The organism is Streptomyces sp. NPDC059003 (genome assembly GCF_042740445.1).
In the GTDB taxonomy this organism is placed as follows: Bacteria; Actinomycetota; Actinomycetes; order Streptomycetales; family Streptomycetaceae; genus Streptomyces.
Genome location: NZ_JBHYJH010000047.1, coordinates 2,826 through 48,347 on the forward strand (window position 1 = coordinate 2,826; position 45,522 = coordinate 48,347).

Consider the following 45,522-nt stretch of genomic DNA (forward strand, 5'->3'; position numbering starts at 1 on the left):
CGGGTGGGGTCCGCGACGCGCTCTTGGAGGAACGGAGAGGGCTGGAGCGCAGAGAGAGGCCTGGGCGCGCCGGTACGGGGTCGGCAGGGCGGCCGGAAGTGGTCACCGGCCCCGGGCGGCTGCGGCGGGCGGGGTCCGCGACGCGCTCCCGTGAGGAAGGGAGGCACCGGCCCGGGCGGCTGCGGCCGACGGGGCCCCACCCGGGCTCGGGGGACCGCCCCCACAGAACGCGCCCGCCCCCGCCGGGCGCCGGAAGCCGCCGATTACGGGCTCTGGGCACCGGCAGTTGCCCAGAGCCCGCGGCTTCGTAGGAGTGGCATGCGTCGCATTCACTTCACCGCCGACGGATGACACGACAGGCCTCAGCCGGGCCGCGGCACCGCCGACCGCGGGCGTCCGCCAAGCCCCACGACCGGCGGCCAGCGGCCGACGGCCGGCTGGACCAGACCGCCACCCGCCACCCGTCCCCCGCCACCACACGGACAACGCCCCTCACAACAGCCGCACGCGAGCCGCCACCCCCGCTCCCGCGGGCCCCCGCGGGCCCTGGCCTGTATCAGTCGGTTCACCGCGACGAGCGGGCCGCAAGAGAGCCGCGCCGGACGCGGACGACGGACCGCGCAACAGGCCCAGGGGCCAGCTACCGCGTGGCTACCACTTCGGCGGGCTCGTCAGCGCCCGGGCCAGGACGTCGTCCAGGAGGCGGGCCGTCGCGGGGACGTCCAGCTGGGAGTTGTCGATGATGGGCAGGCCCGAGCCGTACCAGCCGGCCATGCGGCCGTGGATGCGGGCGACCTCTTCGTCCGTGAGGCGGCGGTTGCCGCTGCGCTGGGCGTTGCGCTCCAGGACGATCTCCAGGCCCGGCAGGAGGACGACGGGCAGCAGGCCGGGACCCACGTGCCGCTTCCAGCCGCCGAGCCCGACGACCGGGCGGTCCGGGAAGACGGCGTCGTCGAGGACGCAGGAGATGCCGTTGGCCAGGAAGTTCCGGGCGGCGAAGCCGCAGGTGCGGCGGGCCAGGCGGTACTGCGCCTCGGAGTTGTCGTTCCACCCCGACTGCGGGTCGGCGAAGCCGGAGCGCACCCATTCGCGGACGTCGTCCAGGCTGATGTGGGCCGTCGGCACGCGCCGGTGCTCGGCCCAGTACTTCGCGACGCTGGTCTTGCCCGCGCCCGCGGGCCCGATGAGCAGCACGGCGAGCGTCGTGGAGCCCGTGTCCGCGGGGGCGGGCCCCGGCGGGGGGCTCGGCACGGCGACGGGGCCGCCGGGCGGGAGCTGGATGTGGCTGGTGACGTCCCGGGTGGGCGGGGCCGGGGCGGGCGCCGCGGGGGCACCGGGTGCGTGCACCGCTCCCGGGGCGTGCGGCATCCCCGGGCCCTGGGGGGCCAGCGGTGTGTGCGGGACTCCATGGCCCTGGTGGGCGCCCGGTGCGTGCGGAACAGGAACCGGTCCGGCGGGAGGGGGCGCGGCACCCGGCGGCGGGGCGCTCGGGTGGTGCGCGGCCGGGGACCATCCGGTGGCCGGTCCGTGCCCCGGCTGAGGGGGCGGCGGCAGCGGAGAACCCCACGCGTGCTGCATCCGGTGCCACTCCGTCTCGTACGACTGACCTGGTACGGGCGGCAGGGCCACCCGTACCGAACGGTACCGTCCCCGGCCGACGTTGTGTGAACGGCCGGGGCGGCCGCGAAGTGCCCGTGGCTTGTTCGAACCGCCCGGCACCGGACGGAACGGACGGTCAGTCGGCGACTTCCCCGTACGCGGCGAGCAGCACCGCCGGATCGGGGCCCTCGAGGACCGTCGGCTTGGCGAGGCCGTCGAGGACGATGAAGCGCAGCAGGTCGCCCCGGGACTTCTTGTCGACCTTCATGGTCTCCAGGAGCTTGGGCCACTGGTCGTAGCGGTAGCTGAGCGGCAGACCGACGGACTCGAGGACCGTGCGGTGCCGGTCGGCCGTGGCGTCGTCCAACCGCCCGGCGAGGCGGCCGAGTTCGGCCGCGAAGTGCATGCCGACGGCGACGGCCGCGCCGTGCCGCCACTTGTAGCGCTCGTTCTTCTCGATGGCGTGGGCGAGCGTGTGGCCGTAGTTGAGGATCTCGCGCAGGCCCGACTCCTTGAGGTCGCCGGAGACCACCTCGGCCTTGACCCTGATGGAGCGCTCGATGAGCTCGGCGGTGTGCGGTCCCGTGGGCGTCCGTGCCGCCTGCGGGTCGGCCTCGATCAGGTCGAGGATGGCCGGATCGGCGATGAAGCCCGCCTTGATGATCTCGGCGAGCCCGGAGACGTAGTCGTGCACCGGCAGGGAGTCGAGCGCCGCCAGGTCGCAGAGCACGCCCGCGGGCGGGTGGAAGGAGCCGACCAGGTTCTTGCCCTCGGCGGTGTTGATGCCGGTCTTCCCGCCGACCGCCGCGTCGACCATGGCGAGCACGGTCGTCGGCACGGCGATCCAGCGCACCCCGCGCAGCCAGGTCGCGGCCACGAACCCGGCGAGGTCGGTGGTGGCGCCCCCGCCCACGCCGACGATCACGTCGGTGCGGGTGAAGCCGGACTGGCCGAGCGCCTTCCAGCAGTACGCGGCGACCTCGGCGGTCTTGGCCTCCTCGGCGTTGGGCACCTGGATGGCCACGGCCTCGTACCCCTGGTCCGCCAGGTCCTGGCGGAGCGCGTCGCCGGTGCCGGCGAGCGCCTCGGGGTGGATGACGGCGACGCGCTTGGCGGCGGCGCCGATCAGGCCGCCGAGCTCACCGAGCAGCTGGCGTCCGACGAGGACCTCGTACGGTTCGGTGCCCGCGCTGCCGCCGACGTGGATGCGGGTCACTGTCTCGCTCATGCTGCCTTCAACTCCAGTGCGTCCAGGACCGCCTGCGCGACGTCTTCGGGGGTGCGGCCGTCGGTGGCGACGACAGCGCGGGCGACTTCTTCGTACAGATGGCGGCGCGCGTCCATCAGTTCGCGCCACTGCTTGCGCGGGTTGACGGCGAGCAGCGGCCGGGCGGTGTTCAGGCCGACGCGCCGCACGGCCTCTTCGACGTCCATCGACAGATAGACGACGGGCAGGCCGCGCAGCACCTCGCGCGTGGACGCGTCGAGGATCGCGCCGCCGCCGAGGGAGAGGACCCCCTCGTGCTCGGCGACGGCGCTGCGCACCGCCTCGCGCTCCAGGTCACGGAAGTACGGCTCGCCCTCGTCGACGAAGATGTCGGCGATCTCCCGCCCCTGTGCCGCGACGATGTCGGCGTCGGTGTCCCGGTAGGGCGCGCCGAGCCGCTCGGCGAGCAGCGCGCCCACCGTGGACTTGCCGGAGCCCATGGGTCCGACGAGGACGACGCACGGGCCCGTGCCGGCTTCGTCGCTCACCGGATCTGGAGGTTGTCGAGGTACGACTGCACGTTGCGCCGGGTCTCCGGCACGCTGTCGCCGCCGAACTTCTCCGCGACCGCGTCGGCGAGCACCAGCGCCACCATGGCCTCGGCGACGATGCCCGCGGCCGGGACGGCGCAGACGTCGGAGCGCTGGTGGTGGGCCTGGGTGGCCTCGCCGGTGACGACGTCGATGGTGGCGAGGGCGCGCGGCACGGTCGCGATGGGCTTCATCGCGGCGCGTACGCGCAGCAGCTCACCGGTGGTGAGGCCGCCCTCGGTGCCGCCGGAGCGGCCGGTGGCGCGCCTGACGCCCTCGTCCGTGGCGACGATCTCGTCGTGCGCCTGCGAGCCGGGCACGCGCGCGAGCTCGAAGCCGTCGCCGACCTCGACGCCCTTGATGGCCTGGATGCCCATGAGCGCGGCGGCGAGCCGCGCGTCGAGCCGCCGGTCCCAGTGCACGTGCGAGCCGAGGCCGACCGGAACGCCGTACGCCAGGACCTCGACCACGCCGCCCAGGGTGTCGCCGTCCTTCTTGGCCTGGTCGATCTCCGCGACCATCGCCTTCGACGCGTCGGCGTCCAGGCAGCGCACCGGGTCGGCGTCGAGCTTCTCGACGTCGGCGGGGGTCGGGTAGACGCCGTAGGGGGCCTTGGCCGCGGCCAGCTCCACGACGTGGGAGACGATCTCGATCCCGGCCGTCTCCTTCAGGTACGAGCGGGCGACCGCGCCGAGGGCGACACGGGCCGCGGTCTCGCGGGCGGAGGCGCGCTCCAGGACCGGCCGGGCCTCGTCGAAGCCGTACTTCTGCATGCCGGCCAGGTCCGCGTGGCCGGGCCGGGGGCGGGTCAGCGGCGCGTTCCTGGCGAGTTCGGCGAGCTCGGCCGGGTCCACCGGGTCGGCCGCCATGACCTGTTCCCACTTGGGCCACTCGGTGTTGCCGACCATGACGGCGACGGGCGAGCCCATGGTGAGGCCGTGCCGGACGCCACCGAGGAAGGTGACCTCGTCACGCTCGAACTTCATCCGGGCACCGCGTCCATAGCCGAGGCGCCGCCGGGCCAGATGGTCCGCCACCATGTCCGTGGTGATCGGAACGCCGGCGGGAAGCCCCTCCAGCGTCGCCACGAGTGCGGGTCCGTGGGACTCCCCAGCGGTCAGCCAGCGCAACCTGCTCAACGGTGCTCCTCATGCTCGCGCCTCGAACTGCGACGGCGCGACCGGGTGCGCGGCCCTGGCCCGCCTCCCTCTGATCCTCCCACGTCCACGGATCAGGCCCGCGCCCGGTCCACGGAACGGACGGCGGAATGGACGGTGGAAGGACGGCGGAACAGGCGGGCGCGGCGGCGGCTCAGCGCGCGGCGAGCGCCCGCTCCCCCGCCTTCCGCATCACGTCGAGCGGCGCGGGTGCCCGGCCCGTCATCTGCTCGACCTGGAGCACCGCCTGGTGCACGAGCAGGTCGAGGCCGCTGACGACGGCCCCGCCGTACGCCGACCAGCGGGCGGCGAGTGCGGTGGGCCACGGGTCGTACAGGACGTCGAAGAGCGTGTTCGGCCGCTCCGGCACGGCGTGGGACAGCGCGTCGGTGGTGCCCGCCGGGGTCGTGGCGATCACCAGGGGCGCGTGCAGCGCCCGCCCGGCGTCCGCCCAGTCCGCGGTGCGCACCTCGACGTCGAGCCGCGCGCCCCACTGCCGCATCTCGGCGGCGCGCGCCTCGCTGCGTACGTACGCGACGACCTCGCCGGTGCAGATCCGGGCGAGCGCGGCGAGCGCGGACGACGCGGTGGCGCCGGCGCCGAGGATCGCCGCCGACTCGACCTCCTCGATGCCGCGCTCGCGCAGCGCGGCGACGATGCCGGGGATGTCGGTGTTGTCACCGGTGAGGCGCCCGTCGTCCGTGCGGACGACGGTGTTGACGGCCTCCACGGACGCGGCGGTGTCGCTGACCGAGTCGAGCAGCGGAATCACCGCGCGCTTCAGCGGCATGGTGAGCGAGAGCCCCGCCCACTCGGGCCCCAGCCGCTCCACGAAGGCGGGCAGCGCCGCCTCGTCGACCTCGAAGCGGTCGTACGTCCAGTCGGTGAGGCCCAGTTCCTGATACGCGGCGCGGTGCAGCACCGGGGAGAGGGAGTGAGCGATGGGCGACCCGAGTACGGCCGCCCGGCGCCGGGGCTCAGCCGTCCCCTGTGCTCGCATTGAACTTTTCCTTCAGCTTCAGGAATTCGGTGTGGGTCTTGGCGAATTCGGTCTTGTTCATTCCGTCGGTGGCGACGAAGTAGAGCCAGCCGTCCCTCGTCGGTTCGAGCGCCGCCTTCAGGGCCACCTCGCCCGGGTTTCCGATGGGACCAGGCGGCAACCCCGTGTGCCGGTACGTGTTGTACGGATCGGGGTTGGTCTTGATCTCGCTCTCGCTGATCTTGATCTTGCTCTGACCCATCAGGTAATTGAAGGTCGAGTCGAATTGGAGAAGGCCCACGGTCTCCATGTTGCCGGGCTTCAGGCGGTTGTAGATGACCTCGGCCATCTTGCGGAAGTCCTCGTGGGTCTTGCCCTCGGCCTGCACCAGGCTCGCGACCGTGACCAGCTCGTACGGGTTCTTGAGCTTCAGCTCCTTGGCCTTGGCCTCGACGCCCAACTTGCCGTATTCCTCGCTGGCTTGGGCAACCATCTTCCTCAGCACGTCCTCGGGCTTCTGACCCTTGGCGACCGGGTAGCTGGAGGGGTAGAGGAAGCCTTCCAGCGGGTCCTTGACCTTGCTGCCCATGTTCGCGACGGCCCACTGCGGAAGACCGAGGTCCTTCCATTCCTTCTGGGCGATGTCCTTCGTCGTGCCCTTGGGCAGCTTGAGCCGGTCGTCGATCTTCTTGTACACCGTCACATTCCGGGTGCCTTCCGGAATGATGAGGTTGTTGCGGCTCTTGGGGCTGAGCATCAATTCGACGGCGGACGCGGCCGACATCTGCTTGTTGAGCGTGTAGACGCCCGCCTGGATCTTCTGGCCGTCGGGGTTCTTGCCCTGGGCGGAGACGAACGCGTCAATGCTCTTGACGACGCCGGCTTCCTTGAGCTTCTGCCCGATGGAGCTTCCGGTCGAGCCCTTGTCAATGGTGACGGTGGCCTTCGCGGCAATGCCGTCGCCGGAGTAGTCGGGCGCCGAGCCGAAACGATCCTGGTAGAACTGGTAGCCGAAATAGCCGACGCCGCCGAGCCCGCCCGCGAAGACCAGGGTCACGACCAGGCAGGCGCAGCCGTTGCGTTTCTTCTTCGACTTCTTGCCGCCGCGTCCGCGCCGCTCCCCGCGGCCCCCGCCGCGCCCCGGCTCGTCGGCGTCGTCGTCCTCGTCGTCGCCGCCCGCGAAGAAGGCGTGCTCACCCTGGTCGGGCCCGGGGTCCCAGCCGGTCTCGGGTTCCGGTTCGGGCGCGGGGCGCCGGTGTCCCGGCGGTTCCGGCGGCGGGTACGCGTCCGGCGTGCCGTAGAAGTCGGGGCGCTCCTCGGCGTAGCCCCCGGGCTGCCCGCCGTAGGGGTCCGCCGGGTCACCGCCGTAGGGGACCTGGCCCTGCGGGCCGCTGTCCCAGCCGCCGTCCTGCGGCCGGCCGCCGCCGTACTGCGCCTGAGCAGCGGCGTACCCCTGCTGATCGCCGTACGACTGCTGCCCGCCGGTGCTCCAGTCGCCGTACGGGTCCTGCTGGGGGTGCTGCTGGGGGTGGCCCTGATGCGGCTCCTGAGGGTGGTACTGCCCCTGGCCGCCGTAGGGGGACGGGCCGTTCGCGGCCTGCTGTCCTCCCCATCCGCCGTCCCCGTACAACGGGTCCTCCGGATGCCACGGTTCGGAGCCTGGGCCCCGGCCATACTCAGTCATCGATCCCCTACGAGCCGCGAGGCGGGGGCCGCGGCCTGGATCCCAGGGCAACCGTTCCGCCTCTTGATGCTGTGCGGCGGCTGTTCGAACGCCGCCACACCGCGCGGAACGTTACCGTATCGCGATCAGATGACCACTTCGACGCCCTCGCCGGGGGCCTCTCCTGACGCCCGTTCGGACTCCAGGGCCTGCTGGAGGATGATCACGGCCGCGGCCTGATCGATGACAGACCTGCCCTTTTTGGACTTCACGCCGGAGGCCCGCAGGCCCTGGCTCGCCGTCACTGTGGTCATCCTCTCGTCCACGAGCCTCACCGGAACGGGGGTGATCCCCGCGGCGAGCGTCTGGGCGAAGGCGCGGACCTTGACGGCGGCCGGGCCCTCGCCCCCCTTGAGGGAGCGAGGGAGCCCGACGACGACCTCGATCGGCTCGTACTCCTCGACGAGCTGGCGCAGCCGGCGGTGGGCGGCCGGGACGTCCCGGCCCGGCACCGTCTCCACCGGCGTCGCGAGGATCCCGTCGGGGTCGCACGAGGCGACCCCGATGCGGGCGTCCCCGACGTCGATCGCGAGGCGTCTGCCGCGGCGCATCAGGCGGTTTCGCCGACGAGGCGCTCGACGGCGGCGATGGCGTCGCCGACCGCGGCCACGTTCTGGCCGCCGCCCTGGGCGACGTCCGGCTTGCCGCCGCCTCCGCCGCCGAGGGTCTTGGCGGCGGTGCGGACCAGGTCACCGGCCTTGAGGCCACGCTCGCGCGCGGCTTCGTTGGTGGCGATGACCGTGAGCGGCTTGCCGTTGACGGCCGTGAACAGGGCCACGACCGCCGGGCGGTCGCCGGGGATGCGGCCGCGCACGTCGAGGACCAGCTTGCGCAGGTCGTCGGCGCCCGTGCCGTCCGGGACCTGGCCGGTGACGAGAGCGATGCCGTGGACGTCCTTGGCGCCCTGGGCGAGCCCGGCGGCGGCCGCCAGGACCTTCTCCGCGCGGAACTTCTCGATCTCCTTCTCGGCGTCCTTCAGCTTGGCGAGCATGCCGGAGATCTTCTCGGGCAGCTCCTCGGGGCGGCCCTTGACGAGCTCCTGGAGCTGGGCGACGACCGTGTGCTCCTTGGCGAGGAAGTTGTACGCGTCCACGCCGACCAGGGCCTCGATGCGCCGTACGCCGGAGCCGATCGAGGACTCGCCGAGCAGCTTCACCAGGCCGAGCTGGGCGGTGTTGTGCACGTGCGTGCCGCCGCACAGCTCCTTGGAGAAGTCGCCGATCGTGACGACGCGCACGCGCTCGCCGTACTTCTCGCCGAACTCGGCGATGGCGCCCTGCTTCTTGGCCTCGTCGATCGACATGACCTCGGCCTGGACGTCGAGCTCGCGCGAGAGGACCTCGTTGATCTTCTGCTCGACGTCCGTCATCACGGCCGTGGGCACGGCCGACGGGGAGCCGAAGTCGAAGCGGAAGCGGCCGGGCTGGTTCTCCGATCCGGCCTGGGCGGCCGTCGGGCCGAGCGCGTCGCGCAGCGCCTGGTGCGTGAGGTGCGTGGCGGAGTGGGCGCGGGCGATGGCGCGGCGGCGGTGGGCGTCGATGGAGGCCCACACCGGGGCGCCGACGGTGATCTCGCCGACCTGGACGACGCCCTTGTGGACGTGCACGCCGGGCACGGGCTTCTGGACGTCGCGGATCTCGACGACGGCGCCGCTGTCCAGGCGGATGCGGCCGGTGTCGCCGATCTGGCCGCCGCCCTCGGCGTAGAACGGGGTGCGGTCCAGGACGACCTCGACCTCGTCGCCCTCGGTGGCGGCGGGCGAGGAGACGCCGTTGACGAGGAGGCCGACGATCACGGCCTCGTTCTCGGTGAGGGCGTAGCCGGTGAAGTCCGTGGCGCCGGAGTTGTCGGCGATCTCGCGGTAGGCGCCGAGGTCGGCGTGGCCGGTCTTCTTGGCCTGGGCGTCGGCCTTGGCGCGCTCCCGCTGCTCCTTCATCAGGCGCCGGAAGCCGTCCTCGTCGACGGAGAGGCCCTGCTCGGCGGCCATCTCCAGGGTGAGGTCGATCGGGAAGCCCCACGTGTCGTGGAGCAGGAACGCCTTGTCGCCGGGCAGCACGGTGGAACCGGCGGCCTTGGTCTCGGTGACGGCGGTGTCGAGGATGTTCGTGCCGCCCTTGAGGGCCTTCAGGAAGGCGGCTTCTTCGGCGAGGGCGACGGTCTCGATGCGCTTGCGCTCGGTGAGGAGCTCCGGGTACTGCTCGCCCATGGTCTTGATGACCGTGTCGACGAGCTCGGCCACGACCGGGCCCGAGGCGCCGAGCAGGCGCATGTTGCGGATGGCGCGGCGCATGATGCGGCGCAGCACGTACCCACGGCCCTCGTTGCCGGGCGTGACGCCGTCGCCGATGAGCATCACGGAGGTACGCATGTGGTCGGCGACCACGCGCAGCGAGACGTCCGTGCCGTGGTCGGCGCCGTAGCGCACGCCGGTCAGCTCGGTGGCCTTGTCCATGACGACGCGCAGGGTGTCGGTCTCGTACATGTTCTGCACGCCCTGCAGGATCATGGCGAGGCGCTCCAGGCCGAGACCCGTGTCGATGTTCTTCGACGGCAGGTCGCCGAGGATCGGGAAGTCCTCCTTGCCCTGGCCCGGGCCGCGCTCGTACTGCATGAAGACCAGGTTCCAGATCTCCACGTAGCGCTCGTCGTTGACCGCGGGGCCGCCCTCCTCGCCGAACTCGGGGCCGCGGTCGTAGTTGATCTCGGAGCACGGGCCGCAGGGTCCCGGCACGCCCATCGACCAGAAGTTGGGGCCCATGCCCAGGCGCTGGATGCGCTCGGCGGGGACGCCGACGACGTCGCGCCAGATGCGCTCGGCCTCGTCGTCCTCCTTGTAGACCGTGATCCAGAGCTTCTCCGGGTCGAGGCCGTAGCCGCCGTCCGCCACGGAGCTGGTGAGCAGCTCCCAGGCGAGCTTGATGGCGCCTTCCTTGAAGTAGTCACCGAAGGAGAAGTTGCCGCACATCTGGAAGAACGTGCCGTGCCGCGTGGTCTTGCCGACCTCTTCGATGTCCGGGGTGCGGACGCACTTCTGGACGCTGGTGACGCGCGGGGCGGGCGGCTTGGTCTCACCCAGGAAGTAGGGCTTGAAGGGCACCATGCCCGCGGGGACGAGGAGCAGCGTCGGGTCGTCTGCGATCAGCGACGCCGACGGCACGACCTTGTGCCCGCGCTCCTCGAAGAAGCGCAGCCAGCGGCGGCGGATTTCAGCCGACTCCATCAGTGGTCCTCATTCCGGTTGTACGGGTACGTCGTGTTCGTCGTGTTCGTGGCGCCGCCCAGGGACTTCGGGCTCCTGCGGGCGTGGTGCTCCACGACCGCGAGGCGGCGCTGGGCGGGCAGTTCGGGTTCGACCGGGGCGTTCAGGCCGAGGGCGTCGTCCAGTTCGGCCTCGCGCTCGGCCATGCCGTCGCGGACGTCGAGCGCGAAGTCCTTGAGCCGGTGCCCGGCTTCGAGCGCCTTGTCGGCGGCCCGTGCGGCGAGGCTCTCCGGGGTGAGCTGCTTCAGCTTGCGGTTGACCTTCGTGGTGGCCCATACGCCGGCGGCTGCGCCCGCTGTGAACCAGAACGTACGGCGGAACATCGCTGCGTCAGTCCTTCTTCCGCTTGCCCCGCCGTGCGGACGGGAGGGTGCGGCCCACGATCACCGTACGACGGGACGGCTTGGCGGGCACTTCTTTACGACCGAGGGCCCGGCGCACTCCGTAGCCGAAGGCCGCGACCTTGACGAGGGGTCCGCCGAAGGTCGTGGCGACGGTGCTGGACAGCGCCGACGCGTTCGACGTGACCTCCTGGACGTCCGAGGCGATCGCGTCGACGCGGTCGATCTGGGTCTGTGCGGAGCGCACCGCCTCCGAGGCGTCCGCGAGGAGCGGCACCGCCTGCTCGGTCACGTCCGCGACGAGCTTGGTGGTCGCCCTGAGCGTCTGCGCCAGCCTCGCCAGCGCCACCGCCAGGAAGGAGACCAGAATCGCCCAGAAGACGGCCACCAGGATCCCGGCCACCTCTCCACCGGACACTGCGCACCGCTCCCTGAGACACCGCCCTGGATTCCCCCGTGGGATGCCCCTGTGGGTTCCAAGGTCGTCGAACGTCGAAAAGTAGTGCTCCGACCCTATCGCGCCGGGGCCCGCCCTCCGTACCGCATTACCGCACGCGGCACTTGGCGCGGGCGGCGCCCGCGCGAAGTGGGCGAACAGATTGTACGGACTGCGTACGCATGAGTACGCTCCGTTCCCCATGCGACGCTCTCAGCGCCCCGACGGCCGTCGGAACGATTCCTCACCCCAGCCCCGCACGCCCGGGAACCTGCCCGCGGAGCTCACCGCCTTCGTCGGGCGCACCGCCGAACTCGCCGCGCTGACCGACGCGTTGGCGTCGGCGCGCCTGGTCACGGTGACCGGGGTCGGCGGCGTGGGCAAGTCGCGGCTCGCCGTGCGGGCGGCCGCCGCGGTCCGGCCGCGCGACGGCGCCTGGCTGGTGGAGCTCGCGCCGGTGCGGGACCCGCACCTCGTGGAACACGCGCTCGCCGGCGCCCTCGACCTGACCGACCACACCAGCAGGTCGCCGCGCCAGGTGCTTCTCGACCGGCTCTCGGGGCGCGAGCTGCTGCTCGTGGTGGACGGCTTCGAGCACCTGGTGGACGCCACCGCATCGCTCGTGCGGGAGCTGCTCCTGCGCTGCCCGGGGCTGCGGGTGCTCGCGGCGGGCCGCAGACCGCTCGGCGCCGAGAGCGAGCGGGTCTTCCCGCTCGCCCCGATGCCGGAGGCGGACGCGGCCGCCCTGTTCGCCGACCGGGCGGCGGCCTGCCTGCCCGGCTTCGCGCTCGACGGCGGCGACCGGGCCGACGTCCTCGAACTCTGCCGCCGCCTCGACGGCATCCCGCTCGCCGTCGAGCTGGCCGCGGGCCGCCTGCGGGCGCTGTCCCCCGGGCAGCTCCTGTCCCGCCTCGACGACCGGTTCCGGCTCCTGAGCGGGACCCGGCGCGACGCGCTGCCGCGGCATCAGACGCTGCGGACGGCGATCGGCTGGAGCCATGAGCTGTGCACGGCGCAGGAGCGGCTGCTGTGGGCGCGCCTCTCGGTGTTCTCCGGCCCGTTCGACCTGGAGGCGGTCGAGTACGTGTGCAGCGGCGAGGGGCTGCACGCCGACGACGTCCTCGACGTCGTGGACGAGCTGCTCGCGCAGTCGGTCCTGGCCCGCGAGGAGAGCCCGACGGGCGTGCGCTACCGCATGCTCGACACCGTCAGGGCGTACGGCGCGGACTGGCTGGCGGCCACGGGCGACGCGGAGCGCATGCGGCGCAGGCACCGCGACTGGTACATGGGCCTCGCCACCTGGTGCGAGCTCGACTGGTTCTCGCCGCGGCAGGAGGCGGTGGCCACGCTCGTCGAGTGCGAGCTGCCCAATCTGCGGGCCGCCCTGGAGTTCTGCCTCACCGACCCGGACGAGACGCACCTCGGGCAGTACCTGGCGGGCACGCTGTGGTTCTGCTGGGTCGGCTGCGGGCGGCTCGCGGAGGGCAGGCACTGGCTGGACCGGGCCGTCGAGCTGGAGGGCACGCACGAGGACTCGCGTCTGAAGGCGCTGTGGGTGCTCGGCTACGTCGCGATCCTGCAGGGCGACACGGTGCCCGCGCTGAGCGCCCTGCAGGAGTGCAAGGACACGGCGGAGCTCACGGGCAGCCCCGTCGCGGCCGCGTACGCCGTGCACCGCCTGGGCTGTCTGGCGCTGGTCACGGACGACATGCCGCGCGCGGAGCGCCTGCTGCGCGCGGCGCTCGACGCGTACCGGCGAATCGGCGAGCTGAACAGCAATGTGCTGATGGGGCAGGTCGAGCTGGCGATGGCCCTCGCCTTCCAGGGCGCGCTCGGCGACGCGGTGGAGCTGTGCGAGGAGGTCCGGCAGGTCTGCGAGGACCACGGCGAGCGCTGGGCCCTCGCGTACGCGCTGTACGTCCTCGGGTACGCGGCGTGGACGCGCGGCGAGCCGGACCTCGCGCGGGACCTGGTCACGCGGTGCCTCGACCTCGACCACACCTTCCACGACCTGCTCGGCACGGTGCTCGCGGTGGAGCTGCTCGCGCTGTTCACGGTGGCGGAGGGCGACGCGGCGGAGGCGGCGGTGCTGCAGGGCGTGGCGTCGCGGATCTGGCCGTCGGTGGGGCTCGCGCTGTTCGGCTCGGAGTACTTCGGCGGGCCGCACGCGCTGTGCGAGGCGAAGGCCAGGGAGCGGCTCGGCGACGAGCGGTACGAGGCGTGCGTGCGGTCCGGCGCGGAGCTCGGGCGGGACGCGGCGGTCGCCCGGGCCCTCGGCGGGCACCGGGCGCCGGTGGCCGAGGGTCGGCAGCCGCGGCGCGGTGACGTACCGGCCCCGCACACGCGAAAGCCCGCCGCCTCCCCCACCACGAAGGGCGGGGAGACGGCGGGCTGAGCCAGGTGAGGCTACGTCCGGGTCAGCGGGCGTAGTACTCGACGACGAGCTGCTCGTCGCAGATCACGGGGATCTCCTTGCGGTTCGGCTCGCGGTCCAGGCGGAAGGCCAGGGCCTTCAGGTTGACCTGGAGGTAGCGCGGGGTCTCGCCGTCGGCGGCGAAGCCACCCTCGCGCGCGACCTCGAACAGCGGCTTCTGGCGGCTGCGCTCGCGGACCATGACGACGTCGTCCGGCTTCACGCGGAAGGACGGCTTGTCGACCTTGTGGCCGTTGACCTCGATGTGGCCGTGGACGACCATCTGGCGGGCCTGGTAGATCGTGCGGGCGATGCCCGAACGCAGGACCAGGGCGTCGAGACGGCGCTCGAGCTCGATGATCAGGGCCTCACCGGTCTTGCCCTGGACCTTGGAGGCACGCTCGTAGGCGCGGACGAGCTGGCGCTCGGACACGTCGTACTGCGCGCGCAGACGCTGCTTCTCGAGCAGACGGACCTTGTAGTCCGAGTTCTGCTTGCGGCCGCGGCCGTGCTCGCCCGGCGGGTAGGGGCGGGCCTCGAAGTACTTGACGGCCTTCGGGGTCAGCGCGATGCCGAGGGCACGCGACTTCTTGACCTTGGGGCGGGACTGGTTCGCCATGAACCAAACACCTCTGTTTTCTGGTACGTGATCGGCTTCACCAGGGTTAGGGGAGGTCGCATCCGCAGCCAGGGAAACCCGGCGGGCCCTGAGGCTCGCCCGGCAGCCGCTCTCTGGTCTGGGCACATACGTGCAGCACGCGAGTGGCCCACCGACCGCTTCCCCGGGGGGATGGTGGTGGGCTGCCCGCGACACCTTCGACGGTGCGCGACGCTCCTGGATCCCCGGTGCCGCGCGAGCGTGCGCGGCGGTGGGGTTCCGGCTGGGTGTCCCGCTCTGGTGACGCCGGTCGGGGACCGGACACGGGACTCAGCACTTCGAGGCAGTTTACAGGGTGCTCAGGGCCGCTTGCGACCGAGGTGCTTCCTGGTCCAGTCGACCGCATCCGCGTACCGGGCCTCGGCGCCGTGCCGGGTCGGGGTGTAGTACTCGCGGTCCTTGAGGGCGTCCGGGGCGTACTGCTGCGCGGCGATGCCCTCGGGCAGGTCGTGCGGGTACACATACCCCTGGGCGTGGCCGAGCTTGGCCGCGCCCTTGTAGTGGCCGTCGCGCAGGTGGGGCGGGACGGGGCCCGCGTGGCCCTTGCGGACGTCCTCCAGGGCGGCGCCGATCGCCGTCGTCGCCGCGTTGGACTTCGGGGCGAGGGCGAGGGCGATCGTGGCGTGGCTGAGCGTGAGCGCGGCCTCCGGGAAGCCGATCATGGCGACGGCCTGGGCGGCCGCGACCGCCGTGGGCAGCGCCGTCGGGTCGGCGAGGCCGATGTCCTCGCTCGCGGAGATCATCAGGCGGCGGGCGATGAACCGGGGGTCCTCGCCGGCCTCGATCATCCGGGCCAGATAGTGCAGGGCGGCGTCGACGTCGGAGCCGCGGATGGACTTGATGAGGGCGCTCGCGACGTCGTAGTGCTGGTCGCCCGCGCGGTCGTACTTGACCGCCGCACGGTCGACCGACTCCTCCAGGGTCTGGAGCGTGATCTCCTGCTCGCCCTTGGCCAAGGCCGCGCCCGCGCCCGCCTCCAGGGCGGTCAGGGCGCGGCGCGCGTCGCCGCCCGCGACGCGCAGGAGGTGCGCCTCGGCGTCCTCGGGCAGGGTGACCGCTCCCCCGAGGCCGCGCTCCTCGGTGAGGGCGCGCTTCAGGAGGGCCCGCAGGTCGTCGTCCGTGAGCGGCTCCAGGGTCAGGAGCAGCGAGCGGGACAGGAGCGGGGAGATCACCGAGAAGTACGGGTTCTCCGTGGTCGCCGCGATCAGGGTCACCCAGCGGTTCTCCACGGCCGGGAGGAGGGAGTCCTGCTGGGCCTTGCTGAAGCGGTGGATCTCGTCGAGGAAGAGGACGGTCTCCTTGCCGTGGCCGCCCATCGCCCGGCGCGCGCCGTCGATGACCGCGCGGACCTCCTTGACGCCCGCGGTGATCGCGGAGAGCTCCACGAAGCGCTTGTTCGTCGCCTTGGAGACCACGTACGCCAGCGTCGTCTTGCCGATGCCGGGCGGGCCCCACAGGAACACCGACGACGGTCCCGCGGGCCCTCCCCCGCTCTCGCCGACGAGCCGGCGCAGCGGCGATCCGGGCCGCAGCAGATGCTGCTGGCCCACGACCTCGTCGAGCGTGCGCGGGCGCATCCGGACGGCCAGGGGACTGCTCGCCGGGTCCTTCTCCTGGCGGTCCTCGGCGGCGGCGGTGAACAGGTCGGGCTCCACGTCGAGAACCCTATGTCACCCCACTGACAATCAGGCCGGGGCCGCCGGACGGGGCCACCGGACCGGGCGGTCAGACCCAGAGGTCGGAGCCCCACCGCGTGAGGATCAGCATGGCGATGATCCCGATGTGCACGACCGGCAGGGCCCAGGTGAAGTCCTCGAAGAAGGTCTTCAGCCAGCCGGGCGCGGGCAGGAAGCCGTTGCGGACGTTGAACGAAGTGACGTACCAGAACATCAGGATCGTGGCGACCCAGGCCAGGCAGCACCACAGGCACAGCGCGTTGATCCGGTACAGCGACTGGAACTGCAACCAGGTGCAGAACCCGACCCCGAACAGCGTGCCCGCGTTGAACGTCAGCCAGTACCAGCGCGGAAAGCGGGCCCGCCCCAGCAGACTCATGCCCACACCGATCACCACGGCGTACGCGGCAAGCCCCAGCATCGGATTCGGGAACCCGAACGCCTCCGCCTGCTCGCTCTTCATGATGCTGCCGCACGCCACCACCGGGTTGATGCTGCACCCCGGCTGGAAGTTCGGATCCTTCAACAGCTCGAACTTGTCGAGCGTGATCACCCACGACGCCAGCAGCCCCGCCGCACCCGTGATCACCAAAAGCAGCGCGAACGCACGGCTGCCGCCGACGGAAGCAGGGGCGTCGTCGCGGTCCTCGCCGGAGGCGGCGCCGTCCTTCACTGACGCCTTTACTGACAATGGTTTGCTCATCACGCCGTTTCCGTCGCTCGTCGTGGCTGCGGGCAGGGTCATTGTGCCGTACGTGCCTGTGTGTCCATCGTTCGACGGACATCAGTGGGTACGCATGGAGGTCCCCCGGCGTTCGGCGCGGCGGAAGTCTCGACGCCATGACGACAGACGAGCAGCAACTGGCCGTCGCCGTGCGGGGACTGCGCAAGGCCTACGGGGACGTGACCGCCGTCGACGGCGTGGACCTGGCGGTCGAGCACGGCGAGATCTTCGGCATCCTCGGCCCCAACGGCGCGGGCAAGACCACCACCGTCGAGATCCTCCAGGGCCACCGCACGCGTGACGCGGGCGAGGTGTCCGTGCTCGGCGCCGACCCCGGCACGGCGGGGCGTGCCCTGCGCGCACGCATCGGCATCGTGTGGCAGGACGAGTCCGCGCCCGCCGAGCTCACCGTCCGCGAGACCGTGCGCCACTTCGCCCGCTACTACCCGAAACCGCGCTCTCCGGAGGACGTCATCGAGCTCGTCGGCCTCCAGGAGAAGGCGGACAGCCGCGTCAAGGCACTCTCCGGAGGACAGCGGCGCCGCCTCGACGTGGCACTCGGCGTCATCGGCAACCCGCGCCTGCTGCTCCTCGACGAGCCGACCACGGGCTTCGACCCGGCCGCGCGCAGACAGTTCTGGACCGTCATCCGTGAGCTCGCCGACCAGGGCACGACCATCGTCCTGACCACCCACTACCTGGAGGAGGCGGAGGCGCTCGCCCACCGCCTCGCCGTGATCGCACGGGGCCGGGTCGTCGCCGAGGGCGGGCCCGACGCGCTGCGCCGCCACTACGGAGGCGAGGCCGTCGTCCAGTGGACCGAGCCCGACGGCACCCCCCGTGACGTACGCACCCCCGAGCCCACCCGGACCCTCGCCGAGCTCATGGCCCGCTTCGACGACGAGATCCCGGGCCTGCGCGTCGACCGCCCCACCCTGGAGGACGTCTACCTCCACCTGACCGGACAGGAGGACGGCGAGTGACGGCCCCGACGGCCACGCCCCGGGAGACCCGCCCCGCGGCCGAGCGGCTCCCCGGCGCCTGGGGGCTCGGCCTCCAGCGGGGCGCCCTGGAGCTGAAGCAGTTCTTCCGCCAACGCGAACAGGCCCTCTTCACCTTCGCGTTCCCGATCGTCTTCCTCTTCCTGTTCGCGTCGATCTTCAGCGACGACGTGGCGGGCGCCGGGGTCACCGCGTCCCAGCTGTACGTCGCCGCGATGATCGCCGCGGGCCTGATGTCGACGAGCTTCCAGTCCCTCGGCATCTCGATCGCCATCGAGCGCGACGAGAAGGTGCTGCGCCGACTGCGCGGCACACCGATGCCCCCGGCCGCGTACTTCCTGGGAAAGATCTGGCTCGTCCTCGTCACCGGACTGCTCGAGACGGCGGCGCTCCTGGTCGTCGGCGCGGTCTTCTTCGACGTCGACCTGCCCACGTCCGCCGCGAAGTGGGCGACCTTCGGCTGGATCCTGATCCTCGGCCTGACCGGCTGCGCGCTGCTCGGCGTCGCGATCAGCAGCGTCCCCAAGTCCGGGCGCAGCGCCTCGTCCGTGGTCGTCCTGCCGTTCCTGGTGCTGCAGTTCATCTCCGGCGTCTACATCGCCATCGACACCATCCCCGACTGGATGCTGACCATCGGCGCCCTGTTCCCGCTGAAATGGATGTGCCAGGGCTTCCGCGGCGTCTTCCTGCCCGAGTCCGCGCAGGTCCTCGAACAGGCCGGGAGCTGGGAGTACGGGCGTATCGCGCTGGTGCTCGCCGCCTGGTGCGTCGGAGGATTGGCCCTGTGTCTGCTGACCTTTCGCTGGAAGACCCGGCGCGACGGATGACGGGCCGGGAGGGGGCGCGCGACCGGGACCGGTGGGACCGCGGCTTCGCGCTCTGGGACTGCTACTTCGCGGTCGTGTGGCTGGCCACCCTGGTGTTCGTGCTCGGCACCGCCCACCCGGGGCTGCCGGTCCGCGTAGCCGCGGCCGGGCTGCTCGTCCTGCTCGTGCCCTGGTACGTGGCCTTCGGGCGCCCCGTCCTCACGGCCGAGCGGAGCGACGAGCGGCGGGCCCTGTACTGCATCGCGGGCACCGTCGCCCTGTTCCTGCCCCCGGGCGTCCTGGTCGGCGAGACCCGCCTGATGACGTTCGCGCTGGTGCCGCAGTGCTTCATGACCCTGCGGGTGCCGCGGGCGCTCGTCGCCGTCGCCGTGATCAACCTCGCACCGGTGACGGGCTGGGCGCTGCTGTGGCGGGTCGACGCGCAGGACGTGTTCTTCAACGTCGTGTTCGCCGTGGTCACGCTCGTCTTCTCCGCGGTCCTCGGCACCTGGATCATCCGGGTCATCGACCAGAGCAAGGAGCGGGCCGCGCTGATCGCCGAACTGGACGCGAGCCGCGAGCAGATCGCCCGCCTCTCCGCGGAACGCGGCGCCCTCGCCGAGCGCGAGCGCATGTCCCGCGAGATCCACGACACGCTCGCCCAGGGCTTCACCAGCGTCCTGATGCTGGCCCAGGCCGTCGACGCCGAGCTGGAGCGGGACGTTCCGGGAGCCCGCCGCCATCTGGACCTGATGGCGGACACCGCGCGCCAGAACCTCGCCGAGGCCCGCGCCCTGGTCGCCGGGCGCGCCCCCGCCGACCTCGACGGCGGCTCCCTGCCGGACGCGCTGCGCCGCCTGGCCGCCCGGCACCCCGCCGACGTCGCGGTCACCGGCACGGCCCGGCCACTGCCCCCGGGGCTCGAAGTCGTGGCCCTGCGCGCCTGCCAGGAGGCCCTGGCCAACGTACGCAAGCACGCGGGCCCCGACGCCACGGCGACCGTCACGCTCGCCTACGGAGAGGGGGCCCTGACGCTCGCGGTGCGCGACACCGGGTGCGGCTTCGACGCCGGCGCGCCGCACGACGGCTTCGGCCTGCGCGGCCTGCGCGCCCGCGCCGCCGAAGTCAGCGGCACCGCCGACGTGACCAGCGCCCCGGGCGACGGCACCACCGTCACCGTCTCGCTCCCCGTACCCGAGAGGACCCCGACGTGATCCGCGTCCTGCTGGCCGACGACCACCCCGTCGTGCGCGAGGGGCTGCGCGCCATGCTCAGCGCCGAGCCCGACCTGGACGTCGTCGCCGAGGCGTCGAGCGGCCCCCGCGCGGAGGCGCTCGCCGCCGAACTGCGGCCCGACATCGTCCTGATGGACCTGCGGATGCCCGGCGGTGGCGGCGTCGAATCGATCCAGCGGATGGCCGCCGCGGGCCTGCCCTGCCGGGTCGTCGTCCTCACCACGTACGAGACGGACCGCGACATCCTGCGCGCCGTGGAGGCGGGCGCCGCGGGCTATCTCCTCAAGGACCTGGCCCGTGGCGAGCTGGCGGACGCGGTGCGGGCCGCCGCGCGCGGCGAGACCGTCCTCGCGCCGTCCGTCGCGGCGCGCCTGGTCGACCAGTTGCGGGCCAGGCCCGAGCGCCCCCGGCTCTCGGCGCGCGAGGTCGCGGTGCTGCGGCTCGTCGCGGAGGGGTGTACGAACGCGGAGGTCGGGCGGCGGCTGCACGTCGCCGAGTCGACGGTGAAGACGCATCTGCTGCGGGTCTTCGGGAAGTTGGGGGTGGACGACCGCACAGCGGCGGTGACGCATGCGCTGCGCCTCGGCCTGCTGGACTGAGTCCCCTCGCAGGGAGCGAGGTCGCGGGGCTCCGCCCCGGACCCCGCTCCTCAAACGCCGGAGGGGCTTGATTACGCCAGCTTGCCCTGGAGAACCGCCACGATCTCGTCCACCGCGACGGCCTCCTGCTCGCCGGACTCCATGTCCTTCAGCTGGACGACGCCCTCGGCGAGGTCCCGCTCGCCTGCGACAATCGCGTACCGCGCGCCGGAGCGGTTCGCCGCCTTCATGGCCGCCTTCAGGCCCTTCCCGCCGTACGAGAAGTCCGCCGCGACGCCCGCCCTGCGCAGCTCGGTCACCTTGGAGAACAGCACGCGCCGGGCCTCCTCGCCCAGCGGCACCGCGAACACGCTGGTGGCCTCGGGCAGGTCCAGGGCGACGCCCTCCGCCTCCAGGGCGAGCACCGTGCGGTCCACGCCGAGCGCCCAGCCGACCGACGGCAGCGCGGGGCCGCCGATCATCTCGGACAGGCCGTCGTAGCGCCCGCCGCCGCCGACCGCGGACTGCGAGCCGAGGCCGTCGTGGACGAACTCGAAGGTGGTGCGCGTGTAGTAGTCGAGCCCGCGGACCAGCTTCGGGTCGTCCTCGTAGGCGACGCCCTCCGCCGTCAGGAGCTCGCGCACCTGCTCGTGGTACGTCTTGCACGCGTCGCACAGGTAGTCGCGCAGCATCGGCGCGCCCACGAGCTGCTTCTGCACGTCGGCGCGCTTGTCGTCGAGGACGCGCAGCGGGTTGATGTCGATGCGGCGGCGGGTCTCCTCGTCCAGGTCGAGCCCGCGCAGGAAGTCCTGCAGGGCCGCGCGGTAGACCGGGCGGCACTCCTTGTCGCCGAGCGAGTTCAGCAGGATGCGGAACTCCTTCAGGCCGAGGGAGCGGTACGCCTGGTCGGCCAGGACGATCAGCTCGGCGTCGAGCGCCGGGTCCTCGGCGCCGATCGCCTCGGCGCCGACCTGCGAGAAGTGACGGTAGCGGCCCTTCTGGGGGCGCTCGTAGCGGTACTGCGAGCCGGAGTACCAGACCTTGACCGGGAGGTTGCCCGCCTTGTGCAGGTTGGCCTCGAGGACGGCGCGCAGCACGGAGGCGGTGGTCTCGGGGCGCAGCGCGAGCTTGTCGCCGCCCTTGGTCTCGAAGACGTACATCTCTTTGGTGACGATGTCGGTGGACTCACCGACACCGCGCGCGAAGAGCTCGACGTTCTCGAAGCCGGGCGTCTCGATGTAGCCGTATCCGGAGTTGCGCAGCGGCGCGGCGATCGCCTCGCGCACCGCGAGATAGGTCGCGGAGCCGGGCGGAAGCAGGTCGTACGTGCCCTTGGGGGCCTTGAAGGTGCTCACTTCAGAAGTCTCTCGTCAGATTCCTCGTCGAGGGGCGGACGTGGGGTCCGCGCCCGGGCCGGCGGCCACCTGCCGCAGATACGGGTTGGTGGCGCGCTCCTGGCCGATGGTCGTCTGGGGGCCGTGGCCCGAAAGCACCACGGTCGAGTCGTCGAGCGGCAGGCACACGCGGGCCAGCGAGTCGAGGATCTCGGTGTGGGAGCCACCGGGCAGGTCGGTGCGTCCGATGGAGCCGGCGAACAGCAGGTCGCCCGAGAAGAACACCGACGGGATGTCGGGGGTCTCGGGCATCCGGAAGGTCACCGACCCCTTCGTATGGCCCGGGGCGTGCGCGACGGAGAATTCGAGCCCGGCGAGCTGGAGTCCCGCGCCGTCCGACAGCTCACGGAGGTCGTCGGGCTCCCCGATGGTCAGCTCGCCCATGAGCGGCATGCCGATGGAGCGGCCGAGGGCCTTCTCCGGGTCGCTCATCATGTACCGGTCCTCGGGGTGGATCCAGGCGGGCACGTCGTGCGCGCCGCAGACCGGGACGACCGAGGCGACATGGTCGAGGTGGCCGTGCGTGAGGATGACGGCGACGGGCTTGAGCCGATGCTTCCTGAGCGCTTCCTCGACGCCCGGGGCGGCCTCGTGCCCCGGGTCGATGATCACGCACTCCTCGCCCGCGGCGGGGGCGACCAGGTAGCAGTTGGTCCCCCAGGCCCCGGCGGGAAACCCGGCAATGAGCACGATCGTCCTTCGCTTCGTCTGGGCTGTCGTCTGGGCTGTTGTCTGGGCAGTCGTCCGGGCACTCGGCGTCGGCGCGGTGGCGCCGGCGGAGATTGCGGCAGTTCAGAGCCTACCGGCGCTGCCGATTCCACAGCCAACCCGTATACGGTACGGGGCACGCGCGGCCGGTCGTGCCGCGCGCCGACGGCTTAGGCGAGGAGTGGACCCGGTGGTCAGCCAGGAACAGCGGCGCAAGCAGCTCGCGCGGGAGAAGTTCTTGCGGCAGCAGCAGCGGCGGGAGGCCGCGCGGCGCAGGCGGCGGGCGCGCAACGCCGTGATCGCGGGCGCGCTCGCGGTGATCGTGGCCGGCGGCGCCGTGTCGTACGCCGCGGGCGCCTTCGACGACGGGGGCTCCAAGAGCGACGACGCGGCCGCGGACCCGACGCCGAGCAAGCCCAAGGACCCCTGCCGCAAGGCCGCGCCCGGCAAGGTCAAGCCGCTCAGCTTCAAGAAGGAGCCGAAGCTGGCCATCGACAAGTCGGCCGCGTACGCGATGAAGCTCAGCACGACCTGCGGCGACATCGACATCGACCTGGACGCGGCGAAGGCCCCGCGGACCGTCAACTCCTTCGACTTCCTGGTGAACAAGGGGTACCTGGACCACACCAGGTGCCACCGGCTCACCGCGGGCACCGTCAACGTCCTGCAGTGCGGCGACCCGAAGGGCACCGGCGAGGGCACCCCCGGCTACTCGATCCCGGACGAGAACCTGAAGGACAAGCGCCTGCGGGGCAATGTGTATCCGGCGGGCACGGTGGCCATGGCGAACCGCTACAAGGCCGATACGAAGAAGGGCCGCGACACCGGCGGCAGCCAGTTCTTCCTCGTCTACCAGGACAGTCAGCTGCCGCCCGACTACACACCGTTCGGGACGGTGTCGGCGTCCGGCATGAAGGTCCTGAAGAAGATCGCCACCGCGGGCGAGAGCACCGGCGGGGGTGACGGGGCGCCGAACGCGACGGTGGTCATCGACAAGGCGACCGTCCGCAAGTCCTGACCGGAGCGACCCGTCGTAGGCGAATTTCGCCCGCGCTGGATGCGGACAGCCGCCCCGCCGGTCGCCTATGTTGGCGGTGACGAAACTGTGGACGATGCCGGGGGCCCGTGGCCTTGTGCAGGCATCATGTGGAGGAGGCGCTGTGAGCAGCGACCCGTGGGGCCGCGTCGACGAGACGGGGACCGTGTACGTGCGTACGGCCGACGGCGGCGAGCGAGTGGTCGGTTCGTGGCAGGCAGGATCTCCCGACGAGGCCCTGGCCTATTTCGAGCGCAAGTACGACGGTCTGGTCGTCGAGATCGGACTTCTCGAGCGCCGGGTGCAGACGACCGATCTGTCGGCCAAGGACGCGACGACCGCCATCGACCACCTGCGCCAGCAGGTCGACGAGGCGCACGCCGTGGGCGATCTGGAGGCCCTGGGCAAGCGCCTCGACAAGCTCGTCGCGGCCGTCGAGGAGCGCCGCGAGGAGCGCAAGGCGCAGAAGGCGAAGCAGTCGGACGAGGCACGGCACGCCAAGGAGGCCCTGGTCGCCGAGGCCGAGGAGCTCGCGCAGAGCGAGCAGTGGCGGGCCGCGGGCGAGCGCCTGCGGGCGCTCGTGGACACGTGGAAGGGGCTGCCGCGCCTCGACCGCAAGTCCGACGACGAGCTGTGGCACCGCTTCTCGCACGCCCGCTCGGCGTTCTCCAAGCGCCGCAAGGCGCACTTCGCGCAGTTGGACGCGCAGCGCGAGGAGGCCCGCAAGGCCAAGGAGAAGCTGGTCGCGGAGGCCGAGGCGCTGTCGGGTTCGACGGACTGGGGGCCGACGGCCGCGCGCTACCGCGAGCTGATGACCGACTGGAAGGCGGCGGGCCGCGCCCAGCGGGAGCACGAGGACGACCTGTGGAACCGCTTCCGCGGCGCCCAGGACGTCTTCTTCGCGGCGCGCAGCGCGGTGTTCGCCGAGCGCGACGCGGAGCAGTCGGAGAACCTGAAGCTGAAGGAGGAGCTGGCCGAGGAGGCCGAGAAGCTCCTTCCGGTCACGGATCTGAAGACGGCCCGCGCGGCGTTCCGCTCCATCAACGAGCGCTGGGAGGCCATCGGCCACGTCCCGCGCGACGCCCGGCCGAAGGTCGAGGGCCGCATGCACGCCGTGGAGCGGGCCCTGCAGGACTCCGAGGAGGCCGAGTGGCGCCGTACGAACCCTGAGGCCCGGGCCCGGGCCGAGGGCCTGACAGGTCAGCTCCAGGCCGCCGTGGACAAGCTGAAGGGCCAGATCGAGGCCGCGCGCGCGGCGGGCAACAACGCGAAGGCGGACAAGCTCCAGAAGGAGCTGGACGGCCGTCAGGCGCTGCTCGACCAGGCGCTCAAGGGCCTTGAGGAGTTCGGCGGCTGAGCCGTCTCCCGGCTTTTCCGGTCTCTACGGAGAGGGGCTCCCGTACATCGCGTACGGGAGCCCCTCTCCGTAGGAGACGGTTTACGGCACGTGGGAGACGGTTTACGGCCTGCGGGCCGAGGTCACGCGGTACACGTCGTACACGCCCTCGACTCCCCTGACCGCCTTCAGGACGTGCCCGAGGTGCTTCGGGTCGCCCATCTCGAAGGTGAACCGTGAGGTGGCGACGCGGTCGCGGGAGGTCTGGACGGCCGCCGACAGGATGTTCACGTGCTGGTCCGAGAGGATGCGCGTGACGTCGGAGAGCAGGCGCGAGCGGTCGAGGGCCTCGACCTGGATGGCGACGAGGAACACCGAGGACTGGGTGGGCGCCCACTCGACCTCGAGGATGCGCTCGGGCTCGCGGGACAGCGACTCCACGTTGACGCAGTCGCTGCGGTGAACCGATACGCCACTGCCGCGCGTGACGAAGCCGATGATGGGGTCGCCGGGCACGGGCGTGCAGCAGCGGGCCAGCTTGACCCATACGTCGTCGACGCCCTTGACGACGACGCCCGGGTCGGCGCTGGAGCGGCGCTTGGTGCGGCCGCGCGAGGGCGGCGCGCTCTCGGCGATGTCCTCGTTGGCGGCCTCCTCGCCGCCGAGGGCCTGGACGAGCTTCTGCACGACGCTCTGCGCCGTGACGTGGCCCTCGCCGATCGCCGCGTACAGCGACGAGATGTCGGGGTAGCGCATCTCGTGCGCGAGCGTGACGAGGGAGTCGCCGGTGAGGATGCGCTGGATCGGCAGGTTCTGCTTGCGCATGGCGCGCGCGATGGCGTCCTTGCCCTGCTCGATGGCCTCCTCGCGGCGCTCCTTGGAGAACCAGGCGCGGATCTTGTTGCGTGCGCGGGGCGACTTGACGAAGCTCAGCCAGTCGCGGCTCGGCCCGGCGCCCGCGGCCTTGGAGGTGAAGACCTCCACCAAGTCGCCGTTGTCCAGGGTCGATTCGAGCGGCACGAGCCGGCCGTTGACCCGGGCGCCTATGGTGCGGTGGCCGACCTCGGTGTGGACCGCGTACGAGAAGTCCACCGGAGTGGCGCCCGCGGGCAGCGCGATGACGTCGCCCTTCGGGGTGAACACGAAGACCTCGTTGCGCGACAGGTCGAAGCGCAGCGACTCCAGGAACTCGCCCGGGTCCTCGGTCTCCTTCTGCCAGTCGAGCAGCTGGCGCAGCCACGCCATGTCGTTCAGGTGGTCGTCCTTCTTGCCGGACGACTTGGGCGCGTCGGTGCGCACCTTGGAGGCGCCCGCGACGGCCTCCTGCTTGTACTTCCAGTGCGCGGCGATGCCGTACTCGGCGCGGCGGTGCATGTCGAACGTGCGGATCTGCAGCTCGACCGGCTTGCCGTTGGGGCCGATCACCGTCGTGTGCAGCGACTGGTACATGTTGAACTTGGGCATCGCGATGTAGTCCTTGAACCGGCCGGGGACCGGGTTCCATCGCGCGTGCACGGTGCCGAGCGCCGCGTAGCAGTCCCTGACCGTGTCGACGAGGACGCGGATGCCCACCAGGTCGTAGATCTCCGCGAAGTCACGGCCGCGGACGATCATCTTCTGGTAGACGCTGTAGTAGTGCTTCGGCCGGCCGGTGACGGTGGCCTTGATGCGGGCGGCGCGCAGGTCGGCCTGGACCTCGTCGGTCACTATGGCCAGGTACTCGTCGCGCTTCGGCGCGCGCTCGGCGACCAGGCGCACGATCTCGTCGTACATCTTGGGGTAGAGGATCGCGAAGGCGAGGTCCTCCAGCTCCCACTTGATGGTGTTCATGCCCAGGCGGTGCGCCAGCGGAGCGTAGATCTCCAGCGTCTCGCGGGCCTTCTTCTCCTGCTTCTCGCGCTTGAGATAGCGCATGGTGCGCATGTTGTGCAGGCGGTCGGCGAGCTTGATGACCAGGACGCGGGGGTCCTTGGCCATGGCGACGACCATCTTGCGCACGGTCTCGGCCTGCGCGGCCTCGCCGAACTTGACCTTGTCCAGCTTGGTGACGCCGTCGACGAGCAGGGCGACCTGGTCGCCGAAGTCGCGCTTGAGGGTGTCGAGGCCGTACTCGGTGTCCTCGACGGTGTCGTGCAGCAGGCCCGCCATCAGCGTCGCCGGGTCCATGCCGAGCTCGGCGAGGATCGTGGTGACGGCCAGCGGGTGCGTGATGTACGGGTCGCCGCTCTTGCGCTTCTGGCCGCGGTGCCAGCGCTCGGCGACCTGGTAGGCGCGCTCGATCTGGCGGAGGGTCGACGTCTCGATCTTGGGGTCGTTGCTCCGCACGATCCGCAGGAGCGGTTCGAGCACCGGGTTGTACGGGTTCGAGCGCTGGACGCCGAGACGGGCGAGGCGGGCGCGGACGCGGTTGGAGGAGCCCGAGCGCTCGGGCTTGCCGGAGGCGGAGCGCGTGCCGGGCGGCGGGGCCGGGCGGTGCTCGGGCGGGGGCTTGGGGCGGGCCTTGTCGGCCGGCGCCTCGCTCCGCTCGCCGTGCGTGGGCGCCCCGCCGTGCGTCGACGTGCCGCCGGGCGCGGGGGTCGCTCCGGGCGCGCTCTGCGCCTGCTGCGCGGGCGTGGCGGCGGGCGTCGCGGCCCGCTCTGCCTGCTTGGCGGACTTGGCGGCGGCAAGTGGCTGGGACTCGTCTGGCAAGAGCGCTCCCTGTGCGCGATCGGGTCCCCCGGTCAGGTCCCGAAGTGCCCATGGTATCGATCCTGGGCCCGTGGCTCGCCTTCGGCCGGTGAGACGGCTCTGTACTGGAGAAACACCGGAGGCGGGCGCCGGATTCCAACCGGGCCCGCCTCCGTGCGCGCGGATGCCTCCGCGCCGCCGCCTCAGAACGCTCCGAGCACTCAGACCGTGAGGAGCGCCTCCAGGGGGGCGCCGTCCAGAGCGGGAACCAGCCGCTCACGGCCGCCCAGGAAGCCCAGCTCCATCAGCACCGCCACACCGGCCACCTCGGCACCGGCGCGGCGGATCAGCCGCAGCGACGCCTCGGCGGTGCCGCCGGTGGCGAGGACGTCGTCGATGACCATGACGCGGTCGCCCGCGGCGAGGTCCTCGGCGTGCACCTCGATCTCGGCGCTGCCGTACTCCAGGTCGTACGCCTGGCTGAGGGTCGCTCCGGGGAGCTTGCCCGCCTTGCGTACGGGGATGAAGCCGAGCCCGGCGCGCAGCGCCGCCGGGGCGCCCAGGATGAAGCCGCGCGCCTCCAGGCCGATGATCTTCGTGGCGCCGTGCCGGGCGCTCAGGTCCGCGAGTGCGTCGGTGAGGGCCGCGAACGCCGCCGGGTCGGCGAGCAGCGGCGTGATGTCCTTGAACATCACGCCGGGCGTCGGGTAGTCCGGCACGTCACGGATGCGGCTGAGCAGCAGCTCCTCGATGCCCCGCTCTCTGGTCTCGGTCATCGGCGCTTCCCCGACGGGCGGCCGCGGCCGCGGTTGCGGGAGGGCTGGGAGCGCGGGCCCGAGCGCGGGCCGACCACCGCGGCCGCGGCGTCCTGCGCGGGCGCCTCGTCCGGCGCCTCGTCGGCGTCCGGTGCGGGGGTCTCGGCGGACTCGCCCTTGGCGGCCGCCGCCCTGCGCTTGGCGAGCACCCGCTTCTTCAGGGCCTTCATCTGCGGCTCGGTCTCCTTGAGATCGGCGACCAGCGGGGTGGCGATGAAGATCGAGGAGTACGCGCCCGCGGCGAGACCGACGAAGAGCGACAGCGAGATGTCGTTCAGCATGCCGGCGCCGAGGAAGCCGCCGCCGATGAACAGCAGGCCGGCCACCGGGAGCAGCGCCACGACCGTGGTGTTGATCGAGCGCACCAGCGTGCCGTTGATCGAACGGTTGGCGATCTCGCTGTAGGTGAAGCGGGTCTGCTTGGTGATGTCCTTCGACTGTTCCTTGAGGCTGTCGAAGACCACGACCGTGTCGTACAGCGAGTAACCGAGGATCGTCAGAAGGCCGATCACCGTGCCCGGCGTGACCTCGAAGCCGACCAGCGCGTAGATGCCGACGGTGATCGTGATGTCGTGGATCAGCGCGATCAGCGCGGCGATGGCCATGCGCCACTCGAAGGCGATGGCCAGGTAGATCACGACGAGGACCATGAAGATCGCCAGGCCCTGCCAGGCCTTGTTGGCGATCTGGTCACCCCAGCTCGGACCCACCAGGTCCGCGTTGATGTCGTCCGCCTTCATGTCGAGCTCCTTGGCGAGCTCGGCCTTGATCTGGTCGGACTTGTCGGTGTCGACACCGCTGATCTGGATGCGCAGGGTGTCGTTGCCGAGCCGCTGGGCGATGGCCTGGTGGCCGGAGGCGTCCTGCGCGACCTCCTCGGCCTTGGCGGCCGAGACGCTGGTCTTCGGTGTGTTGAAGACGGCGCCGCCCTCGAACTCGATGCCCATGTGCAGGCCCCGCACCATCAGGGCGACGAAGGCCGTGATGGTGATCAGGATCGAGATCGCGTACCAGATCTTGCGCTTGCCGACGAAGTCGTAGCCGACCTCGCCGCGGTAGAGCCGGGCGCCGAGATTGCCGAGCTTCGACATCTCACGCCTCCTTCGGGTTCGAGTCGACGGGGGCGGCGGGGGCGCTCGTACGGCGCGAGCGGCGCAGCGGGGGCTTGGCGCCGAGCCGCTTCGGGTCGAGACCGGACCACTTGTGGCCGTTCGCGAAGAACTTCTTGCGGGCCATGATCGTCATCAGCGGCTTGGTGAAGAGGAACACCACCACGACGTCGAGGAGCGTGGTCAGGCCGAGCGTGAACGCGAAGCCCTGGACCTTGCCGACGGTGACGATGAAGAGCACCGCGGCGGCGAGGAACGACACGAAGTCCGACACCAGGATGGTGCGCCGCGCCCTCGGCCAGGCGCGCTCGACGGCGGGCCGCAGCGTGCGGCCCTCGCGGACCTCGTCCCTTATACGCTCGAAGTAGACGATGAAGGAGTCCGCGGTGATGCCGATGGCGACGATCGCGCCACAGACGGCCGGGAGGTTCAGCGCGAACTTAATCGTCGGGCCGAGCAGCGTCATGATCGTGTACGTGAGCGCCGCGGAGACGCCGAGGCTGGCGATGGCGATCATGGCCAGGCCGCGGTAGTACGACACCAGGTAGATGATGACGAGCGCGAGGCCGATGGCGCCCGCGATCAGGCCGGCGCGCAGCTGCTCGCCGCCGAGGGCCGCGCTGACCGTGGTGACGCTCTGCTCCTTGAAGGTCAGCGGGAGCGCGCCGTACGACAGGATGTTCGCCAGGTCCTTGGCCTCGTCCTGGTCGAAGCTGCCGGAGATCTCGGCCTCGCCGGTGGTCAGCGCCCTGGTGACGTAGGGCGCGGAGACGACCTCGCCGTCCATGACGATGCCGAACTCGTTCTGCGGCTGCTGCTTGCCCGCGAGCTTGCCGGTGATGTCGGCGAACTGCTTCGTGCCCTTGCCGGAGAAGCTCATCGTGACCTTCCAGCCGGCGGCACCCTGCTGGTCGAACAGCGCCTTGGCGTCGTCGACCTCCTTGCCGCTGACCTCGGAGGGTCCGAGGATGTACTTGTCCCAGCTGCCGTCCTTGTTCTGGCCGCAGGCGACGACGGGGTCGGACGGCTTGACGCCCTCCTTGGCCTTGACGCGGGCCATCTTGTCCGTGCAGTCCAGCGTCGCGAACTGCTGCTGGAGCTGGGCGGAGGGGGTGTCGTCGGCCGGGGGCGCCGGCGGCTCGTCCTTCTTGCCGTCGTCCTTCTTGCCGTCCTTTGCCTTGCCGGACGGCGTCGTGGACGGGGTGGGGTCGGCCTTCAGGGCGTCGGTGACGGCGCGGCCCTGGGTCGTGGGGGACGAGGTGGGCGAGGACGACTGGTCCGTGGACTTGTCGTCCTTGGACTTGTCGCCGTCCTTGTCGCTGCCGCTCGGGGACGGGGACGAGCTGGGCTTGTCCTTCTGGTCCTTGTCGCCCTTGTCGCCCTTCCCCTTGTCGCCCTTGCCCTTGCCGCCGTCGACGGGGCCGGTGCTCGGCTGCTGGGCGAGGACGGGCCGGAAGTACAGCTGCGCGGTGGTGCCCACCTGCTTGCGCGCCTGCGTGGCGTTCATGCCCTTGGGGATGTTGACGATGATGTTCTCGGAGCCCTGGGTCTGGACCTCGGCCTCGGAGACACCCAGACCATTGACACGCTTGTTGATGATGTCAACAGCCGTGTTCATGTTGGTCTCGTTGATCGCGTTCTTCTGGCCCGGCTCGTTCTTCGCCTGGAGCGTGATGCTCGTACCACCGGCGAGGTCGATGCCGAGGCGGGGCGTGGTGTGCCCGGAGAGGAACATCCCCCCGGTGAGCGCCACCAGGGCGATCAGGATGAAGACCAGGGTGCGACCCGGTTTCCCCTGGGTGCCCTGCCTTCGGCCCTTCTTGGGTGCTGCCACCTTCTCGTTCTCCCTGTCCAACCGTCGGCCCGCGGCTCCCCCCGACCTTCGCCGAGCGGGGATCCCGGGCAGGCGGCCATGAAGTTGTGTCGAGACGCGGCGCGAAATCACCTGTGGCGGGGGCCGCGGTGCGCGAGCGGGCGCACGAGCCCCCTGCCGTGACTACTTCGCGCCGGACTCGCCGTCGGTCTTCTTCGGCTCTGCGTCGTCGGCCTCGGGGGCCTCATCGGCCGCGTCCTTCTTGCCGAGGTCGATGCGCGAGTCGTCAGACACGGGCTCGTCGGTCTCGTCGGTCTCGGTGAGGGAGGAAGCGTCGTCCGGCACCACCGGGGTGTCGTCCTCGGGCTCCGCGCCGTGCACGATGCGGTTGTACTCGTCGTCGTCCAGGACAGCGCCGATGGAGTTCTTCGCGTAAACCGCGTGGACTCCCGGGGCCACCTCAAGGAGGACCGAGTCGTCGTGGACCTCCTTGACGGTGGCGTACATGCCGCCGATGGTGCGGATGCCGGTGCCAGGCGTCATGTCGTTGCGCATCTGGGCGGCCGCCTGCTGCTTCTTCTTGGCGGACCGGGTCATCAGGAACATGGCCCCGATGAGCACGATGAACGGGAGGAGGGTCACGATATTCACGGGACGGAGTTTCCTTCGCACGACCGCGTGGTGAGGCGGCCTGATGGATGGGGGTGGGCGGCGCTGCCTGTAAAGGCGGCATCGGCGGAGTCTAAGCGAGTCCGCGCCTAACGAACAACGCTCAGCATGGCACCGCAGTTCCTGCCGGTGCGACTCTCCGCGCCGATCCGAGCCACCTCACGTACCGAACAGGTCCTGCTGGCCGTTTCCGCCCCCCTGGCGGGGTGGAGTCAGGCCGAGGTGGGCCCAGGCCGCGGGCGTCGCGACCCGGCCGCGCGGGGTGCGGGCGAGCAGTCCCTCGCGCACCAGGAAGGGCTCGGCCACCTCCTCGACCGTCTCGCGCTCCTCCCCCACGGCGACGGCGAGCGTCGACAGGCCGACCGGGCCCCCGCCGAAGAGCTTCAGGAGCGCTTCGAGGACGGCGCGGTCGAGCCGGTCGAGGCCGCGGGTGTCGACCTCGTACACGCTCAGGGCCGCGCCCGCGATCTCCTGGGTGATCACGCCGTCGGCCTTGACCTGGGCGTAGTCGCGCACGCGGCGCAGCAGGCGGTTGGCGATGCGCGGGGTGCCGCGGGACCGCCCGGCGATCTCGGCGGCGCCCGCCGTGTCGATCTCCACGTCGAGCAGGTGCGCGGAGCGGTGGATCACGCGCTCGAGCTCGGCCGGTTCGTAGAACTCCATGTGGGCCGTGAAGCCGAAGCGGTCGCGCAGCGGGGGCGGAAGCAGGCCCGCGCGGGTCGTGGCGCCGACCAGCGTGAACGGCGGCAGCTCCAGCGGGATGGCGGTGGCGCCCGGGCCCTTGCCGACGATGACGTCGACCCGGAAGTCCTCCATCGCCATGTACAGCATCTCCTCGGCGGGCCGGGACATGCGGTGGATCTCGTCGAGGAACAGGACCTCGCCCTCCTGGAGCGAGGACAGGATGGCGGCGAGGTCGCCCGCGTGCTGGATGGCCGGGCCGCTGGTGATGCGGATCGGGGCGGCCATCTCGGCGGCGATGATCATCGAGAGTGTGGTCTTGCCGAGGCCGGGGGCGCCGGAGAGCAGGACGTGGTCGGCGGTGGCGCCGCGGGCGCGGGCGGCGCGCAGCACGAGGTCGAGCTGCTCCCTGACCTTCTCCTGGCCGATGAACTCGCCCAGGTCCTTGGGGCGCAGGGCGGCCTCGACCGCCTGGTCCTCGCCGTCGGCGACCGCGCCCACGAGGCGCTCCGCGGCGGGGTCGACGAATCGCTCGGCCGCGCTGGCTGCGGCCGTCGGCTCGTCGGTCGTGTCGTCCCAGTTCATGCGGTGTGCCTCGCGGTGGTGTGCAGGGGGCTTGCGGTCAGCGGGTGCGGTTCAGGGTCTGGAGTGCGGCCTTGAGGAGCTGGCCGACCTGGGGGGTGCCGCCGGCCGCCTCGGCCTGCGGGGCGACGGCGGTGACCGCCTCGTCGGCCTCCCGCGTCGCGTACCCCAGGCCGATGAGCGCGGCGTGCAGCTGCTCGCGCCAGCCCTGGGTCACGGGGGTGCCGATCGCCGGGCCGCCGGTGCCGAGGGGCTCGCCGAGGCGGTCCTTCAGCTCCAGGAGCAGCTTCTGGGCGCCCTTCTTGCCGATGCCGGGCACGGCGGTGAGCGCCTTCTCGTCGCCGGTGGCCACGGCGCGGCGCAGCGCGTCTGGGCTGTGCACGGCGAGCATGGCCTGGGCCAGGCGCGGGCCGACGCCGCTCGCGGTCTGAAGCAGCTCGAAGGTCTGGCGCTCGTCGTCGTCGGCGAAGCCGTACAGCGTGAGGGAGTCCTCGCGGACCACCAGGGACGTGGCGAGCTTGGCGTGCTGGCCGACGCGGAGGCCGGAGAGTGTGCCCGGAGAGCACTGGACGGCCATGCCCACGCCGCCCACTTCGACCACGGCGGTGTCCGGGGCGAGGGCGGCGACCGGGCCGCTGACGAAGGCGATCATGCGGTACGGCCTTTCGGTGCGTGCGGGGTGTTCGCTGCGGTCCTCGATGCCGCGGTGCGCGGTGCGCTCGCCGCGCGGGGGGAGTCCGCCGCGTACGGGGATGGCGGCCGCTGGGCGGCCTGCTGGTCCTTGATGGCCTGCTGGAGGCGGTTCTGCGCGGGGGCGCGCCAGATGTGGCAGATGGCGAGCGCGAGGGCGTCGGCCGCGTCGGCGGGCTTCGGCGGCGCGTCGAGCCGCAGGAGGCGGGTGACCATCGCCCCGACCTGGGCCTTGTCGGCGCGGCCGCTGCCGGTGACGGCGGCCTTGACCTCGCTGGGCGTGTGCAGCGCCACGGGGATGCCGCGCCGGGACGCGCAGAGCATCGCTACGGCGCTGGCCTGGGCCGTGCCCATGACCGTACGCACGTTGTGCTGGCTGAAGACGCGCTCCACGGCGACGCATTCGGGGCGGTGCTCGTCGAGCCACTGCTCGATGCCCTGCTCGATGGCGACCAGGCGGTGGCCGAGCTCGGCGTCCGCCGGCGTGCGTACGACGCCGACGCCGCGCATCGTGAGCGGTCGTCCCGCGACGCCCTCGACGACGCCGACACCGCACCGGGTCAGCCCCGGGTCCACGCCGAGTACCCGCACCGATCCCCCCTTCTTCGATCGCCTGTTTGTGCAGGCTATCGGGTGCCACTGACAAAGCGACGGGCCGACGGGGTGTGTCCCGCCGGCCCGTCGCTCACTCACTGACTCGCTGTCAGGCGTCGACCTTCGCCATCACGTCGTCGGAGACGTCGAAGTTGGCGAAGACGTTCTGCACGTCGTCGCTGTCCTCGAGGGCGTCGATCAGCTTGAAGATCTTCCGGGCGCCGTCCTCGTCCAGCTCGATCTGCATGGTCGGGACGAAGTTGGCGTCCGCCGAGTCGTAGTCGATCCCGGCCTCCTGGAGCGCGGTGCGGACCGCGACCAGGTCGGTGGCCTCGCTGAGCACCTCGAAGGACTCGCCCAGGTCGTTGACCTCTTCGGCACCGGCGTCCAGGACCGCGCCCAGGACGTCGTCCTCGGTCAGCTCGCCCTTGGGGACGATCACGACGCCCTTGCGGTTGAACAGGTACGACACGGAGCCCGGGTCGGCCATGGAGCCGCCGTTGCGGGTCATGGCGACGCGGACCTCGGACGCCGCGCGGTTGCGGTTGTCCGTCAGACACTCGATGAGCACCGCGACGCCGTTGGGGCCGTAGCCCTCGTACATGATCGTCTCGTAGTCGGCGCCGCCGGCCTCCAGGCCCGCGCCGCGCTTGAGCGCGGACTCGATGTTCTTGTTGGGCACCGACTGCTTCTTGGCCTTCTGCACGGCGTCGAAGAGCGTCGGGTTGCCGTCCAGGTCGGCGCCGCCGGTGCGGGCCGCGACCTCGATGTTCTTGATCAGCTTCGCGAAGAGCTTGCCGCGCTTGGCGTCGATCACGGCCTTCTTGTGCTTCGTCGTAGCCCATTTAGAGTGGCCGGACATCTGCCTGTCTCCTTCGCGTAACCAACCTCAGTAACGAACGTCAGAGATCCTACAAGGACCGCTGCCCCTGCTCGGCCCGGACCATGTCCACGAAGAGGCCGTGGACCCTGTGGTCGCCCGTCAGTTCCGGGTGGAAGGACGTGGCGAGCGCGTTGCCCTGGCGTACGGCGACGATGTGGCCGTCGTGCTCGGCGAGCACCTCGACCGCCGCGCCGACCGACTCGACCCAGGGGGCGCGGATGAAGACGCCCTCTACAGGGTCGCCCTCGACGCCCTTGACGTCCACCGCCGACTCGAAGGACTCGTTCTGCCGCCCGAAGGCGTTGCGGCGCACGATCATGTCGATGCCGCCGAACGTCTCCTGGCCCGAGCGGGGGTCGAGGATCTTGTCGGCGAGCATGATCATGCCCGCGCAGGTGCCGTAGACCGGCATTCCCGCGCGCACGCGCGTGCGGAGGGGCTCCATCAGGCCGAAGAGGACGGCCAGCTTGGAGATGGTGGTGGACTCGCCACCGGGGATGACCAGACCGTCGACCTCGGCGAGCTCTTCGGGGCGCCGGACCGGCCTGGCCACGGCGTCGGCCGCGGCCAGGGCGATCAGGTGCTCCCGTACGTCGCCCTGGAGGGCCAGGACACCGATCACGGGTGTGTCGTTCATCGGGTGCTTACCAGCCGCGGTTCGCGTAGCGCTCGGCCTCGGGCAGGGTGTCGCAGTTGATGCCGACCATGGCCTCGCCGAGGCTGCGGGACGCGTCCGCGATGACCTTGGGGTCGTCGTAGAAGGTGGTGGCCTTCACGATGGCGGCGGCGCGCTTGGCCGGGTCGCCGGACTTGAAGATGCCGGAGCCGACGAAGACGCCCTCGGCGCCGAGCTGGCGCATCAGGGCGGCGTCGGCCGGGGTGGCGACGCCACCGGCGGAGAACAGGACGACCGGCAGCTTGCCGAGCTCGGCGACCTCGCGCACCAGCTCGTACGGGGCGCGCAGCTCCTTGGCGGCGGCGTACAGCTCGTTGTTGTCGAAGCCGCGCAGCTTGGCGATCTCGTTCTTGATCTGGCGCAGGTGGCGGACCGCCTCGACGACGTTGCCGGTGCCGGCCTCGCCCTTGGAGCGGATCATCGCGGCGCCCTCGGCGATGCGGCGCAGGGCCTCGCCCAGGTTGGTGGCGCCACAGACGAACGGGGTCGTGAAGGCGAACTTGTCGGAGTGGTTGACCTCGTCGGCCGGGGTGAGCACCTCGGACTCGTCGATGTAGTCCACGCCGAGGGACTGCAGGACCTGGGCCTCCACGAAGTGGCCGATCCGGGACTTGGCCATCACCGGGATCGAGACCGCGCTGATGATGCCCTCGATCATGTCCGGGTCGGACATGCGGGCCACGCCGCCGTCCTTGCGGATGTCGGCCGGGACGCGCTCCAGGGCCATGACGGCGACGGCGCCCGCGTCCTCGGCGATCTTGGCCTGCTCCGGCGTCACGACGTCCATGATCACGCCGCCCTTGAGCTGCTCGGCCATGCCGCGCTTCACGCGGGCGGTGCCGGTCGCGGGGGCGTCGGCGGACTGGGGGGTGCTGGAGAGCGTGCTGGACACGGGTGACCTCACTCGGTGGAGACGAAGCTGTGGCGGGGCGTCGGCCATCGGGGGCCGCGGCGTTTCCGCTGCCCCGAGCAAACGCCCGGGGACCAGGCCACAGCAAGGGCCAATGGTGAGGCGGTGGCTCGTTTTACCGCGCCGAGTGCGGTCCAGTGACGACTGGGGCACTCTGGGTGACCACTTCCCGGAGGCCACCGGGTGGCCCACCCTTGCGGAATGCCGAAAGGGGCGCGGAGGGTGCGGGACGGGGCGCGGGCAGCGGTGGCGCCGATCAGGCGCGGCGCACGACGGCTGGACACGTGGTGGGACACGCACGGGGCAGTGACGAACCTCGTCCTGCCGGTGTCCGCCGTCTGGGACTTCCTGACGCAGGGACTGCGTTGGTGGATGGCGCCTTTCTGGCTGCTCGCGGCCGTGTCCTTGGGCATGTGGGGCGAGGAAGTGGCCAAGCTGGTCCGCAAGAAACGCGGCGGCACCAGACCCGACTAGGGCGTGTCTTTCGGATCAGGCCGGATCAGCCCGCGGCGTCTGGTGCGGTGCATCGCAAGGCGGAGCATCGTCCTCGTACTGGGCGTACTCGGGCGGTGCGACAACGCGGCGAGGTGCCGTACCAGGCGTCGCGGGCCCGGCCTGATCCGAAAGACACGCCCTAAGCCGCGGAGCGGTCCGCCAGCGCCGCCGGGGGCTCGTCGTCCATCTCCACCGCCATGGGGAACGGCGCGTGCCCGGCGAGCCGGAACCAGCGGACCTTGCGGTGGCGGCGCAGCGCGCGGGCCGCGCGTACGGCGTCGTTGTGGAACCGCCGTGCCATCGGTACGCGGCGCACGGCCGCGGCCAGCTCGCTCGCGGCCTCTTCACCGCCGGGCGCCTCGCGCACCGCTTCGACCTGCTGGGCCTCTCCGAAGATCGCGCGCAGCGCCTGGCTCAGCTCGCTCTCGGCGACCTCGCGGTGCTCCTCCTCCGCCTGCCGCGCCGCGTGCGCCGCCTCGTACAGGACGATCGACGCGGCCGGGTCGAGCACTCCGGAGGTGGCCAGCTCCTGGGCGACCGAGGCGCGGCGCAGCAGCTGCGCGTCGAGTGCGGCGCGGGCCGCGTCGATGCGCGCGTGCAGCCGGTCGAGGCGTCCCGCGGTCCAGCTCAGGTAGAGGCCGATCGCGAAGAGGGCAGCCGCGATCCAGATCAAAGTGGAGGTCACAGGCGCCTAGGCTACCGCCCGGATGTGGTGCCGGATTTTCGGCGCTTCGCGCCTCGTCCTCAAGCGCCGGACGGGCTCCTCAGGCGGTCTCGCTAGTCCCTGGCCAGCCCGAATCGGGCGCGCAGGCCCGTGCGTTCGTCCGCCGCGACGGCCGCCGCGCCGTCCGTCACCGTCTCGTACACCGACAGGATGTCCGCGCCCACCGTCGACCAGTCGAAGCGGCGCACGTGCTTGCTGCCCCGCTCGCGGAGCTCCTCGCGGCGCGCCGGGTCGCCCAGGAGGCGCAGGGCCGCGGCGGCGAGGGAGTCCGCGTCCTCGTTGGCGAACAGGTCGCCCGCCGTGCCCTGGTCGAGGACCTGGGCGAAGGCGTCCAGGTCGCTGGCGAGGACGGGGGCGCCCGCCGACATCGCCTCGACCAGGATGATGCCGAAGCTCTCACCGCCGGTGTTCGGGGCGACGTACACGTCGACGCTGCGCAGCAGCCGCGCCTTGTCCTCGTCGCTGACCATGCCGAGGAACTCCACGCGGCTGCGCATCTCGCGGGGCAGCGAGGCGACGGCCTCCTCCTCGTCGCCGCGCCCGGCCACGAGCAGCCGGGTCCCCGGGCGCTCGGCGAGGATCTTCGGCAGGGCCTTCATCAGGACGGGCAGGCCCTTGCGGGGCTCGTCGATGCGCCCGATGAACCCCAGGGTCTCGCCCGCCCGTCTCCCACCACCCTCAACCGAGCTGCGCGCCCCTCCTGATTGCCACTCGGGCTTGGGCTCGGCCCGGGCGAAGAAGTCGACGTCGACGCCGTTGGGGATGACGACCGCGTCGCCGCCGAGGTGCTCGACGAGCGTGCGGCGCGCGTACTCGCTGACCGCGATGCGCGCGCTGATCTTCTCCAGGGCGGGCTGCAGGATCGGATACGCGGCGATCATGGCCCGCGAGCGCGGGTTGGACGTGTGGAACGTCGCCACGATCGGCCCCTGCGCCGCCCAGCACGTCAACAGGCCGAGCGACGGCGACGTCGGCTCGTGGATGTGGATGACGTCGAAGGTGCCGTCGTGCAGCCAGCGGCGGACCCGCGCGGCCGACAGGAAGCCGAAGTTGAGCCGGGCGACCGAGCCGTTGTACGGCACCGGCACGGCACGGCCCGCCGAGACGACGTACGGCGGCAGGGGGGTCTCGTCGTCCGCCGGGGCGAGGACGGACACCTCGTGGCCGCCTGCGATGAGGTGCTCCGCCAGATCGCGGATGTGGAACTGGACGCCGCCCGGGACGTCCCACGAATACGGGCAGACGATCCCGATCCTCACGGCGTCCCCTCTGCCCGCTTCTCCGTAGAGGGCGCCTTCGCCGGATCCAGGTCCGCGAGCCACAGGCGCTGCAGCATGTGCCAGTCCTCCGGGTGCTCGGCGATCCCCGTGGCGAAGGCGTCGGCCAGGGCCTGGGTCATGGCGGCCGTCTTCTCGGCCCGGGTACCCGTTTCCGGGACCTCGACAGGCGGGTGGACGCGGCCCTGCATGACGGGCGACTCGTCGTACCAGAGCGTGACCGGAAGCAGCAGCGCGCCCGTCTGCTGGGCGAGCGCGGCGGGTCCGGCCGGCATGCGCGCGGTCTCGCCGAAGAACTTCACCTCGACGCCCGACGCCGACAGGTCGCGGTCCGCGACCAGGCACACCAGGCCGCCCGCGCGCAGACGCCGCGCCAGCGTGCCGAACGCCGAGCCTCCGGTGTGCGGCAGGACCTCCATGCCGAGGCCGCTGCGGTAGGCCACGAAACGGTCGTACAGGGACTCCGGCTTCTGCCGCTCCTGCACGGTCGTGAAGGGCGTCTCGAGCTTCGTGGTGACCCAGGCGCCCGCGAGGTCCCAGTTGCCCAGGTGCGGCAGCGCCAGGATGACGCCCCGGCCGGACTCCAGGCCGTCGGTCAGATGGTGCACGTCCTTCGGCACGAACCCGGACCTGATGCGGTCCTTGCTCCACGCCGGGAGCCGGAAGGACTCCATCCAGTAGCGCATGTACGAGCGCATGCCCGCCTTGGAGAGCTCGGCCAGGCGCTGCGGCGTCGCGTCGGGCACCACGCGCGCGTAGTTGGCCTCCAGGCGCAGGACGCCCTTGCCGCGCCGCTTCCACGCGGCGTCCGCGATGGTGCGGCCCAGGCGCACGGCCACGGGCTCGGGAAGCTTCTTGACCGTGCTCCAGCCGAGGCCGTACAGCGCGTCGATCAGCTTCTCCGTAGTGCGGCTCATGAGGCCGTCTCGCTCTCCTGCGCGGCCTCACGCGCGGCCGCCTCGTCCGCCTCCGCGGACTCGCGGCGTACCGTCACCACGCGCTGCACGAGCGTGACGAGGCTGCCGACGGCCACGATCCACAGGGCGACGGGCAGCAGCACGTCGATGCCGGGGACACCGAACTTGTGCAGCCCGGCGAAGCCCGCGGCGACCAGCGAGATCACCAGGCGCTCGGCGCGCTCCACCAGTCCGTTGACCGCGACCGGCAGGCCGATCGCCTCGCCGCGCGCCTTCGTGTACGACACCACCTGGCCGCTCGCCAGGCAGAAGATCGAGACGGCGCACAGGACGTTGTCGTCGCCGGAGCCCGCGTACCAGAGCGCGAAGCCGCCGAAGATCGCGCCGTCGGCGACCCGGTCGAGCGTGGAGTCCAGGAACGCGCCCCACCGGCTGGAGCGGCCGAGCTGGCGCGCCATGTTGCCGTCGACGAGGTCCGAGAACACGAAGAGCGTGATGACGACCGTGCCCCAGAAGAACTCCCCGCGGGGGTAGAAGACCAGCGCTCCCGCCATCACCCCGGCCGTGCCGATGAGCGTGACCGTGTCGGGGCTGACCCCGCGGCGGATGAGAAACGCGGCGAACGGTGTGAGGACACGCGTGAAAAACGCACGCGCGTACTTGTTCAGCATGGCCTTCCCGAGGGTCGGTGCGCACGGCGGCCCCGTTGGCCACCGGCTGGCCCATCGTAGTCACGCCCCGGACACCCCGGCTCGCCCCCTCACGATCGCGTACGACGTATGGACGCACAGTGACGCAAGTGGAAAGCTCGGAAGCACCGCGGGCGTCGTCGGAGCCGCCCCGCACCCGGCCTCCGTGTGTCCGCGCTGAGCCAGCATCCCTGAGGGGGCTGAGCCTCCTCATCCATGCACGTAACCGGGAGGCCAAGGCATGGGCGACAAGGCGAACGCACACCCCGGAGCCGCCGGCAGGGCAGCTGCGGCCGACCATCCCGCGTCCGTACGGAATGTGGTGCTGGTCGGCCACAGCGGATCGGGCAAGACGACTCTGGTGGAGGCCCTCGCGCTGACCGCGGGGGCGGTGAACCGGGCCGGCCGGGTGGAGGACGGCACGGCGGTGTCCGACTACGACGAGATCGAGCACCGCCAGCAGCGCTCGGTCCAGCTGTCCCTCGTTCCCGTGGAATGGGGCGGCTGCAAGATCAATATCCTGGACACACCGGGATACGCCGACTTCGTCGGGGAGCTGAGGGCCGGTCTGCGCGCCGCGGACGCGGCCCTTTTCGTCGTCTCCGCCGCCGAGGGCACCGAAGGCATCACCGGCGCGACCCGCATGGTGTGGGAGGAGTGCGCCGCCGTCGGCATGCCCCGCGCCATCGTGATCACGCACCTGGAGTCGGCCCGCGCCGACTTCACCGCGATGACCCGCACCTGCGCCGAGGCCTTCGGCGCCGACGACCCCGACGCCGTCCTGCCCCTGTACCTGCCGCTCCACGGCGAACAGGGACCCGACGGGCACCAGCCCGTCACCGGCCTGATCGGACTGCTCTCGCAGCGCGTCTACGACTACGCGTCCGGCGAACGCAAGGAGTCCGAGCCGGGGGCCGACCAGCTGCCCCTCATCGAGGAGGCCCGCAACAAGCTCATCGAGGGCATCATCGCCGAGAGCGAGGACGAGTCCCTGATGGACCGCTACCTCGGCGGCGAGGCCATCGACCACCGGACCCTGGTCCAGGACCTCGAACGGGCCGTCGCGCGCGGCATCTTCCACCCCGTGCTCGCCGCCGCGCCCGCCGCCGAGGGCGCCCGCCAGGGCCTCGGCACCGTCGAGCTCCTGGAACTGGTCACCGGCGGCTTCCCGACCCCCCTCGAACACCCCGCGCCCGCCGTCACCACACCCGACGGCAAGCCCCGGCCCGCGCTCAGCTGCGACCCCGAGGGCCCGCTCGCCGCCGAGGTCGTCAAGACCGCGTCCGACCCCTACGTCGGCCGGATCTCCCTGGTCCGGGTCTTCTCCGGCACCCTGCGCCCCGACGAGACCGTCCATGTCTCCGGGCACGGCCTCGCCGACCGCGGCCACGAGGACCACGACGTGGACGAGCGCATCGGCGCGCTCTCGGCGCCCTTCGGCAAACAGCAGCGCACCCTCTCCCGGGCGATCGCCGGCGACCTCGCCTGCGTCGCCAAACTCGGCCGCGCCGAGACCGGCGACACCCTGTCCGCCAAGGACAACCCGCTCCTGATGGAGCCCTGGGACATGCCCGACCCCCTGCTGCCCCTGGCCATCCAGGCCCACAGCAAGGCCGACGAGGACAAGCTCTCGCAGGGGCTCTCCCGGCTGGTCGCCGAGGACCCCACGATGCGGCTCGAACAGAACCAGGACACCCACCAGGTCGTCCTGTGGTGCCTCGGCGAGGCCCACGCCGACGTCGCCCTGGAGCGGCTGCGCAGCCGCTACGGCGTACAGGTCGACGTGATCGCCCACAAGGTCTCCCTGCGTGAGACCTTCGCCGCCAAGTCCGCGGGCCGCGGCCGCCATGTGAAGCAGTCCGGCGGCCACGGGCAGTACGCCATCTGCGAGATCGAGGTCGAGCCCCTGCCCGGCGGCAGCGGCATCGAGTTCGTCGACAAGGTCGTCGGCGGGGCCGTGCCGCGCCAGTTCATCCCCTCCGTCGAGAAGGGCGTGCGCGCGCAGGCGGCCAAGGGCGTCGCCGCGGGCTACCCCCTCATCGACATCCGCGTCACCCTGCTCGACGGCAAGGCCCACTCCGTGGACTCCTCCGACGCGGCCTTCCAGACCGCGGGCGCGCTCGCCCTGCGCGAAGCGGCCGCCGACGCCACCATCCACCTCCTCGAACCCGTCGCGGAGGTGCAGGTCCTCGTCGGCGACGACCACGTGGGCTCCGTCATGAGCGATCTGTCCGGGCGCCGAGGCCGGGTCGTCGGCACCGAACAGGCCCCCGGCGGACGCACCCTCGTACGCGCCGAGGTGCCCGAGATCGAGATCGGCCGGTACGCCGTCGACCTCCGCTCCCTGTCCCAGGGCACGGCGCGCTTCAGCCGTTCCTACGCCCGCCACGAGCCCATGCCCCCGCAACTCGCCCAGAGGATCCGCGAACAGGCCCAGGACACCGCCTAGTTGGCGCCCGTCCAGGGCCGCGAGCCCGAATGCCACCCGCCCCTCTCCCCTCCGGGCGGGCGGCATTCGGCCGACCCCTGACGGATGTCGGTGCGCCCCGATACGCTGATGACCTGATCAACTGCTGTACCGGCCAGGTCAACAGGTGTGCCGGGGCACGCAGTCGGGAAGCTCGGGAAACAACCGGGAACAACGCAGTCGGGACGAGCCGCGGCGCCGAGCGGCGCGGCGAGGGGGCGGCAGGTGGCGGACGACGCATTCGACTTCAGGCCAGGGGCCCAGGTGCCGCTCGCGGGCGCCGCCGGGCAGACCGCGGCCACGCACGCCCTGGCCTCCGCGGCCTATCGCGACAGCGAGGTCGACGACATCCTCAAGGCCAACAGCGACTGGCACAAGTCCGTGGTCAAGCCCGGCCGTTGGTCCCTGTGCAAGCCGAGCCTCGGCGAGGCCTTCTCGCGTACGGTCCAGGTGCGCATGCTCGGCGGCGCCCGCAAGCCCCTCATCCAGTCGTTCGGCACCGAGCCCCAGGCCGTCGTCGAGCACTGCCTCGCCGCCACCCGCATCCGCAAGCACCGCGACAGCTGGCTCACGCTCGTCATGGGCGTCTGCGGACTGCTCTTCCTGCCGGGCCTGCTCGCCTGGCTCGCCGTCTTCACGGCCCGCAAGTGGATCTCCAAGCAGAAGGACAAGCGCACCCAGGCGATCGCCACGGCCATCCTCGTCGCCCTCGGCGCCCTCGCGGTCATCGTCCTCGTCAAGCTGCCGTTCGGCGGCTTCTGGGCCTGGTACCTGCGCGTGTCCCCGATCGTCCCGGTCATCGGCTGGTTCTGGGCCAAGCGCATAGCCGAGGGCACCGCCAAGGATCTGCGCGAGCGCTGGGACAGCCTCCTCGCGGGCGGCGGCATCGGCGCCAAGATCCCCGAAGCGGTCCCCGGCAGCCCCGGCGAGACCACCGCCGAGCGCCTGCGCCAGGGCCTCGCCCGCCTCTCCGCGGAGCAGCAGAGCAACTCCATCTTCTACGCGGGCCCCAAGGGGATACTGGGCATGGGCACCCGCTGGGGCAGCTGGCAGCTCGCCGAAGAGCTCGTCCCGCGCGACGAGGGCAAGGAGATCAACCCCTTCCGCAGCTGGGACGTCATACGCTCCGTGCACGACCAGCTCCGCCTCCTGGAGCGCGGCCCCCTGCACACCGGCGGCTTCCCCACGCCGTCGATACGGCACTGGGTCGTCACCCCCATCGGGGAGAACGCGGGAGCGGTGTCCCGTCCGTCCGGCACGGACGTCGACGCCTTCCAGATCAAGGGCCACGAGATACAGCGCATCTGCAACGAGCAGCAGTTCGGCAGCGGCGACCGCCACTACCTGGGCGTGCAGTTCACGCTGTGGGACGGCCAGTTGGTCATCACCATGCTGATCACGGTGACGGTGCTGCACGAAACGCTGCGCATCGAGGTCACCGGCCACGCCCTGGGCCCGGTGCACTCGCTGTTCACCAGCAAGCCCTCGCCCAAGACGAAGACGGTCAGCAAGACCATCAAGTTCTGGGAGACCACGACGCGCAGCCTCCCGCTCGTCGACGCCCAGGAGGTGGTGCGCCTCGCCGTCCGCGCCCCCTTCACCTGGTACCCGCCGATCCTCGACTACCTCGGCGGCAGCCTGGTCCTGCCCGAGCCGTTCGGCCTGCGGCACGCCTGGGCCGACAAGCCCTGGCGGCACCGCTTCATGGCCGACGACGCGCTCCGCGCGGCCACCCCGGTCCTCCGCGTCGTCCACGCGGCCGCGATCAAGGTCCTTGAGGAGAACGGCGTGAACACGGACCGCTTCAGCGGCCGCGCCACGTTCCTCAGCGGCGCGATCCAGGACCCGATGCCGCGCAGTGCCGACGTGTACGGGGCCTAGTCCGCGCACCGAGGCCAGCGGGCCGCGGCCGGGGGCGGGGGTATGGGGGGCGCAAAGGGGGGGGTCGCCCCGAAGGGTGGCGGCCGCGGCACGGGGGGTGGGGGAGTTTCAGCCGGGGCCCCGCCCC

General features: G+C 71.8%; 40 protein-coding genes. 10 read left to right on the forward strand and 30 right to left on the reverse strand.

The genetic code is table 11. The features are described 5' to 3' along the window. Positions 1-651: 651 nt before the first annotated feature. The 10 genes from ACFWZ5_RS18435 to ACFWZ5_RS18480 form a co-directional block, all read right to left on the reverse strand. Positions 652-1,578: a Pro-rich N-terminal domain-containing protein gene (locus ACFWZ5_RS18435; RefSeq protein WP_384801097.1), complete on the reverse strand. Its 927-nt coding sequence runs from the start codon at positions 1,576-1,578 to the stop codon at positions 652-654. A gap of 157 nt (positions 1,579-1,735) precedes the next feature. Beyond that, positions 1,736-2,827, reverse strand: coding sequence for a 3-dehydroquinate synthase (aroB, locus tag ACFWZ5_RS18440; RefSeq protein ID WP_384801094.1), 1,092 nt, complete (start codon positions 2,825-2,827; stop codon positions 1,736-1,738). Then, positions 2,824-3,306 carry a shikimate kinase gene (locus ACFWZ5_RS18445; protein WP_384890860.1) on the reverse strand — a complete coding sequence of 161 codons (483 nt, stop codon included), beginning with the start codon at positions 3,304-3,306 and terminating at the stop codon, positions 2,824-2,826. The genes aroB and ACFWZ5_RS18445 overlap by 4 nt, the downstream gene beginning before the upstream one ends. A 44-nt stretch (positions 3,307-3,350) precedes the next feature. After that, complete coding sequence (aroC, locus tag ACFWZ5_RS18450; RefSeq protein ID WP_384801091.1) at positions 3,351-4,535, reverse strand: chorismate synthase; 1,185 nt, start codon at positions 4,533-4,535, stop codon at positions 3,351-3,353. A gap of 172 nt (positions 4,536-4,707) precedes the next feature. After that, positions 4,708-5,553, reverse strand: coding sequence for a shikimate dehydrogenase (locus tag ACFWZ5_RS18455; RefSeq protein ID WP_384801088.1), 846 nt, complete (start codon positions 5,551-5,553; stop codon positions 4,708-4,710). Beyond that, on the reverse strand, positions 5,531-7,216 hold the full coding sequence (mltG, locus tag ACFWZ5_RS18460) for an endolytic transglycosylase MltG (protein WP_384801085.1): 1,686 nt from the start codon (positions 7,214-7,216) through the stop codon (positions 5,531-5,533). The genes ACFWZ5_RS18455 and mltG overlap by 23 nt, the downstream gene beginning before the upstream one ends. Positions 7,217-7,341: 125 nt before the next feature. After that, complete coding sequence (gene ruvX, locus ACFWZ5_RS18465) at positions 7,342-7,806, reverse strand: Holliday junction resolvase RuvX (RefSeq protein WP_384801082.1); 465 nt, start codon at positions 7,804-7,806, stop codon at positions 7,342-7,344. Then, positions 7,806-10,475 carry an alanine--tRNA ligase gene (gene alaS, locus ACFWZ5_RS18470; protein ID WP_384801079.1) on the reverse strand — a complete coding sequence of 890 codons (2,670 nt, stop codon included), beginning with the start codon at positions 10,473-10,475 and terminating at the stop codon, positions 7,806-7,808. The genes ruvX and alaS overlap by 1 nt, the downstream gene beginning before the upstream one ends. Then, positions 10,475-10,837 (reverse strand): DUF6167 family protein, encoded by a 363-nt coding sequence (locus ACFWZ5_RS18475; protein ID WP_384801076.1) that lies wholly within the window; start codon positions 10,835-10,837, stop codon positions 10,475-10,477. Before ACFWZ5_RS18475 ends, alaS begins: the two co-directional genes overlap by 1 nt. A 7-nt stretch (positions 10,838-10,844) precedes the next feature. Then, positions 10,845-11,273 carry a DUF948 domain-containing protein gene (locus ACFWZ5_RS18480; protein WP_384801073.1) on the reverse strand — a complete coding sequence of 143 codons (429 nt, stop codon included), beginning with the start codon at positions 11,271-11,273 and terminating at the stop codon, positions 10,845-10,847. Positions 11,274-11,493: 220 nt separating this feature from the next. Here ACFWZ5_RS18480 and ACFWZ5_RS18485 point away from each other — a divergent pair, with 220 nt between their 5' ends. Then, positions 11,494-13,686 (forward strand): ATP-binding protein, encoded by a 2,193-nt coding sequence (locus ACFWZ5_RS18485; protein ID WP_384801070.1) that lies wholly within the window; start codon positions 11,494-11,496, stop codon positions 13,684-13,686. A gap of 22 nt (positions 13,687-13,708) precedes the next feature. Here ACFWZ5_RS18485 and rpsD read toward each other — a convergent pair whose 3' ends face one another. The 3 genes from rpsD to ACFWZ5_RS18500 form a co-directional block, all read right to left on the reverse strand. Further along, positions 13,709-14,323, reverse strand: coding sequence for a 30S ribosomal protein S4 (gene rpsD, locus ACFWZ5_RS18490; RefSeq protein WP_384801067.1), 615 nt, complete (start codon positions 14,321-14,323; stop codon positions 13,709-13,711). Between the two features lie 338 nt (positions 14,324-14,661). Continuing rightward, positions 14,662-16,017, reverse strand: a complete 1,356-nt coding sequence (locus ACFWZ5_RS18495) for a replication-associated recombination protein A (RefSeq protein WP_384801064.1) — start codon at positions 16,015-16,017, stop codon at positions 14,662-14,664. Positions 16,018-16,087: 70 nt separating this feature from the next. Continuing rightward, the gene (locus ACFWZ5_RS18500; protein WP_384890863.1) at positions 16,088-16,741 is read right to left on the reverse strand and encodes a vitamin K epoxide reductase family protein; all 654 of its coding nucleotides are present in this window, start codon (positions 16,739-16,741) and stop codon (positions 16,088-16,090) included. 137 nt (positions 16,742-16,878) lie between these two features. Here ACFWZ5_RS18500 and ACFWZ5_RS18505 point away from each other — a divergent pair, with 137 nt between their 5' ends. Genes ACFWZ5_RS18505 through ACFWZ5_RS18520 form a run of 4 tightly spaced genes read left to right on the forward strand, consistent with a single transcriptional unit; the run spans position 16,879 to position 20,403 of the window. Next, complete coding sequence (locus ACFWZ5_RS18505; RefSeq protein WP_384806398.1) at positions 16,879-17,745, forward strand: ABC transporter ATP-binding protein; 867 nt, start codon at positions 16,879-16,881, stop codon at positions 17,743-17,745. Further along, on the forward strand, positions 17,742-18,590 hold the full coding sequence (locus tag ACFWZ5_RS18510; protein WP_384806400.1) for an ABC transporter permease: 849 nt from the start codon (positions 17,742-17,744) through the stop codon (positions 18,588-18,590). The genes ACFWZ5_RS18505 and ACFWZ5_RS18510 overlap by 4 nt, the downstream gene beginning before the upstream one ends. Then, positions 18,587-19,783 carry a sensor histidine kinase gene (locus ACFWZ5_RS18515; RefSeq protein WP_384806404.1) on the forward strand — a complete coding sequence of 399 codons (1,197 nt, stop codon included), beginning with the start codon at positions 18,587-18,589 and terminating at the stop codon, positions 19,781-19,783. The genes ACFWZ5_RS18510 and ACFWZ5_RS18515 overlap by 4 nt, the downstream gene beginning before the upstream one ends. Beyond that, a complete protein-coding gene (locus ACFWZ5_RS18520; protein WP_384806402.1) occupies positions 19,780-20,403 on the forward strand; it encodes a response regulator in 624 nt (207 codons plus the stop codon). The genes ACFWZ5_RS18515 and ACFWZ5_RS18520 overlap by 4 nt, the downstream gene beginning before the upstream one ends. Positions 20,404-20,474: 71 nt before the next feature. Here the strand turns inward: ACFWZ5_RS18520 and hisS are convergent, their stop codons facing one another. Both hisS and ACFWZ5_RS18530 read right to left on the reverse strand, forming a co-directional pair. Next, a complete protein-coding gene (gene hisS, locus ACFWZ5_RS18525) occupies positions 20,475-21,737 on the reverse strand; it encodes a histidine--tRNA ligase (protein WP_384806266.1) in 1,263 nt (420 codons plus the stop codon). Positions 21,738-21,752: 15 nt separating this feature from the next. Further along, a complete protein-coding gene (locus ACFWZ5_RS18530) occupies positions 21,753-22,466 on the reverse strand; it encodes an MBL fold metallo-hydrolase (protein WP_384806268.1) in 714 nt (237 codons plus the stop codon). Between the two features lie 208 nt (positions 22,467-22,674). Between ACFWZ5_RS18530 and ACFWZ5_RS18535 the strand changes: the two genes are divergently transcribed. Together ACFWZ5_RS18535 and ACFWZ5_RS18540 are read left to right on the forward strand one after the other, a co-directional pair. Then, positions 22,675-23,502 (forward strand): peptidylprolyl isomerase, encoded by an 828-nt coding sequence (locus tag ACFWZ5_RS18535; RefSeq protein WP_384890856.1) that lies wholly within the window; start codon positions 22,675-22,677, stop codon positions 23,500-23,502. 142 nt (positions 23,503-23,644) lie between these two features. After that, positions 23,645-24,877, forward strand: a complete 1,233-nt coding sequence (locus ACFWZ5_RS18540; protein WP_384806272.1) for a DUF349 domain-containing protein — start codon at positions 23,645-23,647, stop codon at positions 24,875-24,877. A gap of 102 nt (positions 24,878-24,979) precedes the next feature. Here the strand turns inward: ACFWZ5_RS18540 and ACFWZ5_RS18545 are convergent, their stop codons facing one another. The 11 genes from ACFWZ5_RS18545 to pdxS form a co-directional block, all read right to left on the reverse strand. Further along, positions 24,980-27,544, reverse strand: coding sequence for a RelA/SpoT family protein (locus ACFWZ5_RS18545; RefSeq protein WP_384799502.1), 2,565 nt, complete (start codon positions 27,542-27,544; stop codon positions 24,980-24,982). Positions 27,545-27,744: 200 nt separating this feature from the next. Continuing rightward, positions 27,745-28,299, reverse strand: coding sequence for an adenine phosphoribosyltransferase (locus tag ACFWZ5_RS18550; protein WP_384799505.1), 555 nt, complete (start codon positions 28,297-28,299; stop codon positions 27,745-27,747). After that, a complete protein-coding gene (gene secF / locus ACFWZ5_RS18555) occupies positions 28,296-29,429 on the reverse strand; it encodes a protein translocase subunit SecF (RefSeq protein WP_384799508.1) in 1,134 nt (377 codons plus the stop codon). Before secF ends, ACFWZ5_RS18550 begins: the two co-directional genes overlap by 4 nt. A gap of 1 nt (position 29,430) precedes the next feature. Then, positions 29,431-31,281, reverse strand: a complete 1,851-nt coding sequence (gene secD / locus ACFWZ5_RS18560) for a protein translocase subunit SecD (protein WP_384799511.1) — start codon at positions 31,279-31,281, stop codon at positions 29,431-29,433. Between the two features lie 162 nt (positions 31,282-31,443). Next, positions 31,444-31,911 (reverse strand): preprotein translocase subunit YajC, encoded by a 468-nt coding sequence (gene yajC / locus ACFWZ5_RS18565; protein WP_384799514.1) that lies wholly within the window; start codon positions 31,909-31,911, stop codon positions 31,444-31,446. Between the two features lie 177 nt (positions 31,912-32,088). Continuing rightward, the gene (ruvB, locus tag ACFWZ5_RS18570; RefSeq protein WP_384799517.1) at positions 32,089-33,195 is read right to left on the reverse strand and encodes a Holliday junction branch migration DNA helicase RuvB; all 1,107 of its coding nucleotides are present in this window, start codon (positions 33,193-33,195) and stop codon (positions 32,089-32,091) included. 37 nt (positions 33,196-33,232) lie between these two features. Then, positions 33,233-33,844: a Holliday junction branch migration protein RuvA gene (gene ruvA, locus ACFWZ5_RS18575; protein ID WP_384799520.1), complete on the reverse strand. Its 612-nt coding sequence runs from the start codon at positions 33,842-33,844 to the stop codon at positions 33,233-33,235. After that, positions 33,841-34,473, reverse strand: coding sequence for a crossover junction endodeoxyribonuclease RuvC (gene ruvC, locus ACFWZ5_RS18580; protein WP_384799523.1), 633 nt, complete (start codon positions 34,471-34,473; stop codon positions 33,841-33,843). The genes ruvA and ruvC overlap by 4 nt, the downstream gene beginning before the upstream one ends. A 112-nt stretch (positions 34,474-34,585) precedes the next feature. Continuing rightward, entirely contained in the window at positions 34,586-35,338 is a 753-nt protein-coding gene (locus ACFWZ5_RS18585; protein ID WP_384799526.1) for a YebC/PmpR family DNA-binding transcriptional regulator, read from the reverse strand. Positions 35,339-35,387: 49 nt separating this feature from the next. Continuing rightward, positions 35,388-35,996: a pyridoxal 5'-phosphate synthase glutaminase subunit PdxT gene (pdxT, locus tag ACFWZ5_RS18590; RefSeq protein WP_384799529.1), complete on the reverse strand. Its 609-nt coding sequence runs from the start codon at positions 35,994-35,996 to the stop codon at positions 35,388-35,390. Positions 35,997-36,003: 7 nt separating this feature from the next. Beyond that, positions 36,004-36,975 carry a pyridoxal 5'-phosphate synthase lyase subunit PdxS gene (gene pdxS / locus ACFWZ5_RS18595; RefSeq protein ID WP_384799532.1) on the reverse strand — a complete coding sequence of 324 codons (972 nt, stop codon included), beginning with the start codon at positions 36,973-36,975 and terminating at the stop codon, positions 36,004-36,006. 276 nt (positions 36,976-37,251) lie between these two features. On the opposite strand from pdxS, the gene ACFWZ5_RS18600 reads away from it, so the two are divergent. Continuing rightward, the gene (locus ACFWZ5_RS18600) at positions 37,252-37,419 is read left to right on the forward strand and encodes a hypothetical protein (protein WP_384799534.1); all 168 of its coding nucleotides are present in this window, start codon (positions 37,252-37,254) and stop codon (positions 37,417-37,419) included. 160 nt (positions 37,420-37,579) lie between these two features. Here ACFWZ5_RS18600 and ACFWZ5_RS18605 read toward each other — a convergent pair whose 3' ends face one another. The 4 genes from ACFWZ5_RS18605 to pgsA all read right to left on the reverse strand — a co-directional run bounded on the left by ACFWZ5_RS18605 (position 37,580) and on the right by pgsA (position 41,029). Beyond that, the gene (locus tag ACFWZ5_RS18605) at positions 37,580-38,125 is read right to left on the reverse strand and encodes a hypothetical protein (RefSeq protein ID WP_384799537.1); all 546 of its coding nucleotides are present in this window, start codon (positions 38,123-38,125) and stop codon (positions 37,580-37,582) included. A gap of 92 nt (positions 38,126-38,217) precedes the next feature. Beyond that, the gene (locus ACFWZ5_RS18610) at positions 38,218-39,423 is read right to left on the reverse strand and encodes a glycosyltransferase family 4 protein (RefSeq protein ID WP_384799540.1); all 1,206 of its coding nucleotides are present in this window, start codon (positions 39,421-39,423) and stop codon (positions 38,218-38,220) included. Then, the gene (locus tag ACFWZ5_RS18615) at positions 39,420-40,358 is read right to left on the reverse strand and encodes a phosphatidylinositol mannoside acyltransferase (protein WP_384799543.1); all 939 of its coding nucleotides are present in this window, start codon (positions 40,356-40,358) and stop codon (positions 39,420-39,422) included. Before ACFWZ5_RS18615 ends, ACFWZ5_RS18610 begins: the two co-directional genes overlap by 4 nt. Then, positions 40,355-41,029 carry a phosphatidylinositol phosphate synthase gene (gene pgsA / locus ACFWZ5_RS18620; protein ID WP_384799546.1) on the reverse strand — a complete coding sequence of 225 codons (675 nt, stop codon included), beginning with the start codon at positions 41,027-41,029 and terminating at the stop codon, positions 40,355-40,357. Before pgsA ends, ACFWZ5_RS18615 begins: the two co-directional genes overlap by 4 nt. A 259-nt stretch (positions 41,030-41,288) precedes the next feature. On the opposite strand from pgsA, the gene ACFWZ5_RS18625 reads away from it, so the two are divergent. Together ACFWZ5_RS18625 and ACFWZ5_RS18630 are read left to right on the forward strand one after the other, a co-directional pair. Beyond that, the gene (locus ACFWZ5_RS18625; protein ID WP_384799549.1) at positions 41,289-43,496 is read left to right on the forward strand and encodes an elongation factor G-like protein EF-G2; all 2,208 of its coding nucleotides are present in this window, start codon (positions 41,289-41,291) and stop codon (positions 43,494-43,496) included. Positions 43,497-43,739: 243 nt separating this feature from the next. After that, positions 43,740-45,395 (forward strand): hypothetical protein, encoded by a 1,656-nt coding sequence (locus ACFWZ5_RS18630; RefSeq protein WP_384799552.1) that lies wholly within the window; start codon positions 43,740-43,742, stop codon positions 45,393-45,395. The last annotated feature ends 127 nt before the right edge of the window (positions 45,396-45,522 follow it).

Bases quoted from the DNA above. Each gene is read 5' to 3' on its own strand.
- ACFWZ5_RS18435 (WP_384801097.1), bottom strand. From the start codon at position 1,578: ATGCAGCACGCGTGGGGTTCTCCGCTGCCGCCGCCCCCTCAGCCGGGG.
- aroB (WP_384801094.1), bottom strand. From the start codon at position 2,827: ATGAGCGAGACAGTGACCCGCATCCACGTCGGCGGCAGCGCGGGCACC.
- ACFWZ5_RS18445 (WP_384890860.1), bottom strand. From the start codon at position 3,306: ATGGGCTCCGGCAAGTCCACGGTGGGCGCGCTGCTCGCCGAGCGGCTC.
- ACFWZ5_RS18455 (WP_384801088.1), bottom strand. From the start codon at position 5,553: ATGCGAGCACAGGGGACGGCTGAGCCCCGGCGCCGGGCGGCCGTACTC.
- mltG (WP_384801085.1), bottom strand. From the start codon at position 7,216: ATGACTGAGTATGGCCGGGGCCCAGGCTCCGAACCGTGGCATCCGGAG.
- ruvX (WP_384801082.1), bottom strand. From the start codon at position 7,806: ATGCGCCGCGGCAGACGCCTCGCGATCGACGTCGGGGACGCCCGCATC.
- alaS (WP_384801079.1), bottom strand. From the start codon at position 10,475: ATGGAGTCGGCTGAAATCCGCCGCCGCTGGCTGCGCTTCTTCGAGGAG.
- ACFWZ5_RS18475 (WP_384801076.1), bottom strand. From the start codon at position 10,837: ATGTTCCGCCGTACGTTCTGGTTCACAGCGGGCGCAGCCGCCGGCGTA.
- ACFWZ5_RS18485 (WP_384801070.1), top strand. From the start codon at position 11,494: ATGCGACGCTCTCAGCGCCCCGACGGCCGTCGGAACGATTCCTCACCC.
- rpsD (WP_384801067.1), bottom strand. From the start codon at position 14,323: ATGGCGAACCAGTCCCGCCCCAAGGTCAAGAAGTCGCGTGCCCTCGGC.
- ACFWZ5_RS18500 (WP_384890863.1), bottom strand. From the start codon at position 16,741: ATGAGCAAACCATTGTCAGTAAAGGCGTCAGTGAAGGACGGCGCCGCC.
- ACFWZ5_RS18505 (WP_384806398.1), top strand. From the start codon at position 16,879: ATGACGACAGACGAGCAGCAACTGGCCGTCGCCGTGCGGGGACTGCGC.
- ACFWZ5_RS18515 (WP_384806404.1), top strand. From the start codon at position 18,587: ATGACGGGCCGGGAGGGGGCGCGCGACCGGGACCGGTGGGACCGCGGC.
- ACFWZ5_RS18550 (WP_384799505.1), bottom strand. From the start codon at position 28,299: ATGACCGAGACCAGAGAGCGGGGCATCGAGGAGCTGCTGCTCAGCCGC.
- secF (WP_384799508.1), bottom strand. From the start codon at position 29,429: ATGTCGAAGCTCGGCAATCTCGGCGCCCGGCTCTACCGCGGCGAGGTC.
- ruvB (WP_384799517.1), bottom strand. From the start codon at position 33,195: ATGAACTGGGACGACACGACCGACGAGCCGACGGCCGCAGCCAGCGCG.
- ruvA (WP_384799520.1), bottom strand. From the start codon at position 33,844: ATGATCGCCTTCGTCAGCGGCCCGGTCGCCGCCCTCGCCCCGGACACC.
- ACFWZ5_RS18585 (WP_384799526.1), bottom strand. From the start codon at position 35,338: ATGTCCGGCCACTCTAAATGGGCTACGACGAAGCACAAGAAGGCCGTG.
- pdxT (WP_384799529.1), bottom strand. From the start codon at position 35,996: ATGAACGACACACCCGTGATCGGTGTCCTGGCCCTCCAGGGCGACGTA.
- pdxS (WP_384799532.1), bottom strand. From the start codon at position 36,975: ATGGCCGACGCCCCGCCACAGCTTCGTCTCCACCGAGTGAGGTCACCC.
- ACFWZ5_RS18615 (WP_384799543.1), bottom strand. From the start codon at position 40,358: ATGAGCCGCACTACGGAGAAGCTGATCGACGCGCTGTACGGCCTCGGC.
- pgsA (WP_384799546.1), bottom strand. From the start codon at position 41,029: ATGCTGAACAAGTACGCGCGTGCGTTTTTCACGCGTGTCCTCACACCG.
- ACFWZ5_RS18625 (WP_384799549.1), top strand. From the start codon at position 41,289: ATGGGCGACAAGGCGAACGCACACCCCGGAGCCGCCGGCAGGGCAGCT.